Raw genomic sequence first — 57,671 nt, 5'->3', positions numbered from 1 at the left:
GTTTCACCAACGGCACGGAAATCGTAGGCGGTGTAATTGCGGTTATTGATGGCTTTCTGCACCGTATCCAGTTCACTTTCTTCACCGGGGGCAAGCATTTCAAGAAGTACCATTTCGTTCTTAAAGTCGTTGAAGACAATGAGGTATTGATACAAGATGTAGAGCATATCCGGTGCGTCGTTGGTGGCTTCACGGCTATCTTTTACGGGAATATTTTCAAAATAGCGTACGGCATTGAAAGAGGTGTAGCCATAAAGACCGCAGTAATTGGCATATTCACCTTCCACATGGAAGCGGCCGAGGAAATCCTCTAAAGCTTTTTCTACAGGATATTCCGGTGTGATGGGGCGTTCTTCGCGAGTGCCGTCGGGCAGGCGGAAGATGGCTGTTCCATGGTCGATGCTGACGCTTGCCAATGGACAGAGTCCGATGAATGAACGGTTATTTTCACTGCCGTGATAGTCGGAGCTTTCCATGAGTGCACTTTGGGGAAAGACATCACGGACTTTAAGATAAGTACTTACAGGAGTGTGCAAGTCCCCAAGAATAGTACGGCTATGTGTTTGATAATTATATGTATTCATAACTCTTTAATTTTTAATTCTTCATTCATAATTCTTCATTAAGATAAGTTTCTATATCCTTGTCTCCACGTCCCGAAACGGTCAGCACAACGACATCATCGGGTTTGAAGTTCAGCTTTTCGAGGGCACCGAGGGCGTGGGCGCTTTCCAAGGCGGGGATGATACCTTCCAGTTTCGTCAGCTCGTAGGCGGCACGGATGGCTTCATCATCATTAACAGCAAGTACGATGGCGCGTTTTTGTGCAGCCAGATTGGCATGCATGGGGCCGATACCCGGATAATCCAGTCCGGCAGAGATAGAGTAGGGCTCTTCAATCTGGCCGTCTTCGTTCTGGATGACGTAAGTGCGTGCACCGTGAATGATTCCCATCTGTCCGAGGGCGATGGTAGCGGCAGTCATACCCGTATCTATTCCTTTACCACCGGCTTCGGCGAGGACGATCTGCACGCGGCTATCGTCGATATAATGGTAAATGGTTCCGGCGGCATTGCTACCACCACCTACACAAGCGATAAGATAGTCGGGACAGTCACGGCCTTCTTTTTCAATGAGTTGCTTTTTGATTTCCTCGCTGATGACGGATTGCAGACGAGCCACCATGTCGGGATAAGGATGAGGACCGACTGTGGAACCGATGATGTAGTAGGTATCGGCAGGATGACAACACCAGTCGCGGATTGCCTCGTTGGTAGCATCTTTCAGCGTCATATTTCCGGAAGTGACGGGGATGACGGTTGCACCCAGCATCTTCATTTTTTCCACATTGACATGCTGGCGTTCTACATCCGTTTTTCCCATGTAGACGATGCATTCCATGTTCATCAGGGCACATACGGTGGCAGTAGCTACGCCGTGTTGCCCGGCACCGGTTTCGGCGATGATGCGATGCTTGCCCATGCGGCGTGCCAGAAGAATCTGCCCGATGGTGTTGTTAATCTTGTGAGCTCCTGTGTGGTTCAGGTCTTCACGCTTGAGGTAGAGTTTGCAGCCATATTTTTCGGAAAGCCGGCGGGCATAGTAGAGTGGGGAAGGACGTCCTACGTAGTCACGCAGCAGTTGGTCGAACTCTTGCTTGAAATCTTCGCTTTGCAGTACGTTGAGATAGGTGTTCTGCAACTCTTCCACACACTTGTGGAGTATTTCGGGAACATATGCTCCACCGAATTCTCCGTAATAACCATCTTGATTTACTAAAAAACTCATAATCCTATTTTTTATTTAATTGTTTACGATCTACTGTTTATCTCAAAACCGGATAAAAGAAAGAGCCCTGTCGCAGGTTGCGACAGGGCTCTTTCTTAATCTATATTATGTTCACATATATACATACGAGCGCTGCTCCCTTACGACTGTCGGAGTTGTAACGGGCGCCACCACCAATATGTATTTATGAGCATTGTTTTCATTGTCTTTTTGTTTTAGCTGGGGGCAAATGTAAGCACTTTGTTTTAATTACCAAAGAATTTCTTGCTTTTTTTCTTTCAAAGAACATTTTTCTTATAAAGTTGTTCTATAAGAGTATTTAGAACAACTATTATTCACAATAAAAAAGAAAGGATGAACTATGAAACGGAAACATTTAGTTGCCATTGGTGTATCGATTGCTATTCTCTTGTTACTTTATTGGCTGTTGGTGGCCGAAGATATGAACGCTTGGCTGACCGTTAATTGATTTTTCGTGACTTTCTTGTGGGGTTGTGCGGATAAAAATGTATCTTCGCAAAAAATCATAAGCTCATGAAAGGAATAAGTAACTCATTTTTGCGTACGATATGTGCGCTGGTAATCGGGCTGATATTGGTGATGTTTCCCAATGAGGCAGGTGATTACTTGGTTATAACCATTGGCGTTGTGTTTCTGATACCATCGCTCTTAAGTATTATCGGGTATTTTGCAATGACTGCGGAGGAAAGGCGGCGTCTTCCTATTGAAGGGATCGGCAGCCTGCTGTTTGGCCTGTGGCTGATTATTATGCCCGGTTTCTTTGCAGATTTGCTGACATTTGTATTAGGATTCATTCTTGTGTTGGGTGGTGTGCAGCAGATTGCATCGCTTTCCGCAGCCCGTCGCTGGATGCCGGTTCGTGTGGGGTTTTATATCATTCCGGTCCTTATTCTGATTGCAGGACTGATTGCGTTGTTCAATCCGACGGGAGTACGTTCCACGGCGTTTATCATTATTGGTATCACCAGCATAGTGTATGCAGTTTCCGAATTGATCAATTGGTTCACATTTACTCGCAAACGGCCGAAGGCACCGGGTACGCCGGGAGCTTCTTCGAAAGCTGTAGAGAATATTGAGGATGCGGAGATCCTGGAAGAGCAATGAGTGACAAGCTATAAGTTACAAGTGCTTTTCAGCGTGAGACTATAAATTGTACACCGAAAGGCACTTGTAGCTTGTAGCCTGTAGCTCGTCATTCTATTCCTTCAACCATCCGTTTATTAACTCCATAACTTTTGCCTTTTCGGTTTCGGGCAATGTATTGATACGTGCCAGATGGCTGCCATTCGGTTGGATAAATACATGAATATTCTTCTTGTTCTTCAGCCAGGTGACGCCTGCGGCTGTCCATGGGTCGTTCTGACCGTAAATGAAGATCATCTTCGGGTCCTGTTTCTTTAGAAACTTGGTTATTTTCTTACTTAAAGTTTTGTCGAAAGGCATATCTTTCAACTCTTCGGGAAGCATCAGACGGTGCAGATAGCCTTCACTGGACTGGATGGAGAGATATTGTTTGAACGGTTGGACGTCATAACCATAGTATCCCAATTCACGGGCAGCTTGTACGAAGAAAGAAGCATTGGGACTGTCGGCGGTGAAATATCCCGGTTCGCTGATGGCAAGCAGATGAGAGAAAATTTCATCATCAGAGGCTGTAGTAGCGGGTATGGAGCTGATAGGAGTACCCCACTGCCACAAAGCGAAAGAATATTCCAATACCGAGTAATCGTAAATTTCTTCAATCGGTGCACGGAATGAATAATTCTTTTCAGTACAATACTTTTCAAAACGGGGAAGTAAAGTTGCTTTCCGTTTCAATGCTTCCAATTGGAAATCTTCAATTATCTTGCGGTTTTCCGGTGTTGAAATTTTATGCAGGAAAGGCTCATGGCGTCCATCTTCTACTCCATAACAAAGCGGAGCTACGTAAGGAACGGAAATATCTACATCATCCGGATAGAAAGTGCGGTAAAGAAGGGTAGTCTGTCCTCCTTTGCTGATGCCGGTGGCGATCCATTTGCCCGGATAGATGTTTTTGAATGCGGTGGTGATGGCATGTAAGTCGTCTGCAGAGTTCTCGGCTGTCAGATATTGCCAGTCTTTGGGTTCAGGGGTAGACTCAAGGAAGTATCGGTATTCCACGAATATCATATTGGCATTGAGAAGTTTTGAAAGCTCTTCACGATATTGGGAACGGAGTGCGTAAGCGGCGCCATAGCCTTCGGTAACGATCACTGTGGGGCGATCGAAGCCGACATGAGAAACGATAACGCGTTGGCGAAAGCTGCCTTTCTCCGGATGGCGGTGATCCAGCGGTTGGGTAAAATAGGTTACGTATTTCTCTGAAAACTCAGAAGTTTCCAATGGGCGGATTTCTTTAATGGCGGAAATCGCGCTGATTTTTTGCTCCAGAACGGTCTGTGCGAAAGAAGAGACTGATGCTGACAGCAAAGCAAACAGCAAGAGTGCTGCATAGCGAATGTGCATGTGCTTCATAATGAATTGTTTTTAATTTATCATCTGGTTTTGTAAATATTGACAAAGGTACGAAAAAGTGATATGCTGGAAAATAAATTACGATGATATTTTAGTTTTCAAAAAAAGAGAGAGAACTACCTCCCGGCACCTCTCCCCCTGCAAACTTAAAACAACCAACAAAAGAAATAGAATGATTTATAAATCATAATCTCAAAACTTATCTTATAAACAAGAGTTCCCTGTATTTTGGCAGCGTCCACATCTGGTTGTCGACAATCAGTTCCAGCTTGTCGATATGATAACGGATCTCCTCCATTGCCGGTACGATGGTGTCGTGGTAGGCAATGGCTTTCTCGCGTTCACTTTCGATCTTGTTGGCCACTTTGCGGGCTTCGATCATGGCATCTACATGCTCTTTGATGAAGGCGGTGCGGTCGGCAATCTCTTCGATGAGTTCCAGGTTCTTGGCAGACAGTTTTGCAGCTTTGTCGCCGGGGAACAAGTCCTTCATCTTGTAAACGTTATCAATGAGATCCGTTTGATACTGCGTGGCTACCGGGATGATGTGGTTCATGGCCAAATCACCTAATACACGAGCTTCAATTTGGATTTTCTTAGTGTAAGTTTCCCATTTCACTTCGTTGCGGGCTTCCAGTTCTTTCTGAGTCAGTACACCGGTATTTTCGAACATGCGGATACTTTCTGGCTTCAGATAGCTGTCGAAGATGAGAGGCACACTGGTTTCGCAATCCAGACCGCGTTTCTGGGCCTCTTCTTTCCATTCATCGCTGTAGCCGTTGCCATCAAAATGGATGGGCTTACAAATCTTGATGTATTTGCGGATAACCTCAAGGATAGCCGAAATCTTCGGTTCACCCCTTTCGATGAGCTCGTCTACATCTTTTTTGAATTCTACTAGTTGCTCGGCTACGGCGGCGTTCAGGGCAATCATGGCGCAGGCACAGTTTGCTTCCGAACCTACGGCGCGGAACTCAAAACGGTTTCCGGTGAAGGCGAACGGACTGGTGCGGTTACGGTCGGTATTGTCAATCAACAATTCCGGAATCTGCGGAATATCCAGTTTCATGCCTTGCTTGCCGCTAAGGCTTACGAGATCATCCTTTGTACTCTCTTCAATGTGTTCCAATACCTGTGACAACTGTTTGCCCAGGAAGCTGGAAATGATTGCGGGAGGCGCTTCGTTGGCACCCAGACGGTGTGCGTTGGTGGCGCTGGAAATAGCGGCCTTCAACAATCCATTGTGCTTGTAGACTGCCATCAGGGTGTTTACTACGAAAGTGATGAAACGTAGGTTCTCTTCTGGCAGTTTACCCGGTCCCATCAGTCCGATGCCTGTATCTGTACCCAATGACCAGTTGTTGTGCTTACCGCTACCGTTGACGCCTTTGAAAGGTTTTTCGTGCAGCAGTACGCGGAAGCCGTGGTTGCGGGCTACTTTACGCATCAGCGCCATGACGAGCATGTTATGGTCTACAGCCAGGTTACATTCTTCGAAGATGGGGGCCAGCTCGAACTGGTTGGGGGCTACTTCATTGTGACGGGTTTTGACGGGGATACCGAGCTTCAATGCTTCAATTTCCAATTCCTTCATGAAAGCTGCCACGCGGGTAGGGATGGCACCGAAATAGTGGTCTTCCAACTGTTGATTCTTGGCACTGTCGTGTCCCATCAGCGTGCGGCCTGTCATCAGCAGGTCAGGACGGGCGGCATACAGACCTTCGTCGATCAGGAAATATTCCTGTTCCCAACCCAGGTAGGCAACTACCTTCTTCACTTCCGGATTGAAGTAACGGCATACGTCTACGGCAGCTTTGTCTACGGCACGCAGGGCTTTCAGCAACGGAGCTTTGTAGTCCAGTGACTCACCGGTGTATGCAATGAAAATGGTCGGGATGCAGAGCGTATCATCGACGATGAAAGCCGGGGAAGAGGGATCCCATGCACTGTAACCGCGTGCCTCGAACGTATTGCGGATGCCACCGTTAGGGAAGCTGGATGCATCCGGTTCCTGCTGAACGAGCAGTTTGCCTGTGAATTCTTCCATTACACCGCCTTTGCCGTCATGCTCGATGAAAGCGTCATGCTTCTCGGCTGTACCTTCAGTCAACGGGTGGAACCAGTGGGTATAGTGGGTAACACCCATTTCGAGTGCCCATTTCTTCATACCGGCTGCCACTTCATCAGCAATGCTGCGATCCAGCGGAGCACCATTGTCGATCACGTCAATCAGTTTGGCATATACCTTACTCGGCAGATACCTGAACATCTTTTCCTTGTTGAACACATACTTGGCATAATATTCCGACGGACGTTCCGCAGGGGCTGCCACTGCAACGGGTTTCTTTTTAAACGCCGTTTCTACTACTCTGAATCTCAATTTAGACATACCTTGTAATTGTTGGTTTATAAAAACTATTTGTTAGAGTAAAAAAACTTTTTTCTTATCCGTTATAAGCTGATTCACCATGCTCGTAGATGTCGAGCCCTTCTTCTTCAACACGTTTGGAAACGCGGAGACCGTGTATCTTATCAAGTCCTTTGAAGATGAGGAATCCCATGCCGGCTGCCCATGCACCTACTACGAGGGCGCCGAATACTTGTGCTCCGAGGAATCCCCAGCCTGCACCGTAAAAGAGTCCTTCGCTGGTAGACAAGAAACCAGTGAGAATAGTACCCGTGAAACCGCAGACACCGTGTACGGAACTTGCGCCAACGGGATCGTCAATCTTCAGCACTTTATCGATGAACTCTACCGAGAATATCATCAGGATACCACAGATTGTACCGATGATGACAGCACCCAGCGGAGAAACCACATCACAGCCCGCCGTGATACCTACCAAACCTGCCAGGACGCCATTCAGAGTCAGGGATAAAGATGGTTTGCTGAATTTTAACCAACTGACCGCCAGTGCGAAGAAGCCTCCGGCACAAGCTGCAAGATTCGTGGTGAGGAAGACGTGTGAGATAGCCATTGCATCGTCCGTAGAGGCTGCTGCCAACTGTGAACCGGGGTTAAATCCGAACCAGCCGAACCATAAAATGAATACACCCAGCGCCGCTATGGTGAGGTTGTGTCCCGGAATAGCTCTGGATTTACCATCTTTACCGTATTTACCGATACGTGGGCCGAGGATGGCTGCGCCTACCAGCGCAATCCAGCCACCGACGGAGTGGACAATGGTGGAACCTGCGAAGTCGTGGAACGTGGTTCCGAACAGATTCATCATGAACGAATCTTCTTCGCCGTTCATCAACCAGCCGCCGCCCCAGGTCCAGTGACCGGAAATCGGATAGATCAGTACGCTGATGAAGATGGTGTAAATCAAATACATGGAGAATTTGGTACGTTCGGCCATGGCTCCTGATACGATAGTGGCTGCTGTGGCACAGAATACAGTCTGGAATACCAGGAAACCTTCTGTTGGCAATCCTCCTCCATCATAGAACGAGAGATCGAAGAAGTGAGGCATTCCTACGAAACCACCTACACCGAACATCAGTCCGAAACCGATGAACCAATAGAGCAGGCTGCCGAACATGAAATCCACGAAGTTCTTCATCAGGATGTTGGCAGTGTTCTTGACCCGGGTGAAACCGGCTTCTACCAGCGCAAAGCCCGGTTGCATGAAAAATACCAGCATAGCGGCGAGTAACATCCATACAGTGTTGAGTCCGTTTACTAATTCTCCTACGGTGTCAGGGGTTGATGATTCTACAGTAGTATCTTCTAATGTAGCTATAACAGCGGTCGTTGTAGCCGATATACTATCCGTTGCTACGGAAGTTTGTGCAAAAGTTTCTGTTGTTGTGCAGAGCGCCATAAGGACAGCAAGAGCTATCCACAGTCTGGCAATGCTGCGTTTACTATATTTATCCATAAAATCTTTTTGCTTTTAGTTGTACTTGTATTCTTTGTTTTGTTAAGTAGCTCTTACAGCTCTCTGGAGGGTGCTCTTAACTGTTGCGGTTTGATGCTGCCTGGACTATCTTTCCTGTTCGGCATTGTAGAGGGCGATGTCGCCACGTTCGGCGGTGCGGATGCGGATAGCGTCTTCTATGGGGATAACGAAGATACGTCCGTCACCGATTTCTCCGGTTTGTGCAGACCTGATGATGGCCTGCACGGTCTTTTCGGCATTCTTGTCGCGTACCACGATAGAAATCAGGATACGCTCAATGGAACTGGTGTCGTACATTACACCGCGGTAGATGCGTGCCTGACGGGATTTTCCTATCCCCCGGACGTCGTAGTAGGAGAACCATTCGATGTCCGCTTCGAGCAATGCGTCCTTTACATCCTCGAATTTTGTCTTGCGGATAATTGCTTCAATCTTTTTCATACCTTAATTAATTTACGATTTAACTTTTTTAGTTTACGAGTTGACAAGTGTCTTTCGGTGTGCCCGTTTTTTATCCTTGTCTCCTCGTTCCCTATTCTTAATCCTCTCTCAAAAACTGACTCCGAATACGAAGTATGCACCCTGCGTGTGTGGATTGAACGTCACTTGTGCAAAGGTGGGCAGCGAAAAAGAATTTGTGAATTTGATTTCTTTTTCTGCTTTCAGTGTGAGGTTGGTTACGTTAAACTTGTTGGCATACGCACCTTCCCATGGGGTAAGACCGACTTCTGCCGACCAGTCCAGGCCACCGAGTTTAAAAGGTGCGCTGATGCCTACATACGTGGAATAAGCTCTGTCACCGTTCTCCTTCGTATAATCATCTCCGGCAAAGTAAGTGTTCCAACTCAGTGCCAGCGGACCAAAATCATATCCCAGAGTGGCTTCGAAGATGTGTATCGTGCTATGTGCGCCATACTTGAAGTAATCTCCCGTATATCCGCCATCCTCTTTGTGATAGGAGAACCAGTAATCTGTAACGGATACGTTGAAACCGCCTGTATTGTAACCCAGTGTGAGGTCAATTTCCCTAGCATCTTCCTTGTCGATGCCTACCGAACCCCAGGCAGCCAGTGATAAACCTTTGTAGCTGACTCCCATGCTGGGTTGGATACTTACACCACCGCAGTCTGTTCCACGCCAGATGTAGTTGCTTACAAAATCTGCACCGACTGAGGCTTCCACTTTATCCTGTGCCTTTGCCGTGAAAGGCATTGTTGCTGATAATAGCGCGATGGCTATCATTCGGAATTTTACGCTTTTCATTTTCATACCTATTTTACCTTTTAAGTTTAGACAAATTGCGGATGATCAGTCCGGTGAAACTATAGTTTTATTTTAGTTGTTATCTTTTTCATTTTCATGCCAGCCATTTTCTGATCCGCCTCATGGCTTCCACACAATCCTCGTGATTCCCGAAAGCGGTCAGGCGGATGTAGCCTTCTCCGCTGGGGCCGAAACCTACACCGGGTGTTCCTACTACATTGGCTTCGTATAACATCTGTTCGAAGAAACGCCAGGAACCGATGCCATTCGGTGCTTTCAGCCAGATGTAAGGAGCGTTCACGCCGCCGTACACTTTCAGTCCGGCTGCTTCCAGACCCTCTTTCATGGTTCGTGCGTTGTTCATATAGTAGTCGATGTTTTCCTTTATCTGCTGCTTGCCTGCCGGGGTGTAGATGGCTTCGGCAGCCCGTTGGGTGATGTAACTGGTACCATTAAATTTGGTACATTGACGGCGGTTCCAGAGACGGTTCAGTGGGACGCGTTCACCGGTCAGGGTGGCGGCTGTCAGCTCTTTCGGAACTACGGTGTATCCGCAACGGACTCCGGTGAATCCGGCTGTCTTTGAGAAGCTGCGGAACTCTATGGCACATTTCTTGGCACCTTTTATTTCGTAAATGGAGTGGGGGACGTCTTCTTCCTGTATAAACGCCTCATAAGCGGCATCGAATAGAATCAGTGTGTCGTTGGCAAGTGCGTAGTCCACCCATTTTTTCAGTTGCGACTTGGTTAGCGTTGTTCCCGTCGGATTGTTCGGGTAGCAAAGGTAAACGATGTCAATCCGCTTGTCCGGTATCTCGGGGACAAAGTTGTTTTCGGAGGTACAGGGCATGTAGGTCACATTGCTCCATTTGCCGTCTTCTTCCAATACTCCGGCACGGCCACACATTACGTTACTGTCTATATATACCGGGTAGATGGGGTCTGTCACTCCCACGCTGTTGTCGTGGCGGAGGATATCGCCTATGTTACCCGTATCGCTTTTGGCTCCATCGTTTACGAATACTTCCGTAGGGCTAAAATGAATACCTCTCGGAGCATAATCATGTTTGATGATCGCTTCAATCAAAAAGTCATATCCCTGTTCGGGACCGTATCCGTGGAAGGTACTGGCATTTGTCATCTCATCCACTGCCCTGTGCATCGCCTCGATGCAAGCCGGTGGCAGTGGCCGGGTAACGTCTCCGATACCCAGGCGGATGACCTCTTGTTTAGGGTGCGTTATCCTGAAAGTATTCACCTTTTTAGCTATGTCTGAAAATAAGTAACTTCCCGGTAGTTTCAAAAAATGTTCGTTTACTAATGCCATACTTTCTTGTTGTTTTAAGAACGTTATTTAATTATGAATTATAAATTATGAGTTATGAATGGGCTGCGCCGTTGGGGGGGGATTCATCATTCATCATTTATAATCATTTCTCCGTCAAATACCCGAACTGCTTCTCCGGTCATCCATACGTGATCTGTTTTTTCATCCCATTCGATGGCAAGTGAGCCTCCATCCATAATGATGTCTGTCTTTCTTTCGGACTTTCCGGTCAGTGCGGCAGCTACTGCGGTGGCACAGGCTCCGGTTCCGCAAGCTTGGGTGATGCCTGAACCTCTTTCCCACACCCTCATCCTGATTTTTCCATCTTCCAGAACCTGGGCAAACTCTACATTGATGCGGTCGGGAAATAACGGATGATTTTCCAGTTTTGGGCCGATGCTTTCAAGGTTGATATCTTTAATATCTTCTACGAAGATTACCAGATGAGGATTTCCCATTGATACGGTGGTTCCGGTGAATTTCTGTCCGTCGGCTTCAATGGGTTGTTCTTTCATATCGGTGGGACGTCCCATATCCACGGTTACGGTGTTTACTTTTCCGTCTTTTACATGGAGCTTCAGTATTTTGATGCCCGACAGGGTATCGAGAGTAACGGCTGTTTGGGAAGTCAGGCCGTATTCATATAAGTATTTACCAATGCAACGACTGGCATTGCCACACATTTTGGCTTCGGAACCATCTGCATTGAAGATGCGCATACTGAAATCTGCCTTGTCCGAACGACCGATGAGTACCAGGCCGTCGCTTCCAATTCCTGTATGCGGGACGCTCCATTCAACCGAAAGTTTTTCAGGGCTTTCGATGGGATATTTCAGGGTGTTTACATAAATGTAATCGTTGCCTGCTCCGTGCATCTTAGTGAATTTTATAACTCTTGTCATTTTGTACTCTGTTGGTGAATTAATCTTTCTTTTTGTTTTATCACGATGCAAAGGTACGACGTTTTGCTAAATTATTTGCAGAATACATATCTTATTTCTATTATATTTATTCATTCTTTTAATCGCTGCAAATATACGGTATTCAAGTTTTAAATTAAAAGTTTGAGGGGGCATATTTGTATAAATTGTTATTTATGGAATTATTTCCGCATATTCATTCTATGTAGGTAGTGGCGTAAATACGTGTTTTAAGTGGAAAAATGGAGTTTATGGGGTAAAAATGAAGATTTCTATATGACATAATGAAATTGTTTTCTTCTTTTTGCTAACTAAATGATCTTTTGCATAATGCCACACTATAACAAATCAAATGCCACACTTTAGCTTCCGTAATGCCATTCATTTGAGCCATCGAAGTGTGGCGTTTGAATTGTTGAGGTGTGGCATTGGGGGAGTTAAAGTGTGGCATTGATACAGATTGTAGCATGTAGCTCGTAGCTATTCCAATATTTCCTGCAATAATACTGGTTCATTGGTGGTGATGAAATCCACCCCCTGGCTGATGAGCCATTCCATATCTTTGGCATCATTTACTGTCCAGGCGTTAACCTTCATGCCAAGGTCGTGACATTCTTTGATCCATTCGGGATGTTTTTTGAAGACAGAGAAATGATAATCAGGACCGGCACAACCCATGTCTTTCAGTTCCTGCGGATTGAGGTCGCCTTCCAGATAATATACGGGAGTACCTTTAGGAGCCAGGCGAATGAATTCTTTGGTCGCATGGCGTGAGAAAGTGATGTATTCGGTACGCTCTTCCAGTCCCATCTCCTTAATCATTTTCACAATTTGCTCTACGGCAAGCGTTTCACGTTCGGGAGTCTTGTGTGCTTTGAGTTCCAGGATAAGGCGGGTTTTCAACCCTTTGGCTTTATCGAGATATTGCTGAAGGGTAGGGAGGCTCTCACCGTTGTCGAGGGTGATAGAGGTACATTCTTTCTCGGTGGATGTTTCCATGCGGACACCTTTGAATACACCGTCATGATCTACGATAAGCTTGTTGTCGGCAGTGAGCCAGACATCGAACTCGGAGCCGTAGCAGTGGATGGAGTCAGCTTTCACCAGGGCGGCAATACTATTCTGGGCAGAACCGTCGGTCTTCCAGAAACCACGGTGGGCAATGACTTGGGTGTTTTGGGCCTGCAGGATGCCGCATACGGCAAGAGACATAGCGGAAGCGAATAAAAGTTTTTTCAGTTTCATAGTTCCTTATTTATAATTTTGCCGCAAGGTACAAAATATGTCTGAAAAGTGATGTTTCATTTATGTTATTAATGCGAACCAGGAGATAAAGGTGTTATCTCCTGATTCTCCTATTACCTGCGTATACGGCGTCTGCGTCTGTGGTGACGTTTCTTCTGCTTATAAATGCTGATCCGTTTCCAGACAATCCACACAAACAGTATTCCGAAGACTGCAAAGATGAGAAGCACGATACCCGTATTCAGATTATCGCCTTTGACGCGGCTCCACATTTCGAGAACAAGCTCTGTGCGGTCACCGAAATCACGGATCATGGCGCAACGTTCTACGACTTTACGGTCGGGGTATTGTATCGGGTTGATCTGAATGCTGTCCGCACCGGGACCGAAGAAATAACTGAGGTCGGAGAACTGTTCAAGAGTAGTGTCGATCTTTGCCTCCATAATCTCGGGCGTTGCTACGGCACTGACATAGCCGATGGCATCCATATTGCGCAGAGCAATATCCGGCTGGCAAAGATAATTGATGAAGTAGCTGGCGGCTTTTACGTTACGGGCATACTTGGGGATAGCCCAGCCATCGTACCAGATGTTGCTGCCTTCGCGGGGAACTACATAGTCCAGGTCTACGCCTACAGCTTCCGCTTCTTCAATGGCCCAGACGGCGTCGCCACTCCAGGTAAGGTTGAGCCATGCTTTGTTTTTGGTCATCATTTCTTTGCCGAAGTCGGCTTCCCACCCGGCAATGTTGGGTTTCAGATCTTTCAGGTATTGCTCTGCAAGGGCAATGGCTTCAGGGGAATTGTCGTTCATCAGTTGCTCTACGGTGATGGTGCTGTCGGCAAGTTGCCGGGCATGGGCATAAATGATGGCAGTGCCGTAGGCATCGCGGTAACTGTCTTTCATCAGAATCTTACCACGGTTGACGGCATCCCAAAGGCATCCCCAAGAGCTGACTTCTTCAAGGGTCTTGAACTTCTTGTTATAGAGTATTCCGGCGGTACCCCACATGTAGGGAACGACGTAATCATTGGTGTGGCGACCGGGCTGGCTGATCTTCTCCAACTCTTTCTGAATATACGGGGAGATGTTGGGGATATAGTCCGGAGTCTTCCCAAAATTGCGACTGATAGGGAGGAGAAGGTCTTTTTTCAACATTCGTTCGATGATGTATTCCGATGGGCATACAAGGTCGAAATCTTCCTGTCCGCGCTCAATTTTAGTGAGCATGATTTCGTTGATATCGAATACTTGGTAAATAATACGAATGTCTTCGCCTGTCTGCTCTTTGTACCAGGCAGGGAATTCGGTGAGGACTTCTTCGTCAATGTAATCTGCCCAGTTGTAGACTTTCAGTACACGGCTGCGCTTCTCACCGGAGTTGCTACAAGAGGCGAGGAGAAGGATGCAGAGGAAGAGGGATATGTATTTCTTCATTGTTGATGGAGTTTATTTCTGATAAAGTGATAGGGTGATAATGTGATAAAGTGATAGGGTGATAAAGTGCGCTATATAACGGAGTGACATCCCACTATCACTTTATCACTCTACCACCTTACCACACTATATGTTATTCTTTCTTAGAACGTTCCGCTCTCTTGTTAATAACAATCAGCAATACTAACACCGTTACAAAAATGATTGTTGACAGTGGGCGCAGTTCAGGAGTCAATCCACCCTTACGTGCGTCCGCATAGATGTATGTCGACAACGTTTCCAATCCTTCATTTCCGATAGTGAAGATCGTTACTGCGAAATCATCAATGGAAAGCGTGAAAGCAAGGATGAAACCGCTGATCATTCCCGGCAGAATTTCCGGGAAGATGACTTTGCGAAGCGCCTGGAAAGGGGTAGCTCCGAGGTCGAGGGCTGCTTCGTATACATTCTGATTCATTTTCTTCAGGCGGGGCATCACGCTAAGCACCACATAAGGGGTACAAAAAGTGATGTGTGCCAATACCACCGTAGTAAATCCCTGCGAAATGCCAAAGCTGACAAACAGCAGGAACAGGGATACACCCGTAATGATATCCGCATTCATCATCGGAATAGCATTGGTGAAATTCATCACCTGACGTGCCCGGGAGCGCAAGTTAAAGATGCCGATAGCTGCCAGACTTCCCAGCAGAGTGGATGCTGTGGCGGCAATTGTAGCAATCGCGAATGTGTTCCAGATGGCATTCATCAGCGAGTGGTGCATGCCGCCTGTAAATAGTGAACTGTATAACTTGGTGGAGAATCCTGTCCAGTTACCCAGTACCTTGGCCTCAGTGAAAGAGAAGATCATAATAATCAAGATAGGCGAATAGAGTAGGGCAAGCAGAAACCAAAGATAGCCTTTTGCCAGAATACGTGTCATCATATCACACCTCCGCTTTCATTTTGTGCACTGTCGTCCTCGTTGGTAAAGAGGGCGGTGACGCCAATCAGCAACAGCATGATGAGCGACAAGGCAGCGCCGTAGTTCCACATTCCGTTATATATATTTTCTTGTACGGTAGTACCGAACAGTTTGATGTTGTTCATCGTCAGCAACTCGGCAATGGCAAAGGTAGAAACCGTGGGCATGAAAACCATTACTACACCACTCATGATGCCGGGCATCGAAAGGGGGAGGATCACTTTGCCGAATACCTGTACAGGCGCAGCTCCCAAGTCTTGGGCTGCTTCTATCAGACTGCCATCCATCTTCTGCAACGTATTGTAGATAGGGTATATCATGAACGGCAGGAAGTTGTAGACCATACCGAATACCAAAGCTCCTTCGCCCAGCGGCAGGTTGAGGAAATCAAACAATGCCACCGTGGCAAGTGTACGTATCAGGATATTCACCCACATAGGCAGGATGAACAGCACGACCATGGTTTGGGAGGTGTTGAAGCGTTTCTGGCTGAGAATATAAGCAGCCGGATAACCGAGCAGAAGACATGCCAGAGTAGTAATGACGGCTATTCCGATGGAGTAGACGAATGTGTTGATGGCTTCGGGATGCATCATGAATTTGCGGAAGTTGGCAAACGTGAATGCGCCTTCAGCATCGGTGAAGGCATAGATCACAATGAGCAACAGGGGCATTACAACAAAGATAATGAGGAACAATGCGTAAGGAACTGTCCAGTTCCGGCGACGCATAAAGAAACGGGATATATTACTGAGCACTTCCTTTCTTATTAGCAGATTCGACAATAGGGATAGAACCGGTGGTCTGTGCCGGTGCAACAATTCGTATATTTTCGGGTGCGATGGTGATGCCGACACGGTCGCCGTCGTCCCAGACGTCAGTGGTGTCTACAAAGATATCCTCGTCCCAATCGGTAAACACGGTGAGATGGTAATGATTCCCTTTGTAAAGGATGAATTTCACTTCACCCGTCAGATGGCCGTCTTCTTCGTTATCTTCGAGGATGACGTTCCGGAAATCGATTTCTACCCGGACAGAACTGCCCGGTTCGATGTCCTGCACTTCAGTACACTCAAAGGTACAGCCGAGGAATTCAACGTGCGTGGCGTCTATGAGCTTGCCTTCGAAGCTGTTGCAGGTGCGTTCTTTCTTCATTACGTGAATGTCGAAAGGTTTCACGAGCAGACCGACTTCTCGTCCGGCTTCGAAACTGTGATAGTCCTGCACCATGAATTCGTAGCCCTCATTGGTCTGTACCATCATTTCGTAATGCACGCCTTTGAAGATGCAAGAGGTGACAGTACCCGTCAGTTGGGCAGCAGCGGAAGGCTCGAATATATAGATATCTTCGGGACGGATGACTACATCGATGGGGATATTCTCTCCAAAGCCCTTGTCGACACATTCAAATTCGTGTCCGGCAAAGGATACTGCTTTGTCCTGAAGCATAAGGCCGTTCAGGATGTTACTTTCTCCGATGAAATCGGCAACGAAAGAGTTGATGGGTTCGTTGTAAATGTCTGTCGGGGTGCCTATCTGCTGGATGCGGCCTTCGCTCATCACGACGATGGTGTCGCTCAGAGTAAGGGCTTCTTCTTGGTCGTGGGTAACGTAGACGAAGGTGATTCCGAGCTTCTGGTGCATCTCTTTCAACTCCATCTGCATGTCTTTACGCATTTTGAGGTCGAGGGCGGCAAGAGGCTCGTCCAGTAACAGCACTTCGGGTTCGTTGACGATGGCACGGGCGATGGCAACACGTTGTTGCTGTCCGCCGGATAGCGAATCAACGTCACGGTCTTCGTAGTCCGTCATACCTACCATGCGGAGGGCTTGTTTCACTTTCTTGCCAATGGTGGCTTCGGGCATCTTTTTGAGTTTCAGTCCGAAAGCGATGTTGTTGTACACGTTGAGGTGGGGGAAAAGAGCATACTTCTGAAAGACGGTATTCACCGGACGTTGGTGTGGCGGTGTTTGCGTGATGTCTTTTCCGGCGATGGTGATGATACCTTCCGAGGCGGTCTGGAAACCGGCTATCAGGCGCAACAAAGTAGTCTTGCCGCAGCCGGAAGGACCCAATATCGTTACAAATTCGCCCTTACGGACAGAGAGGTTTACATCATTCAGTACGGCTTTGTCTCCGAAATATTTCGATACGTGCTCTACGCCGATGATGCAGTCAGACTTTTGCATAAGCGTTATTAAGTGTTTAACCTAAAACTAATAGAACGAATTCTGCCTTTCTAAAAAAAGCGGGGACAAAGGTAGGGAATAAATTGGGAAAATGAAAGTTCTACATTCGATTTGCATTATCTTTGCCTCAAAAGCGAAGATAAGCGCATCTCGGCATAAAAAATGAATGAGTTCATTTTATTCTGCTCTCGGTTTGCATTATCTTTGTAGCATTAATGAATATTATATAGTAGAAGGAGGCAAGGACATGGGTGACAGAATATATCCCATCGGGATACAGAACTTCGAGAAGATTCGTAAAGAAGGATATGTATATGTGGATAAAACCGCATTGATGTATAAGTTGGTGAAGAGTGGGAGTTACTATTTCCTTTCCCGCCCCCGTCGTTTCGGGAAGAGTTTGCTGATTTCCACGCTTGAAGCCTATTTTGAAGGGAAACGGGACTTATTTGAAGGCTTGGCGGTGGACACTTTGGAAAAAGATTGGGTGAAGCGTCCTGTGTTGCATCTGGACTTGAATATCGGGAAATATGATACGCCGGATAGTCTGGACAAGATACTGAATGAAACGCTTGACTACTGGGAGTCACTTTACGGAACGCGTTCTGCTGAAACGACCCTTGCATTACGCTTTGCAGGAGTTGTGGGACGAGCCTATGAGCAAAGTGGTGAGCGTGTAGCCATTCTCATCGACGAATATGACAAACCCTTGCTCCAAGCTATCGGCAACGAGGAACTGCAACGCGAATTCCGCAACACTCTGAAACCTTTCTATGGCGTACTGAAAACCATGGACGGCTGCATCAAGTTTGCCTTGCTGACGGGAGTGACCAAGTTCGGCAAAGTAAGTGTGTTCAGTGACCTGAACAATCTGAATGACATCTCCATGGACGAGCCGTTCATTTCCATCTGTGGAATCACCGAAAAGGAGATACATCTTAATTTTGAAGAAGACCTGCACGAATTGGCAGCCGCGCAGAAAATGACGTATCAGGAAGTATGCAATGAACTGAAGGTCTGCTATGACGGTTACCACTTTACAGAAAACACGGACGGCATCTATAATCCTTTCAGTTTGCTGAATACATTCTTTAAGATGAAATTCGGTAACTATTGGTTTGAGACCGGAACACCCACTTACCTTGTGGAATTGTTGAAACGCAATCATTACAATTTGGAGCGCATGGCACATGAAGAAACGGATGCTGATGTGCTGAACTGTATTTATGGCGACAACGAACCTATACCAGTTATTTTCCAAAGCGGTTATCTCACGATAAAGGGGTATGACAAACGTTTCGGGCTTTACCGTCTTGGTTTCCCAAACCGGGAAGTAGAAGAGGGCTTTATCAGATTTCTGATGCCGTTTTATACCCGTTTTAACCAGTTAGAAGCACCGTTTGAGATACAAAAATTTGTCCGTGAGATAGAGATGGGCCAACCTAACGCTTTCTTTAAGAGGCTGCAAAGCTTCTTTGCCGACACACCTTATGAATTAGTGAAAGACTTGGAATTACATTATCAGAATGTACTGTTTATCGTCTTCAAACTGGTAGGTTTCTATACACAGGCGGAGTATCACACTTCGGAAGGGCGGGTGGATTTGGTGGTGAAGACTGCCGATTACATTTATGTCATGGAATTCAAGCTGGAAGGTACTGCAGAGGAGGCTTTGCAACAAATAGAAGAAAAACAGTATGCTCTTCCTTTTGAGGCAGATCCGAGGAAATTATTCAAAATAGGTGTGAACTTCAGTAATAAAACAAGGAATATAGAGAAATGGGTTGTTGAGTGACAGAATGCCACACTTCATCGTTCCCAATGCCACACTTAAATACATGTAATGCCACACTTCGTAACCGTTGAAGTGTGGCATTACGTTTGTTTAGATGTGGCATTTTACCTGCTGAAGTGTGGCATTACAATTTCATAATGTGTATGCCGCTTCGTGCACATCTGCCACCGCCCGTCCGCTCGGATCATTTTTCCCTTGCAACGTCGCATCCCAGGCGAGTGCTTCAGCAGTGGAGCAAGCCACGCTTGGCACACTGGGCACGCTTCGGGCAGCCGACTGACTGGGGAAGTGTTCCTCGAAAATGCTACGATAGTAATATTCCTCCTTATTCTGTGGCGGATTGATGGGAAACCGTTCGGCAGCATGTTCCATCTGATGGTCGGTCACGGCGGCAGAAGTAATGGCCTTCAGTGTATCGATCCAATTGTAACCGACGCCATCGGAGAACTGCTCTTTTTGCCGCCAGGCAACACTCTGAGGCAGCATATCTTGAAAAGCTTCGCGCACAATGCGTTTCTCTACTTCTTTACCCGGACACATCTTGACGGCAGGGCTGAGGCTCATTGCCACATCCAGAAACTCTTTATCGAGGAAGGGAACACGACCTTCCACCCCCCAGGCAGCAAGGCTCTTATTGGCACGCAGACAGTCGTATAAGTGCAGTTTGGAGAGCTTACGGATCGTTTCTTCGTGGAAAGCCTGCGGTGTGGGGGCTTTGTGGAAGTAGAGATAACCCCCGAAAACCTCATCGGCACCTTCACCACTAAGCACCATCTTGATGCCCATAGACTTGATGACACGTGCCAACAGGTACATCGGTGTGGAGGCACGCACAGTGGTAACGTCGTATGTTTCGATAAAGTAGATGACATCACGCAAGGCATCGAGCCCTTCCTGAATGGTATAATTGATTTCATGGTGAACAGTGCCGATGTATTCCGCCACTTCACGGGCTTTAACCAAGTCCGGTGCACCGTGCAGGCCGACAGCAAAGGAGTGGAGTTGAGGCCACCAGGCTTCGCTCTGGTTATCGGTTTCAATACGCTTGCGGGCATACTTCTTGGCAATGGCGGAGATGACGGAAGAGTCGAGCCCACCACTGAGCAGAACACCGTAAGGAACATCGGACATTAACTGACGTTGCACGGCAGCTTCAAGGGAGAGTTTTACGCTGTTGATTTCCGGTTGGGTAGCCCGGCGGGCGGTGGTGTCATTGGCTTTGACGGCGGCATAATCGGTCCAAGGGCGCTGATACCAACGGTGCATTTTCCCTTCGCGTCCCCAGAAGTAATGTCCGGGTAGAAAAGGCTCGTAGGCATCACAGAAACCTTCAAGAGCTTTCAGTTCGCTACCGACGTAGATATGTCCCTGGTCGTCACGACCGATATAAAGAGGGATTACCCCGATAGGGTCACGGGCAATCAGGTAATCGTCTGTTTCCTCATCGTAAAGGGCAAAGGCAAAGATACCGTTCAATTCTTCAAGGAAATGAATGCCTTTATCCTTATATAATGCGAGGATGACTTCACAGTCCGATCCTGTACGGAAAGCATATTTGCCGGCGTAGCGGGAACGGATTTCCCGGTGATTATAGATCTCACCGTTGACGGCAAGGATTTGCTTGCCATCCGGAGAGTACAAAGGTTGTCCGCCACTTTCCGGATCGACGATGGAAAGACGTTCGTGAGCCAGGATGGCACTGCCGCCTACATAAATACCACTCCAGTCCGGTCCGCGATGACGGATTTTCTGCGCCATTCGAAGCGCCTTATTTCTCAATTCCTGGGATTGAGATTTGATATTGAAGATACCTACGATTCCACACATGATGATTAATTATTAATTATAAATTATGAATTGTGGTGGATGACTTTTTATCTGCGTCCTTCGCCCCCCAAAAAAAACTCTGAAACTCGTTGCGCTACTCTCCGTCCGTCCGCAAGTGCATGCACCACAAGGCTGGCACCACGTGCCGCATCACCTGCCACGAACACATTTTCCGGAAATTCAGGCTGTTCCGGTTTCAGGAAGCCCATGGCCAGAAGCACCATATCGGTGTCTATTACTTCCTTCTTTCCGGTAGGCTTCATGGTAGGGCGTCCACCATCCTGAGCCGGAATCCATTCCACTTCTTCCACCTCTACACCGCAGACTTTTCCATTCTTGCCAATAAACTGATTGGATGCCAGCGACCAGCGGCGCGTGCAACCTTCTTCGTGACTTGAAGTCGTCTTCAGCACAATGGGCCATTGCGGCCAGGGAGTAGCGTCATTGTGACCTACGGGAGGCTGTGGCATGATCTCAATCTGTGTCACACTCACGGCTCCCTGGCGGATGCTCGTACCGATACAATCCGATCCTGTATCACCGCCACCGATGACGAGAACCCGTTTGCCTTTGGCATTTACCAGACGGTCTTTGGGGAACGTTTCTCCATCGAGAATCTGATTTTGCTGGGACAGCATTTCAAGGGCAAGATAAATACCTTTCAGTTCGCGTCCGGGAATGTTGAGGTCGCGTGCCTGCGGTGTCCCGGTGCAGATGCAGTAGGCATCAAAGCCGGCAGGGAGTTTCTGTACATCTACCGTTACGCCCATTTCGAACTTGATGCCTTCGGCTTCAAGTACTCCCATCCGGCGGTCGATTACTGCTTTATCGAGTTTAAAATTAGGAATACCATAGCGTAGTAATCCGCCGGGCATGGGTTTGCTGTCAAAAAGGGTTACTTCATAGCCTTTAGCATTCAGCCGGCAGGCGGCGGAGAGTCCCGCAGGACCTGCACCGATAATGGCAACCCGCTTTCCATTACGTTCGGGCTGAATGGGCACGATGTAACCTTCGCGAAAAGCCGCTTCGGCAATAGCTGCCTCGTTTTCACGAATGGTGACAGGCTCATCGCACGAAAGCTTCAGTACGCACGACTTTTCGCAAAGTGCCGGACAGATGCGTCCGGTAAATTCGGGGAAGTCGTTTGTGGCGGCGAGCACTTCGTATGCTTCACGCCATTTACCTTTATAAAGTGCATCCTGAAATTCTGGCTGTTTATTGCCTAACGGGCATGCCCAGTGACAGAAGGGTACACCGCAATCCATGCAACGTGATGCCTGGAGTTTGCGTTCGTGACTGTTTAAAGTTTGCTCCACCTGACTGAAGTCGGTGATGCGTTCGTGGACAGGACGGTATCCCGCTTCCTGTCGTGGTATGTTTAAGAATGCTTTTGGATTTCCCATTATACTATTCTTTAGTTTGACTAAGTAAATGTTTGTAATTAGTTTGTTTGCATAATTAAGTAGGCGACTAAACAGTAATTGTCAACTGTCAATTCTAATAATCTCTCTGCATCTCTGCAATCTTCTGTTGCAGTTTCCGCATTTGCTCCTCTTGCAACACCTTTTTGTACTCGATGGGGACTATCTGGATAAACTCATCCACATATCGGTTCCAGTCATCAAGCATGATGCGTGCCAAGTTGGAGCCTGTATAGAGGTAATGCTGACGAATGAGTTCGTGCAATTCCTTACGATAGGAGGCTTCTTCTATGAGGCTTAGTTCCACCATTTCCATATTGCAGAAATAATCGAAGTTTCCATCCTTATTCCACACGTATGCTACACCGCCCGACATGCCGGCTGCGAAGTTACGCCCTGTTGAACCGAGGACTACCACACGACCGCCCGTCATGTACTCGCAACAATGATCGCCTACACCCTCTACAACGGCAATGGCACCGGAATTACGGACAGCAAAACGCTCGCCTACGCGCCCATTGATGTAAACTTCACCACTGGTTGCGCCATAGAGCAAGGTATTTCCTGCAATCGTATTCTTCTCGGCCTGGAAGTTAGAGCGTACCGGAGGCAACACAGCAATCCGTCCGCCCGAAAGGCCTTTGCCGAGGTAATCGTTCGCTTCACCTTCCAGTTTGAAGTTGACACCCGGTACAAGGAATGCACCGAAACTTTGTCCTGCAGAACCTTTGAACTTTACGTTCAACGTATGTTCCGGCAGTCCCGCTTCACCGTACTTCGCAGCAATGGTGCCCGAAAGCATGGCTCCGCAAGCACGATCTGTATTGGCAATCGTATATTCCAGTGAGATTTCTTTCTGGTTTTCCAGAGCTTCAGTAGCGGCATGCAGCATCTCAACGTCTTTTACGTGGTCGATGCCATGTTGCTGGTCGATGGTGTGACGGATGGCTGCACCATTATCAACGCGTGCCAGTATTTGGTCGAAAGTAATCAGGGATTGCTTAGGGGATTCGTTTTCTGACTTGCGGATAATAAGATCCGTGCGTCCGATGATGTCATCCATACGTTCCACACCGATTTCGGCGAGATACTCCCGCACTTCCTGTGCCAGGAAAGTGAAGAAGTTCACCAGGTATTCGCTACGTCCGTGGAAGCGTCGGCGAAGTTCCTCATTTTGTGTCGCCACACCCACAGGGCAGGTATTCTGATGGCATTTACGCATCATGACGCAGCCCAGTACAATCAAAGCGCTGGTTGCAAATCCGAACTCTTCGGCACCCAGCATTGCCATCAGCACGATGTCACGACCGGTTTTCAGTTGTCCGTCCACTTGCAGCATCACTTGCCCGCGCAGACCGTTCAGTACAAGGGTCTGTTGCGTTTCACTCAGTCCCAGTTCAGGAGAGATACCGGCATAGCGGATACTGGAGGCAGGAGAGGCGCCCGTGCCTCCTTCGGCACCGGAGATGACAATAAGGTCGGCTTTTGCTTTGGCCACTCCGGCTGCAATGGTTCCTACGCCGCTTTCAGCTACCAGTTTCACACTGATCTTGGCACGGGGATTTACATTCTTCAGGTCGAAGATTAACTGTGCCAAGTCCTCAATAGAATAAATGTCGTGATGGGGCGGGGGAGAAATCAATGAAATGCCGGGAATGGAGTGACGTGTTTTAGCAATCACCTGATCTACTTTAAAGCCCGGCAACTGACCGCCTTCACCCGGTTTGGCCCCTTGTGCCACTTTGATTTGTATTTCATCGGCGTTCACCAGATACTCCGTTGTTACGCCGAAACGTCCCGAAGCCACCTGCTTGATGGCACTACGCAGACTGGTTCCGTCTTCGCGGGGCGTAAAGCGTGCGCTGTCTTCGCCTCCCTCACCTGTGTTGCTGCGTCCGTGAATCCGGTTCATGGCAATGGCCATTGCCTCATGCGCTTCTTTGCTGATAGATCCATAACTCATGGCACCCGTCACAAAGCGGTGCATGATGCTTTCTACCGGTTCAACCTTATCTATAGAAATGGGGGCACGGCGGAAATCCAGGAAGTCGCGCAGGAAGATAGGCGCTTCTTTTCCATCTACCAGACTGGTGAATTCTTTGAATTTCTTATAGCTGCCCAAGCGTGTGGCGAGTTGTAAGGTAGAAATGGTTTCCGGATTCCAGGCATGTTTTTCTCCGTCTTTACGGAAAGCATACAAACCGTTGTTGGGGAGTAATCCGTCTACCTGTGCGGCAAAGCCTGCATCGTGGAATGCTATTGCATCGTGTGCCACTTCATCCAGCCGGATACCGCCTATAGTGGATCTCAACCCGCCGAAATAAGCATTGCTAAGCTCTTCACTCAAACCTACGGCTTCGAATATTTTCGCTCCCCGATACGAGCGGATGGTACTGATACCCATTTTACTCATAATCTTGAACAGTCCCTTGCAGATGGCTTTGATATATTTCTTTTCGGCAGTGGCATAATCCAACTGGATTTCTTCCTTCGCCACCAGCTTGTCGATCACGGCGAATGCCATGTAAGGGTTCAGGGCGCTGGCGCCAAATCCCAGTAATAGGGCTGCGTGCATCACCTCGCGTATTTCGCCGCTTTCCACTACCAATGCCGTCTGTACGCGTTTTCCTACCGAAATCAGGTGGTGGTGCACTGCGCTTACTGCCAGCAGGGAGGGGATAGCCGCATGAGTGGCATCCACATCACGGTCGCTTAGTACAATGTAGTTCACTCCTTCGCTGACGGACTCTTCCGCTTGCTTGCAAAGTGCTGTGAGTGCTTCCTGCAATCCGGCACGCCCCTTTGCCACTTCAAACAGCAAGGGTAGTTTCACCGTTTTGAAACCTTTGTAGCGGATGTTGCAAAGAATATCCAGTTGTGCATTGCTCAGGATGGGATGGTTGAGGCGCACCATCTTGCAATGGCTTTCGCTGGGTGTCAGGATGTTCATGCCCACGGCGCCGATATATTCCGTCAGTGACATTACCAGTTCCTCGCGTATAGGGTCGATAGGCGGATTGGTGACTTGTGCAAACTGCTGGCGGAAGTAGTTGTACAGCAGTTGCGGCTTATCCGAAAGCACGGCAAGCGGCGTATCATTCCCCATTGAGTTGATAGGCTCGGCACCTGTGGTACACATCGGAACGATGAGCCGCTCCACATCTTCCTTGGAATAGCCGAAGGTGCGCAGCATCCTCTCGTAATCGGGCACAGTGTGCGCTACCTTACGGCCGCTTTTCAGCTCATCCAGTTCGATGCGGTTTGTTGCCAGCCAACTACGGTAAGGCTTGGCTTCGGCCAACTGTTTTTTCAATTCCCCGTCGTAGTAGATTTCGCCTTTTTCGGTATCTACCAGTAGTATCTTACCCGGTTGCAGGCGTCCTTTCTCTTTGATGTCTCCCGGTTCGAAATCCATCACGCCCACTTCGCTGGCAACTACCATCATGTCGTTGTGCGTAATTAAATAACGTGCAGGACGCAGTCCGTTACGGTCGAGCATACCGCCTGCAAAACGCCCGTCGCTGAACAGCAAGGCAGCAGGGCCATCCCATGGTTCCATCAGGATGGAATGGTATTCATAGAATGCTTTCAGATCTTCGCTGATGGGGTTCTTTTCATTGAAAGATTCCGGCACCAGCATGGCCATGGCGTGCGGCAGGCTGAGGCCTGACATAACGAGGAATTCCAATACATTGTCCAGTGAGGCACTGTCGCTCATTCCCGGCTGAATGATAGGGCGTATCTCTCTGATGTCGCCCAGGACGGGAGAGGAGAGCACACTTTCGCGGGCTTCCATCCAACCCCGGTTACCGCGGATGGTATTGATTTCGCCGTTGTGCGCCAAGAGGCGGAACGGTTGTGCCAGTCCCCAGGTAGGGAAGGTGTTAGTGCTGAAGCGAGAGTGCACCAGTGCTATGCCGCTGGTGAAGTAGGGGTTTGTCAGATCGGGGAAGTAGCCTCGCAGTTGCAGTGAAGAGAGCATACCTTTATAGATGATGTTCTTCGTGGATAGGGAGACAACGTAGAAATCCTCGCGCGTGGCAATATCCGATTTGCGTACTTTGTTTTCTATTCTTTTTCTTATGAGATAGAGTTTACGGTCGGCTGTCTCGCTTTCCGTAAATCCGGTGATGAAAATCTGTTTGATATCCGGTTCGTTGGCAAGTGCCGATTCTCCCAGAATTTCTGGACAAGTGGGCACATTGCGCAGGTGCATCAATGTCAATCCTTCTTTTTCAATCTCTTCGATGATAATACTTAAGATAGCACCTTGGTCTTTCTCGTCTTTCGGCAGAAAGAGAAGACCTGTACCGTATTTCCCTTTTTCGGGGACAGGAATACCCTGCAAAAGAATAAACTCATGCGGGATTTGCAGCAGGATGCCGGCACCGTCTCCGGTTTTGTTATCCGCACCTTCGGCACCCCGGTGACGCATGTTCTCCAACACCTTCAATGCAGACTCTACCAGTTCGTGTGACTTGCCTCCATGTATGTTCACTAACATACCGACACCACAAGCGTCATGCTCGTTCTCTGCATCATACAAGCCCAACTGCCTGGGCTGTCGTTGATATACAGGATGTTGGCTTTCTTCCTTTCCCTGTTGTCCGGCTTTTCTCTTTGTTTCGTTGTTAAAAAGTTCTTCTTTCATCTTTTTAAGTTTACTTTATTCTGTAGTAATACCTATTATTGCTATCAAAATGTTTGGCAAAAGTATTAATTTAATTTCAAATTGGTATTATAATGCTTGTTTTTGTGACTTGCAAAATATCTGTTTATTGGAACTGTGTTTTAGATTGAAATAAAATACGTGCTTTTGTGTTTTAGATTGAAATAAAATATATACTTTATGTTTTATATTGCAAGTATGTCTTTCTCTCGTTCGAGAAATTGTCATATTGCCATAATGCCAAATAGCCAAAGAGGAAGTGCATGACATTTTTTTCGTTTCGTCCTTGTCCGGATATAACCAAGTCCGTACCAACTCCGTGTCAAGTCCATACCAACTCCGTACCAAGTTCGTTCCTATAGATACGGAGATGGTACGGACTTGATACAGTGTTGATATGGGTTTAACATGGATTTAGTCTCTTTACCCGTTGGTGGAATTAACTTCTTTCTGCTGGGATATGAATAAAATGTGATAAGGTGATAAGGTGGTAGTGGGATAACATTCTGTGATATATAGCGCAGCCACTTTATCACATTACCACCTTATCACTCTTTTATTCCTTTTTGTAGGGTTATGAATCAAACAGATGATTATTGCGCAACTCAAGGCTGAAAGGCTTAGGCTACGCTAAATTATCATTTGATTCCTTTTTTTCTTCTAATGAGCTAATTTATTTAGCTCAACAGCGGATGGGGTGAATTTCACTTTCAACCGATGTTTGTTATGAATTAATTCCGCCAACGGGTTCTCTTTATCTTATTAGTCATTTCCTTTGGCTTTGGCTATTTGGCTTTTTGGCAATTTGGCAACGTTGAAAAACGGCACTCTTTGCCGGATTAGAAGATTTTTCCGCTATCTCCTTTCAATATAATACTAAAATTCTACTGCTTGCTTTGAGATTATAAAATTGTTCCTTTTGCTTTCATAAGTTTGTTTTCTTTAACTTTTTGACAAGAAAACATCTTTTTTCTATTCTTTTGATAAATAAATAGGTAAAACATTAACTTTATGTTCTCGGGTTTTTATATCTTTGCAGCGCAAAATCAAATATTAATTAGTATGTGTGGAATAGTAGGCTATATTGGTCCAAAGAAGGCCTACCCCATTCTTATCAAAGGATTGAAGCGATTAGAGTATCGCGGATATGATAGTGCAGGGGTAGCATTAATCAGTGATAACCGACAGTTGAACGTTTACAAAACGAAAGGTAAGGTTTCGGAACTGGAAACTTTCGTTACTCAAAAAGATATTTCCGGTAACATCGGAATTGCCCATACCCGTTGGGCTACGCACGGGGAACCTTGCTCCGCTAACGCCCATCCTCATTATTCCTCTTCCGAACATCTTGCTCTCATCCACAACGGTATCATCGAAAACTACGCCGTCCTCAAAGAAAAACTTCAGGCCAAAGGCTATTCATTCAAAAGCAGTACGGACACCGAAGTACTGGTGCAACTGATAGAATTCATCCAAAAATCCAAAAATACAGATCTGCTGACTGCTGTGCAATTAGCGTTGCGTGAAGTAATCGGTGCATACGCTATTGCCGTGCTGGATAAGGACAATCCGGATGAGATTATAGCAGCCCGCAAGAGTAGCCCGTTGGTGGTAGGTATCGGTGAAGATGAGTTTTTCCTGGCTTCGGATGCTACGCCGATTGTGGAATATACAGATAAAGTCGTATATTTGGAAGATGAAGAGATCGCCGTCATCCGCCGCGGAGAGAAACTGAAGGTGGTGAACCTGAAAAATGTGGAATGTCCGCACGAAGTGAAGACGGTGGCACTGAACCTGGGGCAGTTGGAAAAGGGTGGTTATCCGCACTTCATGCTGAAAGAGATTTTTGAGCAGCCCGATTGTATTCATGACTGTATGCGCGGACGTATCAATGTAGAAAGTACAAATGTGGTGCTTTCCGCAGTGATTGATAACAAAGACCGCCTGTTGGCAGCCAAACGTTTCATCATCGTGGCGTGCGGTACTTCCTGGCATGCGGCGCTTATCGGAAAGCATCTGATAGAAAGTCTTTGCCGCATTCCGGTGGAAGTGGAGTATGCTTCAGAATTCCGTTACCGTGATCCGGTGATAGACAGTAAGGATGTGGTGATTGCGATTTCGCAAAGTGGCGAGACGGCGGATACATTGGCAGCTGTGGAACTGGCGCGGAGCCGTGGGGCATTTATCTATGGCATCTGCAATGCGATTGGTTCGTCTATTTCGAGGGCTACGCATACGGGCTCTTATATCCACGTAGGCCCTGAAATCGGAGTGGCTTCCACCAAAGCGTTTACGGGACAGGTGACAGTGCTCACCATGCTGGCGCTGACGCTTGCCAAAGAGAAGAATACGATAGATGAGGGGCAATTCCTTGCCATCGTGCAGGAGTTGAACCGTATTCCTGATAAGATGAAAGAAGTGCTGAAGCTGAACGGCAGCATTGCAGAGCTTTCCAAGATTTTCACGTATGCGCATAACTTTATTTATCTGGGACGCGGATATTCGTATCCCGTAGCCCTGGAAGGTGCGTTGAAGCTGAAAGAAATCTCTTATATCCATGCCGAGGGTTATCCGGCTGCTGAAATGAAGCACGGGCCTATCGCATTGGTAGATGCTGAAATGCCGGTAGTAGTGATTGCTACACAGAACGGGCTTTATGAGAAAGTATTGAGCAACATACAGGAAATCAAGGCGCGTAAGGGCAAAGTGATCGCTCTGGTGACAAAAGGGGATACGGTTATCAGCAAGATTGCCGATACTTGTATCGAGTTGCCGGAAACAATTGAGTGCCTTGACCCGTTGATTACTACGGTACCGTTGCAGTTATTGGCGTACCATATCGCAGTATGCAAGGGGATGGATGTGGATCAGCCGAGGAATCTGGCGAAGAGCGTAACAGTGGAATAAAGAGGGTAATATGAAATAAATAGTAAACGATAAATTGTACTTTGTACATTGTAAATTGTAAATGAACTGATGGAAGAACTGAAGCATGAATGTGGCGTTGCCATGATACGTCTGCTGAAACCTCTGGAATACTATGAACAGAAGTACGGCACATGGATGTACGGTTTGAACAAACTCTATCTTCTGATGGAGAAGCAGCACAACCGCGGACAAGAAGGTGCCGGTCTGGCTTGCGTAAAGCTGGAAGCAAATCCCGGTGAGGAGTATATGTTCCGTGAGCGTGCACTCGGTTCGGGCGCCATTACTGAGATATTCGGTACGGTGCAGGGCAACTTTAAGGATCTGACAAAAGAGCAGCTTCATGATGCGGATTACGCTAAAAAATACCTCCCTTTTGCGGGCGAGGCTTACATGGGGCACTTGCGTTATTCCACTACCGGAAAGAGCGGCATTTCATACGTGCACCCTTTCCTGAGGCGTAACAACTGGCGGGCTAAGAATCTCGCTCTTTGCGGCAATTTCAACATGACGAACGTGGATGAGATTTTTGCACGTATCACTGCTATCGGCCAGCATCCGCGGAAGTATGCCGATACGTACATCATGCTGGAACAAGTGGGGCACCGTCTTGACCGTGAAGTGGAGCGCCTTTTCAATCTTGCCGAAGCGGAAGGATTGACAGGCATGGGCGTGACTCACTATATAGAAGATCATATGGACCTGGCAAACGTGCTGCGTACTTCGAGCAAGGAGTGGGACGGAGGCTATGTGATATGCGGACTGACGGGAAGCGGTGAATCGTTTGCCGTGCGCGACCCGTGGGGAATCCGTCCCGCATTCTGGTATCAGGATGATGAAGTGGCAGTGCTTGCCAGCGAACGTCCTGTGATACAGACCGCTTTCAATGTGCCGGCAGGCAGTATTAAGGAATTGATGCCCGGACAAGCCTTGCTGATTAACAAGACAGGCAAGCTGCGCACCACCCAAATCAATAAAGTGCGTGAGGTGAAACCCTGTTCTTTCGAACGTATTTATTTCTCACGAGGCAGTGATGTGGATATTTACAGGGAACGTAAACTATTGGGTGAGAAACTGATACCTAACATCTTGAAAGCCATTAATAAAGACCTTGACCATACCGTGTTTTCCTTCATCCCGAATACAGCGGAAGTTGCTTTCTACGGCATGTTGCAGGGACTGGATGATTATCTGAATGAAGAGAAAGTGCAACAGATTGCTTCCCTGGGACATAGCCCTAATCTGGAGGAACTGGAGCAGATACTTTCCCGCCGTATCCGTAGTGAGAAGGTAGCCATCAAGGATATCAAACTGCGCACGTTTATTGCAGAAGGAAACAGCCGCAATGACTTGGCTGCGCACGTGTATGATATCACCTATGGCAGTCTGGTGCCGGGTGTGGACAATCTTGTCATTATTGACGACTCCATTGTACGCGGAACCACTCTGAAACAGAGTATCATTGGTATTCTCGACCGCCTGGGTCCCAAGAAGATTGTGATTGTTTCTTCGTCCCCGCAGGTGCGTTATCCCGATTATTACGGCATCGACATGGCAAAGATGAGTGAATTCATCGCTTTCAAAGCTGCCATCGAATTACTGAAAGACCGGGATATGAAAGATGTGATTGCCGCTGCCTACCGCAAATCGAAAGACCAGATGGGGCTGCCGAAGGAGCAAATGGTGAACTATGTGAAGGATATCTATGCACCTTTCACTGACGAGGAAATCTCCGCCAAGATGGTGGAACTGCTGACACCTGCCGGAACAAAGGCGAAGGTGGAAATCGTATACCAACCGTTGGAGGGGCTGCATGAGGCTTGTCCCAATCATCGGGGAGACTGGTATTTCAGCGGTGATTATCCTACGCCGGGCGGGGTGAAGATGCTGAATAATGCTTTCATTGACTATATAGAACAAGTATATCAATTCTGACAGTAATTAGCTTGTAACTTTTATAACAAATATGAGAAATGTAACTCTTATCCTCGACGACGGGAGCCGCTTCCACGGCAAGTCGTTTGGCTACGAAAAGCCGGTAGCGGGAGAGGTGGTTTTCAACACAGCTATGACGGGCTATCCCGAGAGCTTGACTGACCCCTCGTATGCCGGACAGTTGATGACGCTCACTTATCCGTTGGTGGGCAATTATGGTGTGCCGCCTTTCACTGTCGAACCGAATGGGCTGGCTACCTTTATGGAAAGCGAGCGTATCCATGCGGAAGCCATCATTGTAAGTGATTATAGTGAGGACTTTAGCCATTGGAACGCTGTGGAAAGCCTTGCTGATTGGCTGAAGCGCGAACAGGTGCCGGGCATCACAGGTATCGATACGCGTGAGCTGACAAAGGTGCTCCGCGAACATGGCGTGATGATGGGGAAGATTGTTTTTGATGATGAACCGGAGAATGTGCCCGATGCCGTGTATGCGGGAGTGAACTATGTGGATAAGGTGAGTTGCAAGGAGATAATCCGGTACAACGAAGGTGCGGGTAAGAAGAAAGTAGTCCTGGTGGATTGTGGAGTGAAGAGCAATATTCTTCGCTGTCTGCTGAAGCGTGATGTGGAAGTCATCCGTGTGCCTTGGGACTATGATTATAATGAACTGGAGTTCGACGGACTTTTCATCAGTAACGGCCCGGGTGATCCGGATACCTGTGATGCTGCGGTGCAGAATATCCGCCGGGCAATGAAGAATGAAAAACTACCTATCTTCGGTATCTGCATGGGAAATCAGTTGCTGAGTAAGGCAGGAGGAGCAAAGATATACAAGTTGAAATATGGTCATCGCAGTCACAACCAGCCAGTGCGTATGGTGGGCACGGAGCGTTGCTTCATCACTTCGCAGAATCATGGTTATGCAGTGGACAACACTACGCTGACGGAAGATTGGGAACCGCTGTTCATCAATATGAATGACGGGTCTAATGAGGGTATCAGACATAAACGGAATCCCTGGTTCTCTGCACAATTCCATCCGGAAGCTGCCAGTGGACCGACGGATACGGAGTTTTTGTTTGATGAGTTCGTGAAACTGCTGTAATCACTTATAAACGTACAATAAATGAAAGAAAACAATATAAAGAAAGTCCTGCTACTCGGTTCCGGTGCACTGAAAATCGGTGAGGCAGGTGAGTTCGACTACTCTGGCAGTCAGGCACTCAAAGCTTTGAAAGAAGAAGGTATCTATACCGTTCTTATCAACCCGAACATCGCTACCGTGCAGACTTCGGAAGGCGTTGCCGACCAGATTTACTTCCTGCCTGTCACTCCTTATTTTGTAGAGAAAGTCATCGAAAAAGAACGTCCGGATGGTGTTATGCTCGCCTTTGGTGGGCAAACGGCACTGAACTGCGGTGTCGCCCTTTACAAAGATGGAGTTTTTGAGAAATATGGTGTAAAAGTTCTCGGTACTCCCGTACAAGCCATTATCGATACGGAAGACCGTGAGATTTTCGTGCATAAGCTGAATGAAATCAATGTAAAGACTATTAAAAGTGAAGCTGTAGAAAATGCTATTGATGCCCGTCGTGCTGCTGCCGAACTGGGTTATCCGGTGATTGTCCGTGCTGCATACGCGCTTGGTGGACTGGGTTCCGGCTTCTGTGACAATGAAGAAGAACTGAATGTGCTGGTTGAGAAAGCTTTCTCCTTCTCCCCGCAGGTGCTTGTGGAAAAATCCTTGCGTGGATGGAAAGAAGTGGAGTATGAGGTGGTGCGCGACCGTTTTGACAACTGTATCACCGTCTGTAACATGGAGAACTTCGACCCGTTGGGCATCCATACGGGAGAGTCCATCGTTATCGCTCCGTCTCAGACGCTCAGTAACTCCGATTATCATAAGCTGCGCGAACTTGCTATCCGTATCATTCGCCACATCGGTATTGTAGGAGAATGTAATGTACAGTATGCATACGATCCTGAAAGTGAAGATTATAGAGTGATTGAGGTGAATGCCCGCTTGAGCCGTTCTTCCGCTCTGGCTTCTAAAGCTACGGGTTATCCGCTTGCTTTCGTTGCTGCAAAACTCGGCCTTGGATACGGATTATTCGACCTGAAGAATTCTGTGACAAAAACCACAAGTGCTTTCTTTGAACCTGCATTGGATTATGTGGTCTGCAAAATACCCCGTTGGGACTTGGGTAAGTTCCATGGTGTAGACAAGGAACTGGGTTCCAGCATGAAGTCAGTTGGCGAAGTGATGGCTATCGGCCGTACTTTTGAAGAAGCCATTCAGAAAGGTCTGCGTATGATAGGACAGGGGATGCATGGTTTCGTGGAAAATAAGGAACTTGTTATCTCTGATATAGACAAGGCGCTCCGTGAACCGACGGATAAGCGTATCTTTGTCATATCCAAAGCTTTCCGTGCCGGATATACCGTTGATCAGGTGCACGAACTGACGAAGATCGATAAGTGGTTCCTGGAGAAGCTGATGAACATCATGAACACCAGCAAAGAGTTGGAGCAGTGGAGCAAGAACCACAAACAGATAGCCGATCTGCCTTTTGAATTGCTGAAAAAAGCCAAGGTACAAGGTTTTTCCGATTTCCAGATAGCCCGCGCCATCGGTTATGAAGGGGACATGGAAGACGGTATCCTCTATGTGCGCAATCATCGTAAGAGCGTTGGCATTGTCCCTGTAGTGAAGCAGATAGATACTCTTGCTGCCGAATATCCTGCACAGACTAATTATCTGTATCTGACGTACAGTGGCATTGCTAATGATGTTCATTACCTCGGTGATCGTAAATCCATCGTTGTACTCGGTTCCGGTGCGTATCGTATCGGGTCTTCCGTAGAGTTTGACTGGTGCGGTGTGCAGGCACTGAATACCATCCGTAAAGAGGGGTATCGCAGCGTTATGATCAACTATAATCCCGAAACCGTATCTACGGACTACGATATGTGCGACCGCCTCTACTTCGATGAACTTACCTTCGAACGGGTAATGGATATCCTTGAACTGGAAAATCCGCACGGGGTGATTGTTTCTACCGGTGGTCAGATACCGAATAACCTTGCCCTTCGACTTGATGCGCAGAAGGTACCTATCCTCGGTACTTCCGCCAAAAGCATTGACAATGCTGAAGACCGTGAGAAGTTCTCCGCCATGCTGGATCGTATCGGTGTAGACCAGCCTCGCTGGCGTGAGCTTACGAGCATGGACGACATCAACGAGTTTGTGGAAGAAGTAGGTTTCCCGGTACTTGTGCGTCCGTCGTATGTGCTTTCAGGTGCTGCAATGAACGTTTGTTCCAATCAGGAAGAATTGGAACGCTTCCTGCAACTTGCGGCCAATGTATCGAAGAAGCATCCAGTGGTTGTCAGCCAGTTCATCGAACATGCCAAAGAGGTGGAGATGGATGCGGTGGCACAGAACGGAGAAATTGTGGCATACGCTATCTCTGAACATATTGAGTTTGCCGGGGTACATTCGGGCGATGCTACGATTCAATTTCCGCCTCAGAAGCTTTATGTGGAGACGGTACGCCGCATTAAGCGTATCAGTCGTGAGATTGCACGCGAACTGAATATTTCCGGTCCGTTCAATATCCAGTATCTGGCTCGTGAGAATGACATTAAGGTGATTGAATGTAACCTGCGTGCATCCCGTAGTTTCCCGTTCGTCAGCAAGGTGCTGAAGATAAATCTTATCGAATTGGCTACGAAGGTGATGTTGGGGCTTCCGGTAGAAAAGCCGAATAAGAATCTCTTTGAGTTGGATTATGTAGGCATTAAGGCAAGCCAGTTCTCTTTCAATCGTTTACAAAAGGCCGACCCGGTGTTGGGGGTGGATATGGCATCTACAGGTGAGGTCGGTTGTATCGGAAGTGATACATCTTGTGCTGTGCTGAAGGCTATGCTTTCTGTAGGCTACCGCATACCGAAGAAGAATATCCTGCTTTCTACCGGTACACCGAAACAGAAGGTGGAAATGCTTTCCGCTGCCCGTCTGCTTCAGCAAAAAGGGTATAAGCTCTTTGCAACGGGAGGTACCAGTAAGTTCCTTACGGAAAACGGGGTGGAGAATACGCAGGTGTATTGGCCCAGTGAGACCAACCAACAGCCGCAAGCGTTGGATATGCTGCACAAAAAGGAGATCGACATGGTGGTGAATATTCCGAAGAACCTTACTGCAGGTGAGTTGAGCAACGGATATAAGATTCGTCGTGCCGCTATCGACCTGAATGTTCCACTGATTACAAATGCCCGCCTGGCAAGTGCTTTCATCAATGCTTTCTGTACGATGACGCTGGATGATCTGGCAATTAAATCGTGGGCGGAGTATAAATAATCTCTGTATAACAAAGTGATAGCGCCCCGTTACATTGCGAAGATGTGACGGGGCTTTTGTTTTTATATGCTGCAAAACATATTCCTATTTCTTGCTGATTCAGAATAAATAATCTTTCTTTGTACCAGCACAGTTCAGCACAGTTGGCTGCGTCATTCTTACTTTGATTAAACCTGTTATACGCAATATGAAAACAATTTTCGGGCAACAAACGACGAAGGTGAAACAACTGGCCGATTTGATCAGCCAGGACATTTCCATGGGACGTTACAAGACGGATACCGCCCTGCCTTCCATCAATCAGCTGAGCCACGATTATAAAGTTTCCCGCGATACGGTTTTTAAAGCTTTTATTGATCTGAAAGAGCGGGGGATTATCGACTCTACTCCTGGTAAAGGTTACTATGTGGTGAACCGTCAGAAAAATATCCTGTTGCTGCTCGATGAATATTCACCTTTTAAAGATACGCTGTATAACAGTATCATCCGCCGTCTTTCCACGCGTTATAAGGTAGACCTGTGGTTTCATCAGTATAACGAAGCATTGTTCAATGCTATTCTTCGCGATTCCATTGGCCGTTATAATAAGTACGTGGTAATGAACTTCGATAACGAAAAAATTTCTCCTTATCTCTATAAGATAGACTCTTCCCGCCTGTTGCTGCTTGATTTCGGGCAGTTTGATAAGCGGGAGTATTCATACATCTGTCAGGACTTCGGTGAGGCCTTTTACGCTGCTATGACTCAATTGGCAGATAGGTTGCAGAACTATCGCAAGCTTATCCTGTTTCTGGCACGGGAAAGTAAGCATCCCAAGGAGACGTGCGATTATTTCAGGAAATATTGTGCAGATCATCAATTGGAATGTGAGGTAATAGAGACATTGGACGACAGGGAAGTGCATTCCGGTGAAGCCTATATTGCCATCCGCCAAGTGGATGTGGTAGAGATTGTGAAGAAGAGCCGTGCGGCAGGTTTGACGTGTGGCGTTGATTTCGGCTTGATAGCCTATAATGATACGCCGGCTTATGAAGTGATTGATAAGGGAATAACAGTAATGAGTGTTGATTGGCAAAAGATGGGAATCCTGACGGCAGATTTCATATTGAGTGGCAAGCCCATACAGGTTTGTCTGCCGACGGAAGTAAATTTAAGAGGCTCTTTATAGCCTTTTTTTACAAACTTATTTCAGCACAGTTCAGCATAGATGATGTTTTATTAACCAAATAAATGATAGCATGAAAAAGTATCCGAAAATCGGGATTCGTCCCACTATCGACGGTCGCCAGGGTGGCGTACGTGAAAGCCTTGAAGAAAAAACAATGAATCTGGCTAAAGCAGTAGCCGAGTTGATCACCAGCAACTTGAAGAACGGTGACGGAAGTCCGGTGGAGTGTGTGATTTCAGACAGTACCATCGGTCGCGTAGCCGAAAGTGCGGCTTGTGCTGAGAAGTTTGAACGCGAAGGCGTGGGTTCTACTATCACAGTGACCTCTTGCTGGTGCTACGGTGCCGAGACTATGGATATGAATCCGTATTATCCGAAAGCTGTTTGGGGATTTAACGGCACGGAACGTCCGGGAGCTGTATATCTGGCAGCTGTACTGGCGGGACACGCACAAAAAGGATTACCTGCTTTTGGCATTTACGGACGTGATGTGCAGGATCTGGATGACAATTCCATTCCTGCCGACGTTGCAGAAAAACTGCTTCGTTTTGCACGTGCCGCACAGGCAGTAGCAACCATGCGCGGAAAATCTTATTTGTCGATGGGTAGCGTATCCATGGGTATTGCCGGTTCTATTGTAAACCCGGATTTCTTCCAGGAATATCTGGGTATCCGTTGCGAATCTGTAGACCTGACTGAAATTATCCGTCGTATGACTGAAGGTATCTATGATAAGGAAGAGTTCGCTAAAGCCATGGCATGGACAGAAAAGTATTGCAAGAAAAATGAGGGCAAGGATTTCAATATCCCCGCAAAGACCAAGACTCGTGAGCAAAAAGACGAAGATTGGGAATTCATTGTGAAGATGACTATCATTATGCGCGACCTTATGCAAGGCAATCCGAAACTTCGTGAAATGGGATTCAAGGAAGAAGCACTTGGACACAATGCCATTGCCGCCGGTTTCCAGGGACAACGCCAGTGGACCGATTTTTATCCGAATGGTGACTACTCCGAAGCTCTGCTGAATACTTCTTTCGACTGGAACGGTATCCGTGAAGCATACGTAGTAGCTACTGAAAACGATGCTTGCAACGGTGTAGCCATGCTCTTCGGTCATTTGCTGACAAACCGTGCACAGATATTCTCTGATGTACGTACATATTGGAGTCCTGAAGCAGTGAAACGCGTTACGGGTAAAGAATTGACAGGTTTGGCTGCTAACGGTATTATCCATTTGATTAACTCTGGTGCTACCACTCTGGACGGTACAGGCCAGCAAACGAATGCACAGGGTGAACCTGCCATGAAACCTCATTGGGAAATCTCCGAGACCGAGATGGAGAAATGTCTTGAAGCTACCACCTGGTATCCCGCTAACCGTGATTATTTCCGTGGCGGTGGTTTCTCTTCTAACTTCCTGTCTAAAGGCGGCATGCCTGTGACGATGAGCCGTCTGAATCTTGTGAAAGGCCTCGGTCCTGTGCTCCAGATTGCAGAAGGATGGACGGTAGAGATTGATCCGGAAGTTCACAAACTACTGGATGAACGTACGGACCGTACGTGGCCTACTACCTGGTTTGTACCCCGTCTTTGCGATAAACCGGCATTTGAAGATGTGTATTCGGTAATGAATAACTGGGGAGCTAATCATGGTGCTATCAGTTACGGACATATCGGTCAGGATTTGATTACGTTGGCTTCCATGCTTCGTATTCCTGTTTGTATGCACAATGTGGATGAGAAGAAGATATTCCGTCCCGCTGCCTGGAATGCATTCGGCATGGATAAAGAAGGAGCTGATTATAGAGCTTGCACAACGTACGGACCTATCTATAAATAACAAATAGAAATAGACATGATAACAAACGAACACATAGAACAATTCATAGCCCAGGCGCATCGGGTAGGAGATGCCGGATTGACAATATGCAGTAGCGGTAATATCTCCTGGCGCATTGGTGACGAAGTCCTGCTTTCCGGAACAGGTTCATGGGTACCTTCTCTACCTAAAGAAAAAGTAGCTGTCTGCCGCCTTTCCACAGGAGAAGTATTGAATGGAGTGAAACCCTCTATGGAAAGCGGTTTCCATCTGGGAGTACTTCGTGAGCGTCCGGATGTGAATGTAGTCCTGCATTTCCAGTCACACTATGCCACGGCTGTGGCGTGTATGAAGAATCATCCTGCGAACTTCAACGTAACAGCGGAGATCCCCTGTCATGTGGGAAGTGAGATTCCGGTAGTTCCTTATTATCGTCCGGGATCGAAAGAATTGGCACAGGGAGTGATTGATGCTCTGAAAGATCATAATTCCGTCCTCTTGCTGAAACATGGGCAGGTGGTGTGTGGCAAGGACTTCGACCAGGCTTTTGAACGCGCTATGTTCTTTGAAATGGCATGCCGCATCATTATCCAGTCCGGAGGAGACTACACCGTACTTACTCCTGAAGAGATCGATGATCTTGAGACATACATTTTAGGAAAGAAGACTAAATGATGAATACCTATCTGGCAGTAGATTTTGGAGGTGGAAGCGGTCGCGTGATGGCCGGTTCCATCTGCCAGGGTACGTTGAAACTGGAAGAGGTGTACCGCTTTCCGAACCGCCAGGTGCGGATGGGAAACCATGTGTACTGGGATTTCCTAGCTCTGTTTGATGAGATGAAGAACGGACTCCGGCAAGCGGTGCGCAAGGGATATCGTATCAGGAGCATTGGCATTGATACCTGGGGTGTGGACTTTGGATTGATAGACCGTAACGGTAACTTGCTGGGAAATCCAGTGTGTTATCGCGATCCCCGAACGGATGGTTTGCCGGAGGAATTTTTCGGTGACAACCTTGTTCGGCATTATTCGGAAGCCGGTATACAAGTGATGTCTATCAATACACTTTTCCAGCTTTATAGCATGAAGAAAAGCGGTGATACGCAATTGGAAGTGGCCGACCGTCTTCTGTTTATGCCCGATCTTTTCAGTTACTTCCTCACAGGGGTGGCAAATAATGAATATTGTATTGCATCCACCTCCGAACTGCTTGAGGCGCGTAGCCGGACTTGGAATCAGCCGCTCATCCAGCGTTTGGGAGTACCTGCACATCTTTTCGGAGACATTGTGATGCCCGGTACGGTACGTGGCAAACTGAAACGGGAGATTGCCGAAGAAATTGGCTTGACGGATGAAGTAGATGTCATAGCCGTCGGTTCGCACGATACGGCAAGTGCTGTTTATGCGATTCCTTCGACACAGGTGGATAAATCTCGTTGTGCTTTCCTTAGCTCCGGTACGTGGTCTCTGCTGGGGGTTGAACTGGATGAACCTATCCTCACAGAAGAAGCTTGCCGGGCAGGCTTCACCAATGAGGGCGGGGTAGGCGGTAAGATTCGTTTTCTTCAGAATATCACCGGGCTTTGGATCTTGCAACGCCTTATAGCGCAATGGAAAGAAAGAGGAGAACGATGTGGATACGATTTCTTGCTTTCTGCCGCCGAATCTGCGGATATTCCATCCGTCATTGACGTAGATGATAAGATATTCCAGAACCCTGTGGATATGGAAGATGCCATTGCGGAGTATTGTGAAGCGCACGGACAGCCTATACCGGAAACTTACGGTGAGGTAGTACGTTGTGTGCTCCAATCACTCGCCCTGCGCTATAAGCAAGGGATAGACCAACTGAACCGTCTGCTTCCCGCCCCGATAGAACAACTCAATATCATCGGTGGCGGATGCCGTAATTCACTGCTGAACCGCCTGACAGCCGAGGTTTTGGGTATTCCCGTCTATGCCGGACCCGTAGAGGCAACCGCTATCGGTAGTATCCTGGTGCAGGCCATTACCAAAGGAGAGATCGGCAGCCGTGAAGATATCAAAGAATTTATTTAATAACTTAGCCGGAACGCGGATACACTGCTTTGCGTAGATAATTACCGTATCACTTTTTAGTCTGCTAAAATCTGTGTTTATTTGCGTTTCAATATTGATTTACTATGGACACATCAATCAAACGTTATCCTGCCAAAGAGCATCATCAGCCGGTGGAGCGTATCTGCCGGACTCTGGAACTTCGTGACGATCCGCAGTTGATAGCTGAATATCGCCGCCGGCACAGTCGAGGGGCTATTTGGCCCGAAATACTTGCTGGTATTCGGGAAGTCGGCATTCTGGAAATGGAAATATATCTATTAGATACCCGCCTGTTCATGATAGTCGAAGTGCCTGTAGGGTTTGACTGGAATGCAGCTATGGAGCGCCTCGCTACCTTGCCCCGACAACAGGAATGGGAAGACTATATGGCCATCTTCCAGCTTGTAAAACCCGGTTCCACAGCCGCCGAAAAATGGCAACCAATGGAGCGTATTTTCCACCTTTATGACTAATTCCAGCCAAAGAAATAACTACCATGAAGAATAATACTAATAAAAACAGCATTATCAGTAAAGACGGAGTAAGCTACCTCATTCCGTTCATCCTTATCACCAGTTGCTTTGCTTTGTGGGGCTTTGCCAATGATATCACGAATCCGATGGTGAAAGCCTTTTCCAAGATTTTCCGTATGAGTGTTACCGACGGGGCGCTGGTGCAGGTGGCTTTCTATGGCGGATATTTTGCCATGGCATTCCCCGCAGCTATTTTTATCCGTCGCTTTTCATATAAAGCAGGGGTACTGTTGGGACTGGGACTGTATGCTATCGGTGCATTCCTGTTCTATCCCGCTATGCTGACAGGTAATTACTATCCTTTTCTTATAGCCTACTTTATCCTGACATGCGGACTTTCGTTTCTGGAAACCAGTTGTAATCCCTATATCCTTTCTATGGGTGATGAAGCTACATCCACTCGTCGCTTGAACCTTGCACAGTCTTTCAATCCGATGGGCTCGTTGTTGGGTATGTATGTGGCGATGAACTTTATCCAGAACCGTCTGAACCCGATGGATACGATGGAGCGTAGCCAGCTTTCGGATACAGAATTTGCTGCGGTACGTGATTCAGACCTGATGGTACTGATTGCGCCTTATCTGATTATCGGGCTTGTCATTTTGGCTATGCTGATTGTGATCCGCATGGTGAAGATGCCGAAGAATGGCGACCAGTCTCATAACATCAACTTCCTGCCCACATTGAAGCGGATATTCGGTATACACCATTACCGCGAAGGAGTGATCGCACAGTTTTTCTATGTAGGAGCGCAGATCATGTGTTGGACATTTATCATTCAATATGGTACACGCTATTTTATGTCGGAAGGAATGGAAGAGAAGGCGGCGGAAGTGCTTTCACAGCAATATAACATTGTGGCTATGATTATTTTCTGTGCCAGCCGTTTCATCTGCACGTTTATCCTGAGGTATCTCAGTCCGGGACTGTTGCTGAAAGTACTGGCTATCGTGGCTTGCTGCTTTACAGCGGGAGTGATTGGTTTCCAGAATATCTGGGGGATGTACTGCCTCGTAGGAGTATCTGCTTGTATGTCTCTGATGTTCCCCACAATCTACGGTATAGCTTTGCAGGGATTGGGCGATGATGCCAAATTCGGTGCCGCAGGATTGATTATGGCGATTCTCGGAGGTTCGGTATTACCTCCGGTTCAGGCAAGCATTATAGACTGTGGTACATTGCTGGGTATGCCTGCTGTGAACCTGTCATTCATCCTTCCGTTCATCTGTTTTGTGGTGATTGTGATCTATGGACACCGGTCTTATTGCAGGGAGAAAATGCGAAAGTAATTATAGATACTTCTGAATTTGATGATGGAGAACCTTTTATAGAAAAAAAGGTTCTCTTTTCTATTTATATAAATTGTATTTCTTCTTTTTTTGCTACTTTTGCATTGCAAAATGAAACAAGCAAATATTTCGCATAACATAAAATTCTTCTGGTACAGATGAAAAAATATTTCCTATTTCTGTTTTTCTATCTCTTGTTTGTGAGTTCGGCTTTTGCACAAAAAGATACGATAGATGGTAAAAGTTATATCCTTTGTATAAACTCATATACGGAATCATCCCCTTGGAGTAGTCGGCTCATTTCCAACGTTACGGAATTCGTTCAAAAAGACCCTGAAATTACTCTCTACATAGAGCATCTGAATATGCTGCTGGTTGAAAATGATTCCATTCTGGAAGAATCCAAACGCAATATATTCGATAAATACAAAGATCTTTCTCCGCGCATGCTGTTATTACTGGGAAATTCGGCATTGTTGTTGCGGGATGAATATAGAAAAGCTTGGGGAGATATTCCCATTGTACTTTGTGCACAGGAAGATTATTTGGATTCTTATGAAGCTTATATCCACAGGCGGCCTTCCATACCAGAAGAACGAACTCCTCTCTCTTATTTGGTTGATCCCTACAATTTAGTTTATCTGTATGCCGATTTGTATATTCCGGAAAATATTCGCCTAATGAAACAGATGATTCCCGGCATGAAAGAGTTTATATTTATAGGTGACGGGCGTAAAGTCAATCAAGACAATTCTGCGCTTATCCAGCAAGAACTGAATACGAAATATCCGGAAATCAAGTATCGATTTTGGTCTGCTGAAAATATGACAACCAATCAGTTGTTGGACTCCCTGTATTTCGTAGACACTAAAACGACGGGAGTTCTGTTCGCTTCATGGTTCTACAAATACACATTTGCCGGTAACAGCATGTTAGCCACTAATTCTCACAAGCTTATAGCTGCTACCTCCGTCCCTATCTTTTCTCTTAGTATGGTAAATATAACCAGTGGAAAAGAAGGTATGTTGGGTGGATATACTTACAATCAGGATCGGTATGATGCGGCATTGATTCAAACTATTTCGGATGTATTAAAAGACAAACAGGCACGTCAGATTCCTTGCTATATTCCCACAGATGGGGCACCCATTATTAATTATGAAATACTGGCGCGTAACGGGATTTCTCTTTCCGCATGTCCTGCCAATACCCGTTTTCTGAATAAACCGCTTACATTTTGGGAGCATTACCGGTATTTCATCTTGGGAACTCTCTTCTCTATTTTGCTTATTACACTGTTCTTCCTATATCGTATTCACAATCTGAATGCATTAAAGAAAGCACAACAGAACGAGATAGATGCAATGGCTACCTACAAGATGCTGGTGAACAATATGCCTTTACTTTATATGCAGGAAGAACTGGTGACCGATAAGAACGGCAATCCCATTGAATTAATTTACCGGAATGTAAATTCAGAATTTGAGAAACATTTCTATCGTAAGGAAGAAGTCATAGGCAGAAAAGGGAGTGAAATATTCCCGGAATCCATGCCCGAATTCTTGCACTTCACAAAGATGGCGTTGACCGAGAAAAGAGCCATTACATTCCCTTACTACTTTAAAGCCATCGATACTTTTTACGATGTGGTATTGAAAGGAACCCATCAGGGAAATATGATTGATATCTTCTGCCTGAACAGCACAGAACTGCACAAAGCACAGCAAAAGCTGAGCGCTACCAATAGTAAACTGGCCATGGCTCTTGAAGTTGCCAATATCGTACCCTGGAAGTGGGATCTGAAGAGCAAAACAATCCTGTGTGATATCAATAGACCGATTGAACTGAGCACTGACGAACAGGAGGTGGAAGATTCACAACTATCTGTGCCCGATTCCCAGTATTTCTCTAAAATCTTCAAGGAAGACCGTGAACGGGTGAAACAGGCCTATCGGGATTTGATAGAAGGACGGGCGGAAAAAGTGAAAGAAGAATACCGTATCGTCAATGTGCAGAAAAACAATCTGCACAAGGTGGAGTGGGTGGAAGCACAGGCTGCCGTAGAAGCCCGTGATGAAGATGGAAAGCCATTGACCTTGGTAGGTTCGTCTCTTGTCATTACCAACCGGAAGAAGATGGAGCAGGAGCTTACAACTGCAAAAGAGCTTGCCGAAGAATCCAATCGTTTAAAGTCGGCCTTCCTGGCTAATATGAGCCATGAAATTCGTACCCCGTTGAATGCTATTGTCGGTTTCTCGGGGATATTGGCATCTACCGAAGAAGAACAGGAAAAGCAGGAATATGTCAGCATCATCGAGAATAATAATACCTTGTTGCTGCAACTCATCAGTGATATTCTTGATTTGTCGAAGATTGAGGCAGGAACATTGGAGCTGAATTACTCTAATATCGAACTGAATGAGTTGATGAGGGAACTGGAGCGTGGTTTCTTGTTGAGGGTAAAGACGGATGCGGTGAAACTGGAGTTTGTGGAGCCTGCCGGACCATGTATGGCCTATACGGAAAAGAACCGTTTATCACAACTGATGATTAACCTTGTGACAAATGCCATTAAGTTTACCGAAAAAGGTAGCATTCGTTTTGGCTATGAAATGCGGGAGAATGAGTTGTATTTCTATGTAACCGATACCGGATGTGGAATTCCAAAGGATAAGCAACAAAACATTTTCGGGCGTTTCGTCAAGCTGAATTCTTTTGCCCAGGGAACCGGGTTGGGACTTTCTATCTGTAAAACGCTAATGGATCATATGGGTGGCAGAATCGGCGTAGAATCGGAAGAGGGAAAAGGCTCTACTTTCTGGTTTACGCTTCCCTACAAACCGGCTGTGAAGGAAGATAAGAAACAGATGCCCAAGGACATTCAACCCGTTTCGATAGAAAGAAACAAACTGACCATACTGGTTGCAGAAGATAATGCAAGTAATTATAAGCTTTTTGAATCCATCCTGAAGTACGACTATCATTTGATTCATGCTTGGGACGGTATGGAGGCCGTAGAAATGTTCCGGGAACATAATCCTCAGATTGTATTGATGGATATCAATATGCCTGTAATGGACGGGTACGAGGCTACCAAGGAGATCCGCAAGTATTCTGCAAAGATTCCTATCATTGCCGTTACAGCCTTTGCCTATGCTTCGGATGAACAGAAGGTAATGGAAAGCGGATTCGACGGATATATGCCCAAGCCTATCAATGCCAAGTTGCTGAAGGCACAACTGATGGATATTATGCAGAAACGTATCATCTTGTTATAAGATGAAAGTTTTTCATTTTCAGTTGAATGTTTTTCAATGCTGCGGTTCAACGCCCGCGATGCCACACCTGAGCGGTGCCGATGCCACACTTGGACGAGCGTGAAGTGTGGCGTTTGTTCTGCTCAGGTGTGGCATTTGCCCCGCTTAGGTGTGGCGTTTTAGAGGCTTGGGTTGCAGACTCTGTTCTTCCATTCGCTGTATTATGTATTCTTTTGATATTCCGCCGGCGTCATTCCTGTCATCCGTTTAAAGAATTTGCTGAAGAATGACGGATTGGGGAATCCCAATTCATCCGAGATTTGGAATACCAACAAATCACTGTGTTTCAGCAGCACTTTTGCTTCAAGAATGATGGCTTGGTTAATCCATTGCATTACTGTCTGCCCGCTTACTTCACGAATAACCGTACTCAGATAATGAGGAGTCAGGCACAGTTTATCTGCATAGAAGCTGATGGTACGTTCACGTTTACTGTGTTCATTAACCAACCCGATGAAGCGATGGAACACCTCTTCCTGGCGTGAGAGATGCAGCGGGGCAGACTCCTCGCATTTTGCATGGATATACCTTATATTATAGAGTAACGCTATAATCAAGTGTTGCACCACTTCCCGGCGGAATGGAACTTTGTGCACAGTATCCCATAACATTGAAAAGAAAGCATCGATTTGCGGCAATTCTTCCTCTGTGGGCGAGATGAAAATGCCATGCTTTGTGTACGAATCCGTCAGTGCACCCCCCTGTGAGATAGGCAGAAAGTTATTATCGGGAACAATGACCTGAAAGTCATAATCCTCACTGATTTCTATAATTTCTATTAGTGAGTTGCAAGGACTGATAATAATCATTGGTTCCTTTACCTTATATTCTATCAGATTGATGGAGATCCGTGCTTCACCTTTCAGTATCCGGATGATTCTGCTTTCTCTGGTGCGGTAAGGCTTCCCTGTACTAAAGAGGATGCTATCCATTTGGGCAAAGCTGACGACAATGCCAAGATCACGGTTGATAAAACGGAAACTATTATTGTTTACAATGTTTTGATTACTCAGCAGCTCGCCAAGTCCAAGCTCCATGGGCTTACTCTTTTCCATATTCTTTTTCTTCTTTAACTTATCCATATCTGTGGCAAAGATAAGAAAACGCAGGAATTTCTTGTCTTTTTATACTGGTAATCGAACAAATAGAACATCATTACACACAAATAGAATGTATCCATATACTTTTAAACTCTATCTTTGCGTCCTATAAAGAAATAAACAAGAAATGTATATGGAAATGAAACGAACTATTCTCTTTTTTTCCTTTGTTCTTGCGGCAATGCTGGCACATGCGCAGCTCACGCTGGAGGGATGCCAACACTCGGCACAGACCAATTATCCGCTGGTGCGGCAATACGGTTTGATAGAGAAAGCGCGGGAGTATAACTTGGAGAATGCTGGAAAAGGCTATCTGCCACAATTCACCCTTTCGGGAAAAGCAACCTACCAAAGTGATGTCACAAAGCTGCCTGTGGACGTTCCGGGAATTGATATAAAAAGTATGCCCAAAGATCAGTATCAGGTGATGCTGGAAGTGTCGCAGAACATCTGGGACGGTGGAGGTATCCGTTCCAAGAAGCAACTGACCCAGGCTACTTCGGAAATAGACCGCGGGAAGCTAGAAGTGGATATGTATGCGCTGAATGATCGTGTGAATCAGCTATACTTCGGTATCCTGTTGTTGGACGAACAGTTGAAGCAGAATCAGCTTTTGCAGGAAGACTTGAGACGCACTCATCAGCTAGTATCCAACTATATGGCAAACGGCATTGCCAATCAGAGTGATCTGGATGCCGTAAGCGTGGAGATATTGAACACGAAGCAGAAACGCATTGAACTGGAATCTTCGCGACAGGCCTATCTGAGTATGCTCTCTATCTTTACAGGAAAGGAAATCGCTTCCGAAACTACATTGGAGAAGCCTGCCGATACTTTTGAATCCATTTCATTGGTGAACAACCGTCCGGAACTTCGCTGGTTCGATGCCCAAGGCAGACAATTGAATGTACAGGAGTCTTCATTGAAGACGCGCTTCCGTCCCCGCTTCGGGCTGTTTGTGCAGGGAGCTTATGGAAATCCGGGATTGAACATGCTGAAAGACGATTTTTCCGCATTCTATGTAGCTGGTGTCCGTATGTCGTGGAACTTCGGTAGCCTGTACACGTTGCGCAATGATCGGAGGCTGATAGATAACAATCGCCGTAAGCTGGAGACCAGCCGCGATGTGTTCCTGTTCAATGCCAACCTGCAATCTACCCAACAAAGTTCGGCCATCCAGTCCATGCGCCGACAGATGGTGGATGATGATGAGATTATCCGTTTGCGTGTCAACATCCGCAAGGCTGCCGAAGCTAAAGTGGAGAACGGTACGCTGACCGTAACCGATATGCTTCGTGAAATCACTGCCGAGAACCTGGCACGCCAAACCAAGGCTTTGCACGAGGTGCAGTTACTGATGAACATCTGGAATCTGAAATATACATTGAATAATTAAAGGCATATAAATATAGATCATTATGAAATCAAGGAATTTAATGGGACTTTGTTCCCTATTGGCCCTCTTTGCCGCTTGTGGAAACGGTGCCCCGAAACAGGATGCAACAGGAACGTTTGAGACTACGGAAGTACTTGTATCTGCCGAAGCGTCGGGTTGCCTGCTTTATTTCGATATCGAAGAAGGAATGTTGTTGAAGGCCGGTGAAGAAGTCGGTGTAGTAGATACCGTACAGCTCTACCTGAAGAAGCTGCAACTGGAGGCGAGCATTAAATCCGTCGAAGAACAGCGCCCTGATATCCTGAAACAGGTAGCCGCCACCAAAGAACAAATATCTGCCGCCGGGCGCGAACGGAACCGTGTGGCGAACTTACTAAAGGTAGGTGCAGCAAACCAGAAACAACTGGATGATGCGGAAGATCAGCTTGAAGTGCTCCGTAAGCAACTTGTTGCACAGAACTCTACCTTGTCCAACAGTCACCAGAGCCTGACGTGGCAAAGTTCATCCGTCGGTATTCAGGTGGCACAGGTGGAAGACCAGTTGAAGAAGTGCCACATCACCTCTCCGATAACCGGCACTGTACTGGCAAAGTATGCCGAAGCGGGAGAACTCACAGCTATGGGCACTCCGCTTTTCAAAGTGGCCGATACGGAACAGATGTACCTTCGTGCTTACATCACTTCCGAACAACTGTCGCAGGTAAAACTGGGACAGAAAGTAACCGTCTTCTCCGATTACGGCACCGATGAGCACAAGCAGTATCCGGGCGTAGTAACCTGGATTTCGGATACCTCGGAATTTACCCCGAAGACTATCCTGACTAAGAATGAACGTGCCAACCTGGTGTATGCCGTGAAGATTGCCGTGCACAATGACGGGCTGTTGAAGATAGGCATGTACGGGGGAGTGGAGTTTAATAAGTGATAAAGTGATGAGTTTATGGAACATGCGGTTGTTGTAGATAACGTTACCAAGAAATATGGGGCGGTGGAGGCGTTGAAGGGTGTTTCCTTGACGGTTCCTTCCGGAGAGTTGTTCGGCATTATCGGGCCTGATGGGGCGGGGAAGACTTCTCTCTTCCGTATCCTCACCACCTTGCTGCTTCCCGATAGTGGAAATGCTTCGGTGTGCGGTCTGGATGTAGCGAGGGATTATAAAGAAATTCGTCGTCGCGTAGGCTATATGCCGGGGCGCTTCTCCCTCTATCAGGACTTGACGGTAGAAGAAAACCTGAACTTCTTTGCTACTGTTTTCCATACTACCATTGAGGAGAATTATGAATTGGCGAAGGATATCTACCAGCAAATAGAGCCTTTCCGCAAACGCCGTGCTGGAGCTTTGTCCGGAGGAATGAAGCAGAAACTGGCGTTGAGTTGTGCGCTTATCCATAAACCGGATGTGCTTTTCCTCGACGAGCCGACAACAGGGGTAGATCCTGTTTCCCGCAAGGAGTTTTGGGGGATGCTTCGTCGGTTGAAGGAACAGGGCATCACCATCATAGCCTCTACGCCTATTATTGATGAGGCACGCCAATGTGACCGCATTGCTTTTATCAATGAGGGTCAGATACATGGAATAGATACTCCGGAACGTATCCTGAACCAGTTCGCAAGCATTCTCTGTCCGCCGGGGCTGGAACACGGCAAGGTGGAACAGAAAGATGAGTATGTCATCGAAGTGGATAAGCTCACCAAATGTTTCGGCAATTTCACGGCAGTGGACCATATCTCTTTCAAAGTCCATCGTGGGGAGATATTCGGCTTTTTGGGTGCCAACGGTGCCGGAAAGACAACCGCCATGCGCATGCTTACTGGATTGAGCCATCCCACAGGAGGCACGGCCCGCGTAGCCGGTTTCGATATAGCTACACAGTCAGAAGACGTGAAAAAGAATATCGGCTATATGAGCCAGAAGTTTTCTCTTTACGAAGACCTGAAAGTGTGGGAGAATATCCGGCTGTTTGCCGGGATTTACGGTAGGTCAGAAGATGAAATAGCCCGCAAGACGGATGAACTTTTGGAACGCATCGGGCTGAGTGCTGAACGTGATACGCTGGTAAAAAGTCTGCCGTTGGGCTGGAAACAGAAACTTGCTTTTTCCGTTTCCATCTTTCACGAACCGAAGATCGTCTTTCTGGATGAGCCGACGGGTGGGGTAGATCCTGCTACCCGTCGCCAGTTCTGGGAACTTATTTATCAGGCTGCCGACCGGGGGATCACTGTCTTTGTCACCACTCACTTCATGGATGAGGCTGAGTATTGCGACCGTATCTCTATCATGGTGGATGGCGTGATCCGTGCTCTTGATACGCCTGATGAACTGAAACGGCAATTTAAAGTTGCTACGATGGATGATGTTTTCCAACAGTTGGCACGGGAGGCGGTGCGTACGGCGGATTAGCCGATTCATAACATAATTAGTAAGAACAATGAAACAATTTATAGCTTTTGTCCGAAAGGAATTCTTCCATATCTTCCGCGATAGGCGAACTATGCTGATATTGCTGGGTATGCCTGTGGTGCAGATTATCCTTTTCGGCTTTGCCATAACCACGGAAGTGAAGAATGTCCGTGTCGCTGTCCTCGACCCGTCGAATGATATTGTCACCCGGCGCATTATCGACCGTCTGGATGCGAGTGAATATTTCTCCGTCACCACGAATCTGAATACTCCAGACGAGGTTGAGAAGTCTTTCAGACGGGGAGACATTGACCTGGCAGTCGTTTTCAGCGAGCAATTCGCGAATCACGTTTATACCGGAGATGCTTGTGTACAGTTGGTGGCCGATGCTACCGACCCCAATACGGCAACCACACAAACCGGTTATGCCGCCAACATCATATCCTCTGCCGGACGCGAAATGCTTCCGGCAGGAGTGCAGGTTTCCACTATTGTTCCCGAAGTGAAGCTGCTTTATAATCCGCAGATGAAGAGTGTCTACAACTTTGTGCCGGGCGTGATGGGGCTGATCCTGATGTTGATTTGTGCCATGATGACTTCCATATCCATTGTCCGGGAGAAGGAGACGGGAACGATGGAGATACTGTTGGTTTCTCCGGTGAAGCCGCTATTCATTATTCTTGCCAAGGCAGTTCCTTACTTTGTGCTTTCGTTTGTCAACCTGACAACGATTTTGCTGCTCTCGGTCTATGTGCTCGATGTTCCCGTGGCGGGTAGCTTGTTTTGGCTGATTGTGGTATCGCTGCTCTTTATCTTCGTTTCCTTAGCTCTGGGCTTGCTGATTTCTTCGGTGACGCGGACGCAGGTTGCTGCCATGCTTGCATCGGGATTGATACTGATGATGCCTACCATGCTGCTCTCCGGTATGATATTCCCCATAGAGAGCATGCCCTTGCTGCTTCAAGGCATTTCGGCCGTACTTCCTGCCCGTTGGTACATTCAGGCTGTGCGGAAGTTGATGATCGAAGGAGTGGATATTTCACTGGTATTGACGGAAGTCAGTATTCTTGCTGTAATGGCGGTTGCGCTGATTACATTTAGTTTCAAGAAGTTTAAGAACCGATTAGAATAGGAGAGTGGTGGTATGATAAAGTTTCTGATAGAAAAAGAATTCAAGCAGTTGCTCCGTAACTCGTTCTTGCCGAAGATGATTCTTATCTTCCCTTGCATGATTATGATACTGATGCCCTGGGCAGCGAACCTGGAGATAAAAAACATTAATCTGAACATTGTGGATAATGACCACAGCGTCCTTTCGCGCCGCCTTGTGGATAAGATCGGCGCATCCACCTATTTTCGTACAACGGCTCTTCCTGATACTTATAATGAAGGGTTGCGCTCCATCGAAATCGGTTCGGCAGATATTATTCTGGAGATTCCCCGTGATTTTGAAAAGAACTGGGTGACTGGCAAAAGCCCCCGCCTGCTGGTTGCCGTCAATGCGGTGAATGGTACAAAGGGAGGATTGGGCGGCTCGTACCTGTCTTCCATCATTAATGACTATACCCGTGAGTTGCAATCGGAATTACCTGCAAGGGCAATGTCTGTCGGGATGGGATTGCCCCGGATCGGTATTTCAGCACAGAATCTGTATAACCCGAACCTGAACTATAAGCTCTTTATGGTTCCGGCATTGATGGTGATGTTGCTGACAATGATTTGCGGTTTTCTTCCGGCGCTCAATGTGGTAGGTGAGAAAGAGGTGGGCACTATTGAGCAGATCAATGTGACGCCTGTCTCCAAACTGACGTTTATTCTTGCCAAGCTGATACCTTATTGGCTGATAGGTTTCATTGTGCTTACGATATGTTTCTTTCTGGCATGGTTGCTCTATGGCATTCTTCCTGTGGGGCATTTTGTGACGATATACCTTTTTGCAGTGGTCTTCCTGTTCGTGGTCTCCGGATTCGGTCTGGTGATTTCCAATCATTCCGCTACGTTGCAGCAGGCCATGTTCGTCATGTGGTTCTTTATGCTGATACTGATGCTGATGAGCGGCTTGTTCACTCCCGTACACAGTATGCCGGAGTGGGCACAACTGATTGCTGCGCTCAATCCGCTGAAATACTTTGTAGAGGTGATGCGTACCATTTACCTGCGGGGTGGCGGCATTGTGGAGCTACTTCCACAGTTGGGAGCATTGACGGCCTTTGCGGTGTTCTTCAATTTGTGGGCGGTGAGGAGTTACAGAAAGAATAATTGATGTACCTTTCAGTAATTCCACATTTTATCCTACTTTTGCATCCAAATTAATTATATCTGATATCCTAATGAACACGCAGACAATTTATCTCGCCTCTAAGCCGCATTATGAAATCCTGGATGGATTGCGTGGAGTGGCGGCTGTTATGGTCGTAATATTCCATCTTTTCGAAGCACATGCAGGTGGCAACCATCTCACGCAAATCATTAATCACGGTTATCTTGCCGTTGACTTCTTTTTTATGCTTTCGGGCTTTGTAATCGGTTATGCCTATGATGACCGCTGGAACCGGATGAGTATCGGTACTTTCTTCAAACGCCGTGTCATCCGTCTGCATCCTATGGTAATTATAGGTAGCATTATCGGTGCGCTTTTCTTTTTCTTCCAGAAATCTCCCTGTTTCCCGAATATGGATAATATATCGGTCGGAACAGTTTTGATAATCATGCTCTATGGCTGTACATTACTTCCCCTTCCTTTGAAGTGGGACATTCGTGGGTGGACGGAAATGCACCCGTTGAATGGGCCGGCATGGTCGCTTTATTATGAATATATCGGCAATATCCTGTACGCACTGTTTGTCCGTAAGTTCAACAAGGTTGCTTTGTCTATTCTTGTTTTTCTGGCAGCCTGTGCCACTTTGCATCTCTGCCTTACTGCGCCCAATGGTGATATCGTGGGCGGATGGGCATTGAATTGGGAACAGCAGTATGTGGGCTTTGTCCGTTTGCTCTATCCATTCTTTGCAGGTTTGTTGCTTTCACGCTTGGGCTGGCTCATACGGGTGAAGAAACGCGCATTCTGGTGGTGTAGCCTGATGATTGTGATAGTTCTTTCTGTTCCCCGTATTGGCGGTGAAGATGGTTTCTGGATGAATGGACTCTATGAGGCACTTTGCATTATCTTTATCTTCCCGGTCATTGTTTCGATGGGAGCCGGTGGCAAAGTTACGGGAAAACGCTCTGTAGGTATCTGTCAGTTTCTGGGCGATATCTCATATCCCGTTTATATCACTCATTATCCGCTGATATATACATATACAGCCTGGGCATGCAACAATAATGCGACCATTACCGAAGGCCTTCCTTATATGATACTGACCTTTGTCGGAGCTTTCGTCCTTGCTTATGCTTGCCTGAAACTCTATGACGAACCGGTACGCAAATGGCTGACCAATCGTTTCCTGAAAGAAGTGCGTAAAGCAAAATAAATACATCCGGAGATATAAAAAAACGGGCAACTTCTCGCAAAAGAAGTTGCCCGTCTTGATTAATTCATCTGTTGGGTTCACCGGAAACCTTATTTCACTTCAATGGATTTCTTATTCTTCTGTTTTTCTTCGGCTGAGAATTTCGGCAGATTGATGTTCAGCACGCCATTTTCTACTTGTGCTGCAATCTTTTCCTTGTCCACATTGTCCGGCAATATCATGGTCTGTTGGAACTTAGAGTATGAGAATTCACGACGCAGATAGCGACCGTCTTTCTTTTCCTCCTTGTTCTCAGTCTTCTTTTCCATGCTGATAACCAGATTGTTGTCTTCGTCGATATGAACATTGAAGTCATCTTTGGTCATTCCCGGAGCAGCCAATTCTACTTTGTACTCCTTTTCCGTTTCCAGTACGTTGATAGCCGGAGCGGTTGCATTGGCTTTTTCCATCCATTCGTTATCAAAGAAATCATTGAAGATACTTGGTAACCAATTTTGAGTTCTTCTAACAGGCATCATAATTTTAGTCTCCTATCCTTTAAGTTAAACATTCGGTTAGTTCTGAACTTTCGGTCTTGAACTGCTTTCGGGGAGTCGTTTTTTAATCATTCCCATGCAGTTCCTGAACCGTCGTTCACAAACATAATCGCAAAACGTGTGCCAATTGATTTTAGTTTTGCTGATTAACAAAATGTCACTAAAGTTCTGACAAAATTACTTGTTTTATGCCGTTTTGTACGGTTTTTATATAAAATTGCTTTATAGCGCTGTTAATTTGAAACGCATTCTCCACAGTTTTGCTCCTTCATTCCAGTCATGGCTGATCACTTTGAAGATTCCTATTTCGGAGGTGTTCTTTACGTGCGTTCCCAAGCAGAGGCATTCATCGTAATCACCAACTTTCACTATGCGTACGGTTTCCGAAGCATCCTCCGGCAGACGTTTCAAGTCAAAGCGTCCTTGTGCTTCTTCCTGCGTGATGAATTCTGTGGTAACATCCAATCCTTGCGCAATCACATCATTTACAGCTTCTTCTAATCGCTTCACATCTTCCTCAGTAGGAGCAGTTTCCAAAGAATAGTCCAGTTTACTTTTCTTTCTCTCTATATGTGCGGATACTGACCGTCCACAGCCGAAAAGATTCATCATGGTACGGTTAACTATATGCTCGCAAGTATGCATAGGTGCGATTGACACATCCTGAAACTTGGGACTTGGCTTATTTATTTCTATATTTGTTTCCATATTAATTGATATTGATGTAATTAACAGTGCAAAGATAATGAATAATATGGATAAGAAGGTACTAATCTATTGTCGTGTTAGTACGCAACAACAGACAACTGATAGACAAAAAGAGGAATTGTTGAAGTTTGCAGAAGACAACCATTGGAACGTTGAAGAAGAGGATATTTTCATAGATGTTATTAGTGGTTTTAAAAAGGGAGAGTTTCGTCCTGAATATGCCAAGATGCTTGAAAGAGTTGAATATGGGGATATTGACATAATTTTATTTTCTGAATTTTCTCGTCTTGCAAGAAATGCTACGGAGTTATTAGAACAAATCAAATTGTTTATAGATAAAGGCATTAACTTGTATTTTGATAAACAAAAATTGTGGATAAGAGATAGTAATAAAGATGTAGGTAGTCTTATTTTATTGCATGTGCTTGCCGTTATGTCAAGCTATGAGATAGAATTGTTTGTTGAACGTTCATTAAGCGGCAAGATAACAAAAGTTCAAGCTGGTCATGGAGGAGGGGATGAACATGCGTATGGGTATATGCACAATGAAAATAAACAGATTGTTATAAATCCTATCGAAAGTAAGATTGTTACCCGTATTTTTGAAATGTATGTTGGTGGATATTCTTCAATTCAAATATCAGAGATATTGAATGCTGAGAAAGTACCTGCTCCATACGTAAGAAAATTGAATGAGTACAAGAAGAATAGAGAAGCAAAAGGATTGGAGGTGAAAGAGTATAAATTTGATACAGATAATTTAAAATGGCGTATTTCTACAATAAACAGACTTATGCACAATGAGTTATATAAAGGTAATCGTAGAATAACATTTTATAAACCAGACCCTACCAATCCACTTCCGTTATCCGAAAGGCAAGATAGAGAGATTGTTTATGAATATTCGGAACATGTGGAAAGTCTGCGAATTGTATCAGATGAGTTGTTTCAGCAAGCCCAAGATAAACTTTCCAAAGCGCATTATAATAAGAATAATGCAGTCAGGCATGAGAATTTATTGAAACATTTAATGGTATGTGGCGAATGCGGTGCTAATTTTTCTGTAGGGAAATCAAATGAAACATCTAAAAATTATATCAGTGGTGGACGTACTTACAAATGTTATGGTAGAGTGAATCGTAAAGATAAACCACGAACATGCACGAATGGGGCAGAACTTCGACAATGGAAATTGGATGGACTTGTTTTACAGTTGTCAATTCAAATGTTTGCTGAGATTAATATTCAGCAGACCAATATTTTAAAGATAGAAAATTTAGGGAAAGAAATCGAAGAGTTGGTTCAAAGCTGAATTCAACTTGCAAATGCAACAGAATTCTGATTAATAATTTGTTTA

The 57,671-nt window shown here is 46.5% G+C and carries 40 protein-coding genes (1 of these 40 running past the window's edge); 20 read left to right on the top strand and 20 right to left on the bottom strand.

The window, feature by feature from the left end:
- Together DW182_RS17525 and trpB are read right to left on the bottom strand one after the other, a co-directional pair.
- Positions 1-584, bottom strand: partial view of an anthranilate synthase component I family protein gene (locus tag DW182_RS17525; protein ID WP_118296344.1) — the 5' portion only. The gene continues 817 nt to the left of window position 1, outside the view; 584 of the gene's 1,401 nt are visible here — the first part of the coding sequence; it begins with the start codon at positions 582-584; its stop codon lies off the left edge, out of view.
- 25 nt (positions 585-609) lie between these two features.
- Positions 610-1,788, bottom strand: a complete 1,179-nt coding sequence (gene trpB, locus DW182_RS17520) for a tryptophan synthase subunit beta (protein ID WP_199678611.1) — start codon at positions 1,786-1,788, stop codon at positions 610-612.
- A 534-nt stretch (positions 1,789-2,322) separates the two neighbouring features.
- Here trpB and DW182_RS17510 point away from each other — a divergent pair.
- Positions 2,323-2,913: an HdeD family acid-resistance protein gene (locus DW182_RS17510; RefSeq protein ID WP_118296342.1), complete on the top strand. Its 591-nt coding sequence runs from the start codon at positions 2,323-2,325 to the stop codon at positions 2,911-2,913.
- A gap of 93 nt (positions 2,914-3,006) precedes the next feature.
- On the opposite strand, the gene DW182_RS17505 is transcribed toward DW182_RS17510, so the two are convergent.
- The 12 genes from DW182_RS17505 to potA all read right to left on the bottom strand — a co-directional run bounded on the left by DW182_RS17505 (position 3,007) and on the right by potA (position 17,555).
- Positions 3,007-4,305: a S28 family serine protease gene (locus DW182_RS17505; protein ID WP_118296341.1), complete on the bottom strand. Its 1,299-nt coding sequence runs from the start codon at positions 4,303-4,305 to the stop codon at positions 3,007-3,009.
- A 199-nt stretch (positions 4,306-4,504) separates the two neighbouring features.
- Positions 4,505-6,694, bottom strand: a complete 2,190-nt coding sequence (locus tag DW182_RS17500; protein ID WP_007662343.1) for a glutamine synthetase III — start codon at positions 6,692-6,694, stop codon at positions 4,505-4,507.
- Between the two features lie 55 nt (positions 6,695-6,749).
- Positions 6,750-8,189, bottom strand: a complete 1,440-nt coding sequence (locus DW182_RS17495; RefSeq protein ID WP_118296340.1) for an ammonium transporter — start codon at positions 8,187-8,189, stop codon at positions 6,750-6,752.
- 105 nt (positions 8,190-8,294) lie between these two features.
- The gene (locus DW182_RS17490; RefSeq protein WP_007662351.1) at positions 8,295-8,651 is read right to left on the bottom strand and encodes a P-II family nitrogen regulator; all 357 of its coding nucleotides are present in this window, start codon (positions 8,649-8,651) and stop codon (positions 8,295-8,297) included.
- Positions 8,652-8,759: 108 nt separating this feature from the next.
- Positions 8,760-9,479, bottom strand: a complete 720-nt coding sequence (locus DW182_RS17485; protein ID WP_007662352.1) for a hypothetical protein — start codon at positions 9,477-9,479, stop codon at positions 8,760-8,762.
- An 88-nt stretch (positions 9,480-9,567) separates the two neighbouring features.
- Positions 9,568-10,800 carry an LL-diaminopimelate aminotransferase gene (locus DW182_RS17480; RefSeq protein ID WP_118296339.1) on the bottom strand — a complete coding sequence of 411 codons (1,233 nt, stop codon included), beginning with the start codon at positions 10,798-10,800 and terminating at the stop codon, positions 9,568-9,570.
- Between the two features lie 86 nt (positions 10,801-10,886).
- Positions 10,887-11,702, bottom strand: a complete 816-nt coding sequence (dapF, locus tag DW182_RS17475; protein ID WP_118296338.1) for a diaminopimelate epimerase — start codon at positions 11,700-11,702, stop codon at positions 10,887-10,889.
- A gap of 498 nt (positions 11,703-12,200) precedes the next feature.
- Positions 12,201-12,965 (bottom strand): glycerophosphodiester phosphodiesterase family protein, encoded by a 765-nt coding sequence (locus DW182_RS17470; protein WP_118296337.1) that lies wholly within the window; start codon positions 12,963-12,965, stop codon positions 12,201-12,203.
- 113 nt (positions 12,966-13,078) lie between these two features.
- Entirely contained in the window at positions 13,079-14,401 is a 1,323-nt protein-coding gene (locus tag DW182_RS17465) for an ABC transporter substrate-binding protein (protein WP_118216863.1), read from the bottom strand.
- A 133-nt stretch (positions 14,402-14,534) separates the two neighbouring features.
- Positions 14,535-15,326 (bottom strand): ABC transporter permease, encoded by a 792-nt coding sequence (locus tag DW182_RS17460; RefSeq protein ID WP_007218635.1) that lies wholly within the window; start codon positions 15,324-15,326, stop codon positions 14,535-14,537.
- Positions 15,323-16,096, bottom strand: a complete 774-nt coding sequence (locus tag DW182_RS17455) for an ABC transporter permease (RefSeq protein WP_115503415.1) — start codon at positions 16,094-16,096, stop codon at positions 15,323-15,325. The genes DW182_RS17460 and DW182_RS17455 overlap by 4 nt, the downstream gene beginning before the upstream one ends.
- Before the next feature lie 16 nt (positions 16,097-16,112).
- Positions 16,113-17,555 (bottom strand): polyamine ABC transporter ATP-binding protein, encoded by a 1,443-nt coding sequence (gene potA / locus DW182_RS17450; RefSeq protein ID WP_118296336.1) that lies wholly within the window; start codon positions 17,553-17,555, stop codon positions 16,113-16,115.
- A gap of 247 nt (positions 17,556-17,802) precedes the next feature.
- On the opposite strand from potA, the gene DW182_RS17445 reads away from it, so the two are divergent.
- On the top strand, positions 17,803-19,350 hold the full coding sequence (locus DW182_RS17445; protein WP_117706497.1) for an ATP-binding protein: 1,548 nt from the start codon (positions 17,803-17,805) through the stop codon (positions 19,348-19,350).
- A 132-nt stretch (positions 19,351-19,482) separates the two neighbouring features.
- Here the strand turns inward: DW182_RS17445 and asnB are convergent, their stop codons facing one another.
- The 3 genes from asnB to gltB all read right to left on the bottom strand — a co-directional run bounded on the left by asnB (position 19,483) and on the right by gltB (position 27,249).
- Positions 19,483-21,177, bottom strand: coding sequence for an asparagine synthase B (gene asnB / locus DW182_RS17440; RefSeq protein ID WP_007662374.1), 1,695 nt, complete (start codon positions 21,175-21,177; stop codon positions 19,483-19,485).
- Between the two features lie 47 nt (positions 21,178-21,224).
- Positions 21,225-22,580, bottom strand: a complete 1,356-nt coding sequence (locus DW182_RS17435) for a glutamate synthase subunit beta (RefSeq protein ID WP_118296335.1) — start codon at positions 22,578-22,580, stop codon at positions 21,225-21,227.
- A gap of 94 nt (positions 22,581-22,674) precedes the next feature.
- Positions 22,675-27,249, bottom strand: a complete 4,575-nt coding sequence (gltB, locus tag DW182_RS17430; protein ID WP_007662378.1) for a glutamate synthase large subunit — start codon at positions 27,247-27,249, stop codon at positions 22,675-22,677.
- Positions 27,250-28,329: 1,080 nt separating this feature from the next.
- Between gltB and glmS the strand changes: the two genes are divergently transcribed.
- The 11 genes from glmS to DW182_RS17375 all read left to right on the top strand — a co-directional run bounded on the left by glmS (position 28,330) and on the right by DW182_RS17375 (position 46,661).
- A complete protein-coding gene (gene glmS, locus DW182_RS17425; protein ID WP_118296334.1) occupies positions 28,330-30,174 on the top strand; it encodes a glutamine--fructose-6-phosphate transaminase (isomerizing) in 1,845 nt (614 codons plus the stop codon).
- 69 nt (positions 30,175-30,243) lie between these two features.
- On the top strand, positions 30,244-32,127 hold the full coding sequence (locus tag DW182_RS17420; RefSeq protein WP_118296333.1) for an amidophosphoribosyltransferase: 1,884 nt from the start codon (positions 30,244-30,246) through the stop codon (positions 32,125-32,127).
- 31 nt (positions 32,128-32,158) lie between these two features.
- Positions 32,159-33,235 (top strand): glutamine-hydrolyzing carbamoyl-phosphate synthase small subunit, encoded by a 1,077-nt coding sequence (carA, locus tag DW182_RS17415; protein ID WP_118296332.1) that lies wholly within the window; start codon positions 32,159-32,161, stop codon positions 33,233-33,235.
- Between the two features lie 21 nt (positions 33,236-33,256).
- Complete coding sequence (gene carB, locus DW182_RS17410; protein WP_007662387.1) at positions 33,257-36,490, top strand: carbamoyl-phosphate synthase (glutamine-hydrolyzing) large subunit; 3,234 nt, start codon at positions 33,257-33,259, stop codon at positions 36,488-36,490.
- Between the two features lie 187 nt (positions 36,491-36,677).
- A complete protein-coding gene (locus DW182_RS17405; RefSeq protein ID WP_007662388.1) occupies positions 36,678-37,658 on the top strand; it encodes a GntR family transcriptional regulator in 981 nt (326 codons plus the stop codon).
- 70 nt (positions 37,659-37,728) lie between these two features.
- Positions 37,729-39,501, top strand: coding sequence for an L-fucose isomerase (fucI, locus tag DW182_RS17400; RefSeq protein ID WP_118296331.1), 1,773 nt, complete (start codon positions 37,729-37,731; stop codon positions 39,499-39,501).
- Positions 39,502-39,516: 15 nt separating this feature from the next.
- Positions 39,517-40,155, top strand: a complete 639-nt coding sequence (locus DW182_RS17395) for a class II aldolase/adducin family protein (RefSeq protein ID WP_118296330.1) — start codon at positions 39,517-39,519, stop codon at positions 40,153-40,155.
- On the top strand, positions 40,155-41,540 hold the full coding sequence (locus tag DW182_RS17390; RefSeq protein ID WP_199678617.1) for a rhamnulokinase family protein: 1,386 nt from the start codon (positions 40,155-40,157) through the stop codon (positions 41,538-41,540). The genes DW182_RS17395 and DW182_RS17390 overlap by 1 nt, the downstream gene beginning before the upstream one ends.
- A 104-nt stretch (positions 41,541-41,644) precedes the next feature.
- Positions 41,645-42,034, top strand: a complete 390-nt coding sequence (locus DW182_RS17385; RefSeq protein ID WP_115503407.1) for an L-rhamnose mutarotase — start codon at positions 41,645-41,647, stop codon at positions 42,032-42,034.
- A 23-nt stretch (positions 42,035-42,057) separates the two neighbouring features.
- Positions 42,058-43,383 (top strand): L-fucose:H+ symporter permease, encoded by a 1,326-nt coding sequence (fucP, locus tag DW182_RS17380; RefSeq protein ID WP_118296328.1) that lies wholly within the window; start codon positions 42,058-42,060, stop codon positions 43,381-43,383.
- Positions 43,384-43,541: 158 nt separating this feature from the next.
- A complete protein-coding gene (locus DW182_RS17375) occupies positions 43,542-46,661 on the top strand; it encodes an ATP-binding protein (RefSeq protein ID WP_118296327.1) in 3,120 nt (1,039 codons plus the stop codon).
- A 200-nt stretch (positions 46,662-46,861) separates the two neighbouring features.
- Here DW182_RS17375 and DW182_RS17370 read toward each other — a convergent pair whose 3' ends face one another.
- Positions 46,862-47,755 carry an AraC family transcriptional regulator gene (locus DW182_RS17370; protein ID WP_118296326.1) on the bottom strand — a complete coding sequence of 298 codons (894 nt, stop codon included), beginning with the start codon at positions 47,753-47,755 and terminating at the stop codon, positions 46,862-46,864.
- A gap of 178 nt (positions 47,756-47,933) precedes the next feature.
- On the opposite strand from DW182_RS17370, the gene DW182_RS17365 reads away from it, so the two are divergent.
- The 6 genes from DW182_RS17365 (at position 47,934) to DW182_RS17340 (ending at position 55,070) form a co-directional block, all read left to right on the top strand.
- Positions 47,934-49,196: a TolC family protein gene (locus DW182_RS17365; RefSeq protein WP_118296379.1), complete on the top strand. Its 1,263-nt coding sequence runs from the start codon at positions 47,934-47,936 to the stop codon at positions 49,194-49,196.
- 22 nt (positions 49,197-49,218) lie between these two features.
- Entirely contained in the window at positions 49,219-50,121 is a 903-nt protein-coding gene (locus DW182_RS17360) for an HlyD family secretion protein (RefSeq protein ID WP_118296325.1), read from the top strand.
- Positions 50,122-50,136: 15 nt separating this feature from the next.
- The gene (locus tag DW182_RS17355; RefSeq protein WP_118296324.1) at positions 50,137-51,597 is read left to right on the top strand and encodes an ATP-binding cassette domain-containing protein; all 1,461 of its coding nucleotides are present in this window, start codon (positions 50,137-50,139) and stop codon (positions 51,595-51,597) included.
- 28 nt (positions 51,598-51,625) lie between these two features.
- Positions 51,626-52,729: an ABC transporter permease gene (locus tag DW182_RS17350; RefSeq protein WP_118296323.1), complete on the top strand. Its 1,104-nt coding sequence runs from the start codon at positions 51,626-51,628 to the stop codon at positions 52,727-52,729.
- 12 nt (positions 52,730-52,741) lie between these two features.
- Positions 52,742-53,860: an ABC transporter permease gene (locus tag DW182_RS17345; protein WP_117694429.1), complete on the top strand. Its 1,119-nt coding sequence runs from the start codon at positions 52,742-52,744 to the stop codon at positions 53,858-53,860.
- Between the two features lie 67 nt (positions 53,861-53,927).
- On the top strand, positions 53,928-55,070 hold the full coding sequence (locus DW182_RS17340; RefSeq protein WP_118296322.1) for an acyltransferase: 1,143 nt from the start codon (positions 53,928-53,930) through the stop codon (positions 55,068-55,070).
- Between the two features lie 89 nt (positions 55,071-55,159).
- On the opposite strand, the gene DW182_RS17335 is transcribed toward DW182_RS17340, so the two are convergent.
- Both DW182_RS17335 and DW182_RS17330 read right to left on the bottom strand, forming a co-directional pair.
- Positions 55,160-55,588 carry an Hsp20/alpha crystallin family protein gene (locus tag DW182_RS17335; RefSeq protein ID WP_007214301.1) on the bottom strand — a complete coding sequence of 143 codons (429 nt, stop codon included), beginning with the start codon at positions 55,586-55,588 and terminating at the stop codon, positions 55,160-55,162.
- Between the two features lie 240 nt (positions 55,589-55,828).
- Positions 55,829-56,314 carry a hypothetical protein gene (locus DW182_RS17330; protein WP_118296321.1) on the bottom strand — a complete coding sequence of 162 codons (486 nt, stop codon included), beginning with the start codon at positions 56,312-56,314 and terminating at the stop codon, positions 55,829-55,831.
- Between the two features lie 46 nt (positions 56,315-56,360).
- On the opposite strand from DW182_RS17330, the gene DW182_RS17325 reads away from it, so the two are divergent.
- Positions 56,361-57,626 (top strand): recombinase family protein, encoded by a 1,266-nt coding sequence (locus DW182_RS17325; RefSeq protein WP_233564177.1) that lies wholly within the window; start codon positions 56,361-56,363, stop codon positions 57,624-57,626.
- Positions 57,627-57,671: the final 45 nt, after the last annotated feature.

The organism is Bacteroides sp. AM16-24 (assembly GCF_003471885.1).
Lineage (GTDB): Bacteria > Bacteroidota > Bacteroidia > Bacteroidales > Bacteroidaceae > Bacteroides.
This window is presented reverse-complemented; position numbering and strand designations above follow the sequence as displayed.

Coding starts and splice junctions, on each gene's coding strand:
- potA (WP_118296336.1), bottom strand. CDS start 17,555: ATGCAAAAGTCTGACTGCATCATCGGCGTAGAGCACGTATCGAAATAT.
- carB (WP_007662387.1), top strand. CDS start 33,257: ATGAAAGAAAACAATATAAAGAAAGTCCTGCTACTCGGTTCCGGTGCA.
- DW182_RS17510 (WP_118296342.1), top strand. CDS start 2,323: ATGAAAGGAATAAGTAACTCATTTTTGCGTACGATATGTGCGCTGGTA.
- DW182_RS17395 (WP_118296330.1), top strand. CDS start 39,517: ATGATAACAAACGAACACATAGAACAATTCATAGCCCAGGCGCATCGG.
- DW182_RS17485 (WP_007662352.1), bottom strand. CDS start 9,479: ATGAAAATGAAAAGCGTAAAATTCCGAATGATAGCCATCGCGCTATTA.
- DW182_RS17505 (WP_118296341.1), bottom strand. CDS start 4,305: ATGAAGCACATGCACATTCGCTATGCAGCACTCTTGCTGTTTGCTTTG.
- DW182_RS17390 (WP_199678617.1), top strand. CDS start 40,155: ATGAATACCTATCTGGCAGTAGATTTTGGAGGTGGAAGCGGTCGCGTG.
- DW182_RS17500 (WP_007662343.1), bottom strand. CDS start 6,694: ATGTCTAAATTGAGATTCAGAGTAGTAGAAACGGCGTTTAAAAAGAAA.
- DW182_RS17465 (WP_118216863.1), bottom strand. CDS start 14,401: ATGAAGAAATACATATCCCTCTTCCTCTGCATCCTTCTCCTCGCCTCT.
- DW182_RS17435 (WP_118296335.1), bottom strand. CDS start 22,580: ATGGGAAATCCAAAAGCATTCTTAAACATACCACGACAGGAAGCGGGA.
- DW182_RS17420 (WP_118296333.1), top strand. CDS start 30,244: ATGGAAGAACTGAAGCATGAATGTGGCGTTGCCATGATACGTCTGCTG.
- trpB (WP_199678611.1), bottom strand. CDS start 1,788: ATGAGTTTTTTAGTAAATCAAGATGGTTATTACGGAGAATTCGGTGGA.
- gltB (WP_007662378.1), bottom strand. CDS start 27,249: ATGAAAGAAGAACTTTTTAACAACGAAACAAAGAGAAAAGCCGGACAA.
- DW182_RS17405 (WP_007662388.1), top strand. CDS start 36,678: ATGAAAACAATTTTCGGGCAACAAACGACGAAGGTGAAACAACTGGCC.
- DW182_RS17385 (WP_115503407.1), top strand. CDS start 41,645: ATGGACACATCAATCAAACGTTATCCTGCCAAAGAGCATCATCAGCCG.
- dapF (WP_118296338.1), bottom strand. CDS start 11,702: ATGACAAGAGTTATAAAATTCACTAAGATGCACGGAGCAGGCAACGAT.
- DW182_RS17375 (WP_118296327.1), top strand. CDS start 43,542: ATGAAAAAATATTTCCTATTTCTGTTTTTCTATCTCTTGTTTGTGAGT.
- DW182_RS17455 (WP_115503415.1), bottom strand. CDS start 16,096: ATGCGTCGCCGGAACTGGACAGTTCCTTACGCATTGTTCCTCATTATC.
- glmS (WP_118296334.1), top strand. CDS start 28,330: ATGTGTGGAATAGTAGGCTATATTGGTCCAAAGAAGGCCTACCCCATT.
- carA (WP_118296332.1), top strand. CDS start 32,159: ATGAGAAATGTAACTCTTATCCTCGACGACGGGAGCCGCTTCCACGGC.
- DW182_RS17345 (WP_117694429.1), top strand. CDS start 52,742: ATGATAAAGTTTCTGATAGAAAAAGAATTCAAGCAGTTGCTCCGTAAC.
- DW182_RS17365 (WP_118296379.1), top strand. CDS start 47,934: ATGGAAATGAAACGAACTATTCTCTTTTTTTCCTTTGTTCTTGCGGCA.
- fucP (WP_118296328.1), top strand. CDS start 42,058: ATGAAGAATAATACTAATAAAAACAGCATTATCAGTAAAGACGGAGTA.
- fucI (WP_118296331.1), top strand. CDS start 37,729: ATGAAAAAGTATCCGAAAATCGGGATTCGTCCCACTATCGACGGTCGC.
- DW182_RS17495 (WP_118296340.1), bottom strand. CDS start 8,189: ATGGATAAATATAGTAAACGCAGCATTGCCAGACTGTGGATAGCTCTT.
- DW182_RS17325 (WP_233564177.1), top strand. CDS start 56,361: ATGGATAAGAAGGTACTAATCTATTGTCGTGTTAGTACGCAACAACAG.
- DW182_RS17355 (WP_118296324.1), top strand. CDS start 50,137: ATGGAACATGCGGTTGTTGTAGATAACGTTACCAAGAAATATGGGGCG.
- DW182_RS17490 (WP_007662351.1), bottom strand. CDS start 8,651: ATGAAAAAGATTGAAGCAATTATCCGCAAGACAAAATTCGAGGATGTA.
- DW182_RS17340 (WP_118296322.1), top strand. CDS start 53,928: ATGAACACGCAGACAATTTATCTCGCCTCTAAGCCGCATTATGAAATC.
- DW182_RS17470 (WP_118296337.1), bottom strand. CDS start 12,965: ATGAAACTGAAAAAACTTTTATTCGCTTCCGCTATGTCTCTTGCCGTA.
- DW182_RS17330 (WP_118296321.1), bottom strand. CDS start 56,314: ATGGAAACAAATATAGAAATAAATAAGCCAAGTCCCAAGTTTCAGGAT.
- DW182_RS17480 (WP_118296339.1), bottom strand. CDS start 10,800: ATGGCATTAGTAAACGAACATTTTTTGAAACTACCGGGAAGTTACTTA.
- DW182_RS17360 (WP_118296325.1), top strand. CDS start 49,219: ATGAAATCAAGGAATTTAATGGGACTTTGTTCCCTATTGGCCCTCTTT.
- asnB (WP_007662374.1), bottom strand. CDS start 21,177: ATGTGTGGAATCGTAGGTATCTTCAATATCAAATCTCAATCCCAGGAA.
- DW182_RS17460 (WP_007218635.1), bottom strand. CDS start 15,326: ATGATGACACGTATTCTGGCAAAAGGCTATCTTTGGTTTCTGCTTGCC.
- DW182_RS17370 (WP_118296326.1), bottom strand. CDS start 47,755: ATGGAAAAGAGTAAGCCCATGGAGCTTGGACTTGGCGAGCTGCTGAGT.
- DW182_RS17445 (WP_117706497.1), top strand. CDS start 17,803: ATGGGTGACAGAATATATCCCATCGGGATACAGAACTTCGAGAAGATT.
- DW182_RS17335 (WP_007214301.1), bottom strand. CDS start 55,588: ATGATGCCTGTTAGAAGAACTCAAAATTGGTTACCAAGTATCTTCAAT.
- DW182_RS17350 (WP_118296323.1), top strand. CDS start 51,626: ATGAAACAATTTATAGCTTTTGTCCGAAAGGAATTCTTCCATATCTTC.